General features: G+C 41.0%; 45 protein-coding genes, 1 tRNA gene and 4 pseudogenes (2 of these 50 only partly in view). 20 read left to right on the forward strand and 30 right to left on the reverse strand.

Features of this window, described 5'->3' with window-relative positions; genetic code table 11:
• Window positions 1-72 carry the 3' portion of a flagella synthesis protein FlgN gene (locus tag L0B17_RS14635; protein ID WP_235085795.1) on the forward strand. Its footprint begins 354 nt before the window's first position, so only the last 72 of its 426 coding nucleotides appear in the window; the start codon falls outside the window, past its left edge; its stop codon occupies window positions 70-72.
• 61 nt (window positions 73-133) lie between these two features.
• On the opposite strand, the gene L0B17_RS14640 is transcribed toward L0B17_RS14635, so the two are convergent.
• The 4 genes and pseudogenes from L0B17_RS14640 to L0B17_RS18320 all read right to left on the reverse strand — a co-directional run bounded on the left by L0B17_RS14640 (window position 134) and on the right by L0B17_RS18320 (window position 2,764).
• Window positions 134-694: a chalcone isomerase family protein gene (locus L0B17_RS14640; protein ID WP_235085796.1), complete on the reverse strand. Its 561-nt coding sequence runs from the start codon at window positions 692-694 to the stop codon at window positions 134-136.
• A gap of 67 nt (window positions 695-761) precedes the next feature.
• Complete coding sequence (locus L0B17_RS14645) at window positions 762-1,241, reverse strand: DUF2947 domain-containing protein (protein WP_235085798.1); 480 nt, start codon at window positions 1,239-1,241, stop codon at window positions 762-764.
• 123 nt (window positions 1,242-1,364) lie between these two features.
• Window positions 1,365-1,440: transfer RNA gene (locus L0B17_RS14650), tRNA-Arg, on the reverse strand.
• A 185-nt stretch (window positions 1,441-1,625) separates the two neighbouring features.
• Window positions 1,626-2,764: pseudogene (locus tag L0B17_RS18320) on the reverse strand (flagellar assembly protein FlgT).
• Window positions 2,765-3,098: 334 nt separating this feature from the next.
• On the opposite strand from L0B17_RS18320, the gene L0B17_RS14660 reads away from it, so the two are divergent.
• Window positions 3,099-3,809 carry a FlgO family outer membrane protein gene (locus L0B17_RS14660; protein ID WP_235085799.1) on the forward strand — a complete coding sequence of 237 codons (711 nt, stop codon included), beginning with the start codon at window positions 3,099-3,101 and terminating at the stop codon, window positions 3,807-3,809.
• Entirely contained in the window at window positions 3,806-4,258 is a 453-nt protein-coding gene (locus L0B17_RS14665) for an LPP20 family lipoprotein (protein ID WP_235085801.1), read from the forward strand. Before L0B17_RS14660 ends, L0B17_RS14665 begins: the two co-directional genes overlap by 4 nt.
• A gap of 103 nt (window positions 4,259-4,361) precedes the next feature.
• Here the strand turns inward: L0B17_RS14665 and L0B17_RS14670 are convergent, their stop codons facing one another.
• Window positions 4,362-5,339 carry a DUF6268 family outer membrane beta-barrel protein gene (locus tag L0B17_RS14670; RefSeq protein ID WP_235085803.1) on the reverse strand — a complete coding sequence of 326 codons (978 nt, stop codon included), beginning with the start codon at window positions 5,337-5,339 and terminating at the stop codon, window positions 4,362-4,364.
• A gap of 132 nt (window positions 5,340-5,471) precedes the next feature.
• Window positions 5,472-6,110: a TetR/AcrR family transcriptional regulator gene (locus tag L0B17_RS14675; RefSeq protein WP_235085804.1), complete on the reverse strand. Its 639-nt coding sequence runs from the start codon at window positions 6,108-6,110 to the stop codon at window positions 5,472-5,474.
• 189 nt (window positions 6,111-6,299) lie between these two features.
• Between L0B17_RS14675 and L0B17_RS14680 the strand changes: the two genes are divergently transcribed.
• Together L0B17_RS14680 and L0B17_RS14685 are read left to right on the forward strand one after the other, a co-directional pair.
• A complete protein-coding gene (locus L0B17_RS14680; RefSeq protein ID WP_235085806.1) occupies window positions 6,300-7,433 on the forward strand; it encodes an efflux RND transporter periplasmic adaptor subunit in 1,134 nt (377 codons plus the stop codon).
• A complete protein-coding gene (locus L0B17_RS14685; RefSeq protein ID WP_235085808.1) occupies window positions 7,430-10,495 on the forward strand; it encodes an efflux RND transporter permease subunit in 3,066 nt (1,021 codons plus the stop codon). Before L0B17_RS14680 ends, L0B17_RS14685 begins: the two co-directional genes overlap by 4 nt.
• A 174-nt stretch (window positions 10,496-10,669) precedes the next feature.
• On the opposite strand, the gene cydX is transcribed toward L0B17_RS14685, so the two are convergent.
• The 4 genes and pseudogenes from cydX to purL all read right to left on the reverse strand — a co-directional run bounded on the left by cydX (window position 10,670) and on the right by purL (window position 18,492).
• Complete coding sequence (gene cydX, locus L0B17_RS14690; RefSeq protein WP_235085810.1) at window positions 10,670-10,786, reverse strand: cytochrome bd-I oxidase subunit CydX; 117 nt, start codon at window positions 10,784-10,786, stop codon at window positions 10,670-10,672.
• A gap of 15 nt (window positions 10,787-10,801) precedes the next feature.
• Window positions 10,802-11,941 (reverse strand): cytochrome d ubiquinol oxidase subunit II, encoded by a 1,140-nt coding sequence (gene cydB, locus L0B17_RS14695; RefSeq protein ID WP_235085812.1) that lies wholly within the window; start codon window positions 11,939-11,941, stop codon window positions 10,802-10,804.
• A 15-nt stretch (window positions 11,942-11,956) separates the two neighbouring features.
• Window positions 11,957-13,513 carry a cytochrome ubiquinol oxidase subunit I gene (locus tag L0B17_RS14700; RefSeq protein WP_235085813.1) on the reverse strand — a complete coding sequence of 519 codons (1,557 nt, stop codon included), beginning with the start codon at window positions 13,511-13,513 and terminating at the stop codon, window positions 11,957-11,959.
• A 1,099-nt stretch (window positions 13,514-14,612) separates the two neighbouring features.
• Window positions 14,613-18,492: pseudogene (purL, locus tag L0B17_RS14705) on the reverse strand (phosphoribosylformylglycinamidine synthase).
• A gap of 425 nt (window positions 18,493-18,917) precedes the next feature.
• Here purL and mltF point away from each other — a divergent pair.
• Complete coding sequence (gene mltF, locus L0B17_RS14710) at window positions 18,918-20,363, forward strand: membrane-bound lytic murein transglycosylase MltF (RefSeq protein ID WP_235085815.1); 1,446 nt, start codon at window positions 18,918-18,920, stop codon at window positions 20,361-20,363.
• A gap of 387 nt (window positions 20,364-20,750) precedes the next feature.
• Here the strand turns inward: mltF and tadA are convergent, their stop codons facing one another.
• The 3 genes from tadA to guaB form a co-directional block, all read right to left on the reverse strand.
• A complete protein-coding gene (tadA, locus tag L0B17_RS14715) occupies window positions 20,751-21,245 on the reverse strand; it encodes a tRNA adenosine(34) deaminase TadA (RefSeq protein WP_443019957.1) in 495 nt (164 codons plus the stop codon).
• 151 nt (window positions 21,246-21,396) lie between these two features.
• The gene (guaA, locus tag L0B17_RS14720) at window positions 21,397-22,974 is read right to left on the reverse strand and encodes a glutamine-hydrolyzing GMP synthase (protein WP_235085817.1); all 1,578 of its coding nucleotides are present in this window, start codon (window positions 22,972-22,974) and stop codon (window positions 21,397-21,399) included.
• A gap of 111 nt (window positions 22,975-23,085) precedes the next feature.
• Window positions 23,086-24,558: an IMP dehydrogenase gene (guaB, locus tag L0B17_RS14725; RefSeq protein ID WP_235085818.1), complete on the reverse strand. Its 1,473-nt coding sequence runs from the start codon at window positions 24,556-24,558 to the stop codon at window positions 23,086-23,088.
• 118 nt (window positions 24,559-24,676) lie between these two features.
• On the opposite strand from guaB, the gene xseA reads away from it, so the two are divergent.
• Together xseA and L0B17_RS14735 are read left to right on the forward strand one after the other, a co-directional pair.
• A complete protein-coding gene (xseA, locus tag L0B17_RS14730) occupies window positions 24,677-26,002 on the forward strand; it encodes an exodeoxyribonuclease VII large subunit (protein WP_235085820.1) in 1,326 nt (441 codons plus the stop codon).
• A 95-nt stretch (window positions 26,003-26,097) separates the two neighbouring features.
• Entirely contained in the window at window positions 26,098-26,325 is a 228-nt protein-coding gene (locus tag L0B17_RS14735; protein ID WP_235085822.1) for a hypothetical protein, read from the forward strand.
• Between the two features lie 102 nt (window positions 26,326-26,427).
• Here L0B17_RS14735 and L0B17_RS14740 read toward each other — a convergent pair whose 3' ends face one another.
• Together L0B17_RS14740 and L0B17_RS14745 are read right to left on the reverse strand one after the other, a co-directional pair.
• Entirely contained in the window at window positions 26,428-27,105 is a 678-nt protein-coding gene (locus L0B17_RS14740) for an OmpA family protein (RefSeq protein WP_235085824.1), read from the reverse strand.
• A 130-nt stretch (window positions 27,106-27,235) separates the two neighbouring features.
• The gene (locus L0B17_RS14745; protein ID WP_235085825.1) at window positions 27,236-28,219 is read right to left on the reverse strand and encodes a choice-of-anchor H family protein; all 984 of its coding nucleotides are present in this window, start codon (window positions 28,217-28,219) and stop codon (window positions 27,236-27,238) included.
• 258 nt (window positions 28,220-28,477) lie between these two features.
• Here L0B17_RS14745 and L0B17_RS14750 point away from each other — a divergent pair, with 258 nt between their 5' ends.
• From L0B17_RS14750 to L0B17_RS14765, 4 genes are all read left to right on the forward strand, one after another.
• Window positions 28,478-28,819, forward strand: coding sequence for a PepSY domain-containing protein (locus tag L0B17_RS14750; protein ID WP_235085827.1), 342 nt, complete (start codon window positions 28,478-28,480; stop codon window positions 28,817-28,819).
• 2 nt (window positions 28,820-28,821) lie between these two features.
• Complete coding sequence (locus tag L0B17_RS14755) at window positions 28,822-29,499, forward strand: response regulator transcription factor (protein WP_235085829.1); 678 nt, start codon at window positions 28,822-28,824, stop codon at window positions 29,497-29,499.
• A 2-nt stretch (window positions 29,500-29,501) separates the two neighbouring features.
• Window positions 29,502-30,848 (forward strand): ATP-binding protein, encoded by a 1,347-nt coding sequence (locus L0B17_RS14760; protein WP_235085831.1) that lies wholly within the window; start codon window positions 29,502-29,504, stop codon window positions 30,846-30,848.
• A 74-nt stretch (window positions 30,849-30,922) separates the two neighbouring features.
• Complete coding sequence (locus L0B17_RS14765) at window positions 30,923-32,452, forward strand: DUF3300 domain-containing protein (RefSeq protein WP_235085832.1); 1,530 nt, start codon at window positions 30,923-30,925, stop codon at window positions 32,450-32,452.
• A 164-nt stretch (window positions 32,453-32,616) separates the two neighbouring features.
• Here the strand turns inward: L0B17_RS14765 and L0B17_RS14770 are convergent, their stop codons facing one another.
• The 9 genes and pseudogenes from L0B17_RS14770 to L0B17_RS14810 form a co-directional block, all read right to left on the reverse strand.
• Complete coding sequence (locus L0B17_RS14770; RefSeq protein WP_235085834.1) at window positions 32,617-32,820, reverse strand: DUF3565 domain-containing protein; 204 nt, start codon at window positions 32,818-32,820, stop codon at window positions 32,617-32,619.
• A 66-nt stretch (window positions 32,821-32,886) separates the two neighbouring features.
• The gene (gene der / locus L0B17_RS14775; protein ID WP_235085835.1) at window positions 32,887-34,350 is read right to left on the reverse strand and encodes a ribosome biogenesis GTPase Der; all 1,464 of its coding nucleotides are present in this window, start codon (window positions 34,348-34,350) and stop codon (window positions 32,887-32,889) included.
• 104 nt (window positions 34,351-34,454) lie between these two features.
• Window positions 34,455-35,687 (reverse strand): outer membrane protein assembly factor BamB, encoded by a 1,233-nt coding sequence (gene bamB / locus L0B17_RS14780; RefSeq protein ID WP_235085837.1) that lies wholly within the window; start codon window positions 35,685-35,687, stop codon window positions 34,455-34,457.
• An 11-nt stretch (window positions 35,688-35,698) separates the two neighbouring features.
• Window positions 35,699-36,319, reverse strand: coding sequence for a tetratricopeptide repeat protein (locus L0B17_RS14785; RefSeq protein ID WP_235085839.1), 621 nt, complete (start codon window positions 36,317-36,319; stop codon window positions 35,699-35,701).
• Window positions 36,320-36,334: 15 nt separating this feature from the next.
• On the reverse strand, window positions 36,335-37,609 hold the full coding sequence (hisS, locus tag L0B17_RS14790) for a histidine--tRNA ligase (RefSeq protein ID WP_235085841.1): 1,275 nt from the start codon (window positions 37,607-37,609) through the stop codon (window positions 36,335-36,337).
• Between the two features lie 108 nt (window positions 37,610-37,717).
• Window positions 37,718-38,833 carry a flavodoxin-dependent (E)-4-hydroxy-3-methylbut-2-enyl-diphosphate synthase gene (gene ispG, locus L0B17_RS14795; RefSeq protein ID WP_235085843.1) on the reverse strand — a complete coding sequence of 372 codons (1,116 nt, stop codon included), beginning with the start codon at window positions 38,831-38,833 and terminating at the stop codon, window positions 37,718-37,720.
• Window positions 38,834-38,959: 126 nt separating this feature from the next.
• Entirely contained in the window at window positions 38,960-40,027 is a 1,068-nt protein-coding gene (locus L0B17_RS14800; RefSeq protein ID WP_235085844.1) for a RodZ domain-containing protein, read from the reverse strand.
• Window positions 40,024-40,812 (reverse strand): type IV pilus biogenesis/stability protein PilW, encoded by a 789-nt coding sequence (gene pilW / locus L0B17_RS14805; RefSeq protein ID WP_235085846.1) that lies wholly within the window; start codon window positions 40,810-40,812, stop codon window positions 40,024-40,026. Before pilW ends, L0B17_RS14800 begins: the two co-directional genes overlap by 4 nt.
• Window positions 40,813-40,844: 32 nt before the next feature.
• Window positions 40,845-41,963, reverse strand: a pseudogene (locus L0B17_RS14810) (bifunctional tRNA (adenosine(37)-C2)-methyltransferase TrmG/ribosomal RNA large subunit methyltransferase RlmN).
• 153 nt (window positions 41,964-42,116) lie between these two features.
• Here L0B17_RS14810 and L0B17_RS14815 point away from each other — a divergent pair.
• From L0B17_RS14815 to L0B17_RS14830, 4 genes are all read left to right on the forward strand, one after another.
• Window positions 42,117-43,166: a CNNM domain-containing protein gene (locus L0B17_RS14815; RefSeq protein WP_235089852.1), complete on the forward strand. Its 1,050-nt coding sequence runs from the start codon at window positions 42,117-42,119 to the stop codon at window positions 43,164-43,166.
• A 189-nt stretch (window positions 43,167-43,355) separates the two neighbouring features.
• The gene (locus tag L0B17_RS14820) at window positions 43,356-45,089 is read left to right on the forward strand and encodes a bifunctional metallophosphatase/5'-nucleotidase (protein ID WP_235085848.1); all 1,734 of its coding nucleotides are present in this window, start codon (window positions 43,356-43,358) and stop codon (window positions 45,087-45,089) included.
• Between the two features lie 78 nt (window positions 45,090-45,167).
• On the forward strand, window positions 45,168-45,470 hold the full coding sequence (locus L0B17_RS14825) for an NrfJ (protein WP_235085849.1): 303 nt from the start codon (window positions 45,168-45,170) through the stop codon (window positions 45,468-45,470).
• 118 nt (window positions 45,471-45,588) lie between these two features.
• Complete coding sequence (locus L0B17_RS14830; protein WP_235085851.1) at window positions 45,589-46,074, forward strand: GNAT family N-acetyltransferase; 486 nt, start codon at window positions 45,589-45,591, stop codon at window positions 46,072-46,074.
• On the opposite strand, the pseudogene L0B17_RS14835 reads toward L0B17_RS14830, so the two are convergent.
• A pseudogene (locus tag L0B17_RS14835) lies at window positions 46,057-46,286 on the reverse strand (DUF3820 family protein). The gene L0B17_RS14830 and the pseudogene L0B17_RS14835 overlap by 18 nt on opposite strands.
• A 348-nt stretch (window positions 46,287-46,634) precedes the next feature.
• Here L0B17_RS14835 and L0B17_RS14840 point away from each other — a divergent pair.
• The 4 genes from L0B17_RS14840 to L0B17_RS14855 all read left to right on the forward strand — a co-directional run bounded on the left by L0B17_RS14840 (window position 46,635) and on the right by L0B17_RS14855 (window position 49,470).
• A complete protein-coding gene (locus L0B17_RS14840; protein WP_235085852.1) occupies window positions 46,635-47,381 on the forward strand; it encodes an AAA family ATPase in 747 nt (248 codons plus the stop codon).
• Between the two features lie 19 nt (window positions 47,382-47,400).
• Entirely contained in the window at window positions 47,401-47,766 is a 366-nt protein-coding gene (locus L0B17_RS14845) for a CopG family transcriptional regulator (RefSeq protein WP_235085854.1), read from the forward strand.
• A gap of 134 nt (window positions 47,767-47,900) precedes the next feature.
• A complete protein-coding gene (locus L0B17_RS14850) occupies window positions 47,901-48,725 on the forward strand; it encodes a zinc-dependent peptidase (protein WP_235085855.1) in 825 nt (274 codons plus the stop codon).
• Between the two features lie 112 nt (window positions 48,726-48,837).
• Window positions 48,838-49,470 (forward strand): nuclear transport factor 2 family protein, encoded by a 633-nt coding sequence (locus L0B17_RS14855; RefSeq protein WP_235085857.1) that lies wholly within the window; start codon window positions 48,838-48,840, stop codon window positions 49,468-49,470.
• A gap of 102 nt (window positions 49,471-49,572) precedes the next feature.
• On the opposite strand, the gene L0B17_RS14860 is transcribed toward L0B17_RS14855, so the two are convergent.
• The 5 genes from L0B17_RS14860 to L0B17_RS14880 all read right to left on the reverse strand — a co-directional run.
• Entirely contained in the window at window positions 49,573-51,033 is a 1,461-nt protein-coding gene (locus tag L0B17_RS14860; RefSeq protein WP_235085858.1) for an HDOD domain-containing protein, read from the reverse strand.
• A gap of 317 nt (window positions 51,034-51,350) precedes the next feature.
• Window positions 51,351-52,673, reverse strand: coding sequence for an isocitrate lyase (aceA, locus tag L0B17_RS14865; RefSeq protein WP_235085860.1), 1,323 nt, complete (start codon window positions 52,671-52,673; stop codon window positions 51,351-51,353).
• Window positions 52,674-52,760: 87 nt separating this feature from the next.
• Window positions 52,761-54,410 (reverse strand): malate synthase A, encoded by a 1,650-nt coding sequence (aceB, locus tag L0B17_RS14870; protein ID WP_235085862.1) that lies wholly within the window; start codon window positions 54,408-54,410, stop codon window positions 52,761-52,763.
• 1,442 nt (window positions 54,411-55,852) lie between these two features.
• Window positions 55,853-57,595: a tetratricopeptide repeat-containing diguanylate cyclase gene (locus L0B17_RS14875; RefSeq protein ID WP_235085864.1), complete on the reverse strand. Its 1,743-nt coding sequence runs from the start codon at window positions 57,593-57,595 to the stop codon at window positions 55,853-55,855.
• Between the two features lie 3 nt (window positions 57,596-57,598).
• Window positions 57,599-57,671 carry the 3' portion of a hypothetical protein gene (locus tag L0B17_RS14880; protein WP_235085865.1) on the reverse strand. 140 nt of this gene lie beyond the right edge of the window, so 73 of the gene's 213 nt are visible here — the last part of the coding sequence; its start codon lies off the right edge, out of view; its stop codon occupies window positions 57,599-57,601.

A 57,671-nucleotide genomic window follows, 5' to 3' on the forward strand; every position in this document is an offset into this window, starting at 1 on the left:
TCCAGTTTGACCTATAATGATAAAGGTAAAACGTCGACTATTTCGACCTTAGGAAATGATTTTAAAGCATAGATTATAAAGTAGGTTTGACGAGCATAACGGTGCTGAGCAGCACCGCTTAATATGCTTTTTTTCACTGACCTAACATATCTTGTTTTAAACTTTTTTGAGCTGGCTTATCCCCTAACCAGATTTTAATAAGCGCTTGACGAAATAACTCACCAGGTATCTCACCTTGTGGCTGATCATTTTTGAAACTTGCCACCCCTTTGCCCCTTGTTAATACAAAAGTAAATTGGTCACCATCCATAATTTCATCATTAAATAATGCCATAAACTGGTCTATTTCTGCTTGTAAGTACACACTATCACCATCAGTAACCTCATCAAAACCGTCTTTAATGGCATCGGCCATTTTATCTGATGTGATCATCCCTGAAGTTATATCTAAACGGATAACCGCAACGGGCTGTTCAAGCACCTTTTCCAGCTCAGATTGAATGGACACAAGGTATAAACTGCCAATATACAAATCCATAAAAAACTTACTGCGAATCCCTACACCATTAAGTACAAGAGATTGTTGATTAACGACAATGGAACCAGGCACGTTTATACCAGATACCATTTTAGCGTGCAGGATTGGACTAGCGAACAAAGCAATGATTAGAACTAAGCAAGGTAATAATTTCATATTAAACATTCTTATCTACTGAAAACTTGAACGTGGCTAAACACACGTTAGCCAAGATAACGGAAAATTAGCCGCGAGTTCCTAATTTATATTGCCCATTTTGCTCAAACATAATCGCTTGTTTCTGTTGAGGAGAAACTAATAAAGGACCATCATCAAAAAATAGAAAACATTTCCAATTACGTACAAACACATCCCAGCGAGTTTCGATAACTTGATACTTTTCATAACAAAAATACACTGTTGTATCATCACTCCATTGAATGTGATCAATAATAGCTTCAGGTAAGGTATTATCACCCGCATCCCAAGCAGCTTGCCAATGCTCAGTCGCGCTCCATGCATCTTGTTTTGCCGGCCAATCACCTTTAGTAAATTGTTCTGTTCGGCTGCTTTTATTGCTTATCCACTTGTTCCACACTTCCATTGCACTTTTATCTGACAAAGGCTTAATCATCGCTTTATCATCATCTGACACAGGCAAATCTTTATGGTTAAAAATCCATTTACGTTTATAAAGTTCAAACGGAATATATGAGTGCGACAAACAACGACTCCTAGTAATTAAAAATAAAGAGCCATTATAGCTTTAAAATGGTAGGAACTGCGATAGAGCGCTACAGGAAAAAATTTCAAAAGCGGATTTATAACTAAAGATAAAATAGAAATATGGTCTCCCCACAGGGACTCGAACCCCGATCGACCGCTTAGGAGGCGGCTGCTCTATCCTGTTGAGCTATAGGAAGACGATAATGATTATACTGGTTTTCAGCGTGATGAAAAGAGCTTAAACGCGATTAAAATCGTTTAGATTTAATTGCTTAATAATTAAACTCATTTCATATGCATAAACCGTTACTTACCTTTTGTTTGATTTGAACACCGAAACACTCAAATATCTAAATATCTAAATATCTAAATACCCAAGCTGTTACAATTTGATGGCTATATCGTGAACCTGAATGTTATCGGCGGCATCAATGTTTTCAATCATCGCGGTAGCTGTGCCTTCGCTGACTTGATCGATGACAATTTCAGTGCGGTTGTTCGTCACCACAGCACGCATGATATTGAGACGGTCGGGGATATTTTTTTGTAACACCAATTGAAATTTATCACCCAATTTAACACCATTTTTGCGGCCTAAATTGATAATCACTCTATCCCCTTGCCTAGCAATAATTTGCCCCAATAACGGACGACACTTGAGTGCATTATCAAGTGACATAACACTTAATTGTAGCTGGTTACTGATTGCTTGCCCATAAGATGAAGACCAGAAACGCTGACTGTTTGGCATTACGGTTTCTTGACGTTCAAACTCCCAGGGGCTGTGGTGGAAAATGTTTGTGACCACACCTCTTCACCACTGATGCCATGATATAGGGTTAGTTCATAACTAAATTGACGTAAGGGTATTTCATCAACAAAGCCCATAAAACTGCTGGTGTAGGGTTCTGTCGACATATCAATAATGTCAGATTTCAATATATATTGGCTATCGGTAATTTCACCAAGCCAACTGGGTATACTATAACCTTTAAAATTAACCAGCTCATTGGCGGTATCTAAGCGTTCATCTGCATGTACTTTGGCAAAACTTGCGCTTGATTGTTGATTAATAGCCTTACCAAATTGGAGCGTAAAAGCTTTATTAAACCCTGATAAATGACCATTGCTTAGCTGTGTTCTATCCGCTATATCAGCCTGGGGTAACATAATAGCCGCCTTTAATGACTGGGCCTGGCATTGCTCTGTTTCGCTTTCTTCATCAATATTAAGCGACAAAATAACCGTTATAATATTATTGCTAACTAGCTCGCTCAGCAATTCAATATTATTGGCTGCGCCCATTCGTTGCATTGAAAAAGTATCTAGTGTCAGTGCACCTTGAGTAATTTGTTGCTGACTGGAAAAGTTAACACCGCCCCTTAAGCTGGCGTAGTTTAGTGCTTGGTTAATCGCATCTTCGCGCGCTTTATCTAGATTACCATTGACAATTTTGGCAGTACCTGTGACTTCAATTTGCTCAGCAATTGAATAAGGACTTAATAACACAGGCAATAGCATCAACGCCCGACACCATTTAGGCCACGAGTATTGTGTAAACTTGTTATTTAATGCATATACCATATTTCACCCTGCGTCAGATATCTGTCAGTTGTACCACTAAACAGTAGATTACATCGCGGATACAGCGTTGTAATCCGTTACTAACAAGTTATAAGCAAAAACTGTGCCTAATATTTTTTAGACTACGGCGAGCTTAAATAGTCTACGATTTATTGATTCTCCTTTGGAAAACAAACAGCCCTTTATAAAGGTAAAGAATATTTAAGCGATGCCGATATAACAATATCAACTGAATAATATTGTTTTTTAGACAGACGCGAAGGACACAATCATGCAGCACAAGCTTTCTATTCTCGCTCTGATGCTAGTTACTATGGGGCTTGCTGGGTGCAGCAATACTCTAAACCCTGCAGCAAATTTGGACTATACACAAAATGGTCAACTTGTTGGCTATCAAGACGCGGATGACGTGCACCAGGAAAAACTGGTTTATGATATTAATGCCTCGGGCTTAGCACCCAAGGGACAAATTAATATTTGGGCTGAAAAATTAGTCAATGAGTTAGTATTACAAAATGATGCCCTGCGCCCTGATCAGCCCTTGTTAATTGTTACGCCCGTAATGAGCAGTGATTTTAATCAAACTAATGAATTAGCACTGCAGTTACAGCAGAGTTTACTGAGCGCATTTCACGCCCATGAATTCAATTTAGTTGATCTTAATGTGTCGACCTCACTGCGTGCAACAGAAAAGGGCGAGTTGATATTAAGCCGCAACTGGGAACAACTTCCCACTGACATGCCTGTGTCCCATGTATTAGTGTCAACATTAAATCTCACTAATGAAGGGGTGAATTTTAATGGTCGGGTGGTGGATATAACCAATAATCGTGTGGTGTCTGCGGTGCAATCTTTTGTAGCTGGCAAAAGTTTATCTGGCTATGTTTTGCCCGCCAATAAAGTGCAAACTCGTGATGGGTTAATTTATCGAACAGAGAATGTTAAAGACAGTCGTTATACTGTGATAGGAGACAAGCAATGAGAAATCTAATACTCGTAACAGTGCTAAGTTTTTTAATGCTAGGTTGTACAAGCAATGATAAATATGTGCAATGGGAAACCGAGGCTCCAAAGCATTTCCCTAAAATTTCTGCTATTGGCTATGCGCCACTGGCTACCCAACCGAGTAATGTTGAATCGCATAAAGTGTTGATGGCCATGCAAGCATCAAAAGTGGCGGCGTATCGTGAATTAGCAGAACAAGTATATGGGCAGAAGATTGACGCTGTCAGCAATGTTAGTGAGTGGCTACTCACTAACGATAGTGTTAAATCATCTGTTAGTGGCATTATTCGTGGTGCAAAAGTGGTTAAAACCTACCCTTCTGGCGATTTTTATGTCACTGAGCTTGAATTAGATTTTGAACAAGTGTGGCACTTATACGAACAACAAAACCGCGCTAAACGTATAAAAGAAGTTACCTACTTTTAATACCAGTTCCATTAATTATCACCAATACGGCGCAAAATATTGCGCCGTATTGGTGTGTCGAGCAGCGATATTTATAATGGCGACTCGATAATTAGCTAACAGTTTAAAATTTGACTTTAAACGATAACCCCGCTGCGACTTGGTTACTGATATCTTCTGTTGTTTTTGGCTCACTTAATTCCATTTCACCGCCAAAATAGTAACCGGTATACGCATTCAAGCTGACACTTTGGCTAATTTTCCATCCTGCGCGTAAAAAACCAACCCACTCTTCAATTTCAATGGTGGTATCATCATTTTCAATTAAAAAACGTTCGGTTCGACGAGAGCTTCCCACGCCGAAGTTCCAATCTTTTGAAAACTGATAAGTTAACTCTAAACCCGCTGGACCACTGAATCCAGCTTGAAACGGGTTAGAAAGTACCCACTTATCGTTAATCTGCCAACGTACAGCAAGATACGGAACCGTTCGCACTTCAGAAATATCATTAAGATAAGCCACCCCAAGCCCTAACATATTACCTGATTTAAAACGGTACATACCTGATGCAATTACCCCATAGCTTTGGGCGTTTGACGATGATGCGGTATTTGCGTAGGCATATTTCATTTGGGGGGCAAGCATGAACATCCATTGATTATCTGGGCGATAAATCAAAGATAAGCCCGCACTGTATTGATTAATAGAAGACCAAGGTACAGCATTCGTTCTTAAGGGAGTTTGTTGGTTAATACGCCAACCATAGTCAAGATTATCATAGCCAATGTTAGCGCCAATCATCCATTGCTTATTAAGCGGCATCGAGGCGGATAGCTTAGCGGTCCAAACATCACGCTTTAATTCATTATCATTTTCGCCCACAGTGGCAGCTTGCGAGCTGGTACGGGCGATATTGAGCTCAAAAGGCGCACGTTCTGGCGTTGATGTAGATGCTATTGCACTCATACTTGTAGAGCTTAACCCTGCCACCAACCCAGTCACCAATAAAGGTAACATGTTCATTTGGGATAAATAACTTTGGCTAGATTGATATGGCTTAACTTGATTTAGCGGTGAGTTAATATGACGTGCTGTAGTCATTCTAAAGCATCCTCTGTAGGGTAACAGCTGTCTCAGGACAGTGTGGTCTTAAATTTAGTACGTATTATGCTACAAAATGGTTCAATAACATCATACTTTCCCCGTCATAACATGACTTATAAGCTCTAACGGTTATAGCTTGTGCGCTTTTAAAAACATCACCGCGGTTTCAGTTAAATACGCTTGTCTTTTCAGTAATAGATCCGTTGTTGGTAAACCTAACTCTAAACGCATTCTCAGCTCACCAAACAACATTAAACTTAATCGCACCGCACTGTCATGAGGGTTATCAAAATAATACTTGCCATGCTGATTAACCTTTTTGAGATAACCACTGACTAAATTTAAAATATGCTTCGGACCAGCATCATAAAAAAGGGCTGATACTTCTGGATGGGTGTCAACTTGTGCTACACAAGTAGTGAAAACGGTTATCGCTTCTTCTGATACTATTATGGCGCCAAAATGTTGAGCGAATGAGGTTAATACAGATTCAGGGTTGGTAGCATCCACTAGCAAATTTTCTGTCAGCTGGTGCACTACACACTTAGATTCTATTGAGGCAACAAAAAGATCATCCTTAGAGCCAAAATGAGCATAAACAGTCTGCTTTGATACACCCGCATGTTTAGCCACCTCGTCCATGCTCGTATTAGGGAAGCCCTGATGACAAAATAGATCAATGGCGGATTGCAAAATTTGCGCTCGCTTCTGCTCACTTTTAGATAAGGTCACTTGATTATTTTGGGTCAATGTTTGTTCTTCTGTCATCTTTTCCCCGTAAGTTGTCACATCAGCCAAACAGATAACACTATTTAATCACGAAATGGACTGGACAGTCTAGTTCCTTAAAACTAGACTAGGCAGTCTAGTTAACATTAAAGTTACATAGTTAACCTAAACAGACTATTTGGTTAATTAACGTGTAATACACGCTCGATCCCATTGGAGAATACAATCATGGAACATAAATCGACCCGCTCAGTGCATCGATATATGGTAGGCCTATTAAGCATATTGCTCGTTAGCAGTTGTGGCTCAGAGATTAAGCAGCATTCAGAATCTGTTAGTTATCAAACGGTAGCGACCTCAAATATCATGGCATCCTCGTCTTATTCACATAAACAAACCTACACTGGTATCATCCGTTCTGCTAATACAACAGGTATTGGTTTTGAGCTTGCGGGGAAACTGAATGGCATAAATGTCGATAGTGGTGATAGCGTAATTAAAGGGCAAACACTTGCCACACTAGATACCAATTTACTTCAGGCTGAAAAACAACAACTTGAAGCGAGTCTTCAACAAACAAAAGCTGACCTAGATCTTGCCCAAAGCACCCTAAAACGCACCTTGGCATTAAAAGATAAAAATTACGTCTCCGAACAACAATTAGATGAGACTAAGCAGCAAGTGACGGGGTTACAAGCCAACACTCAAAGATTAAACGCCAGCTTATACGCCACCAACCTTAAAATTGAAAAATCGACTTTAATCGCCCCTTTTAACGGCAAAATCAGTAAAAGACATCACAATATGGGTGAAGTGATTGGTTTAGGCAGTCCAGTGTTTACTTTAATCGGCAATGATCAACAACAAGCCTATATCGGCGTGCCTATTACTGTGGCACAAGGACTAACTCATCAACAGCAAGTTCTTATCCGTGTCGGTGACCAAAGCCTCAATGGCAGCATTGCCGGGATCAGTGCTGAAGTTGATAGTATTACGCGTACAGTGCAGTTGCGGATAAGTTTACCCAATGATGCCACTGTACTGAATGGTGAAATTGCTTACCTTGAATACAATCAAAACATCCAAATGGCTGGCTATTGGGTGCCTATTTCGGCATTAACAGATGGTGTGAGAGGATTGTGGAATATATTTGTGTTAAGTAAACAAGCCGATGCTAGCGGTGGTGGTAATCACTATGCTATTGAACGCCGTGATGTTGAAATTATTTACACTAATAAAGACCAAGCTTATATCCAAGGTGCAATTAGCGCTGATGACACCATCATTGCCAAAGGATTACATAAATTAGTCGTAGGCCAAGTTGTTACGCCGGTGAAAACCGTGATGGCGGAAGCACTATGATTAAAGCATTTTTAGAAAATGGTCGCCTTACCAGTCTATTTATCGCACTGCTACTTGTTGCAGGTCTTGGCGCGATTTCAAGTTTACCCCGCACTGAAGATCCCCATATAACCAATCGCTTTGCATCGGTTATAACCCACTACCCTGGCGCGTCAGCCGAACGCGTAGAAGCGCTGGTTACCGAAGAGTTAGAAACTCAACTGCGCCGATTAGAAGAGTTAAAGCTAGTTCAGTCTACTTCTCGCCCTGGCATTTCAGTTATCCAACTCGAACTAAAAGACACCATCACAGACACTGATCCTGTATGGTCAAGGGCCCGAGATCTCGTTGCTGATACCAAACGTAACTTACCCGCACAAGCACAAAACAGCACTTTAGATGATCAATTTGGTTATGCTAGCACGGCTATTTTAGGGGTGGTGTGGGCTGACGATACACCAGTAAGAAGTGATATTTTAAACCGCTATGCCAAAGAGTTAGAAAGCCGAATTAGATTATTATCTGGTACAGACTTTGCCAGACTGTATGGCGCGCCAGAAGAAGAGATATTAGTTGAGTTAGACGGCAATAAAATTAGCCAACTTAAATTAACGCCAGGCACTATTGCCCAAATTCTGACCAATGCAGACAGTAAAATTTCCGCAGGTGAAATCAATAACGATCAATTTCGTGCCCTAGTCGAAGTGTCTGGTGAACTCGACTCGCAAAGCCGTATTCGCCAAGTGCCGTTAAAGGTTGACTATGATGGTCAAATCATTCGCTTAGGCGATGTTGCAAAAATTAGCCGACAATCTAAAACCCCTGCAAGCAGTATTGCCCTGATTGATAGCCAGCAAGGTGTATTGATTGGCGCGACCATGCTCAATAGTCATCGAGTAGATGTGTGGCAACAACATGTGGCTGACACCATTGAGACTTTTTCACAGAATTTACCGGCAAATATAAAAGTACAATGGCTATTTGATCAACAAGGTTACACCAGCGTCCGATTAGGCGATTTAGTGATTAATTTACTGCAAGGCTTTGTGATTATTGTCGCGGTACTGATGTTAACCTTGGGTCTACGCAACGCATTAATTGTCGCGTTATCTTTACCATTAACCGCACTATTTACCTTAGCCTGTATGAAATACACCGGCTTGCCGATCCACCAAATGTCGGTGACGGGATTAGTCGTTGCACTGGGAATAATGGTCGATAACGCCATTGTCATTGTTGATGCGATAGCACAAAGACGCCAACAAGGGATGAGCAAACTAGAAGCCGTATCGAAAACTCTGCATCATTTATGGCTGCCTTTAGCGGGATCGACCATCACCACCATGCTTGCCTTTGCGCCAATTATGCTAATGCCTGGTGCCGCGGGTGAGTTTGTTGGCGGTATTGCTATTTCAGTAATGTTCGCGCTTTTAGGTTCCTATATTATTTCCCATACGCTTATTGCCGGCCTTGCAGGCCGCTTTAGTCGCAGCGAGCCCGCTACCGCATGGTATCAACAAGGAATGGCATTTCCACGTTTGGGCAATGCCTTTAAAGCCAGTTTGGAATTTGCACTAAAACGACCGCTGTTAACCGCATTAGTGGTGGGTATTTTACCGGTCAGTGGTTTTATGGCGGTTGGACAAATGACCGAGCAGTTTTTCCCGCCATCTGACAGAGATATGTTTCAAATTGAAGTCCATCTTGCCCCACAAGTGAGTATTGAAAACACCCGCCAGCAAGTAAGTTTTATTGATAAAAAACTCCAACAGATAACTGACATTACTGAAGTCACTTGGGTTGTGGGTGGCAATACCCCCTCTTTTTACTACAACCTCACTCAGCGTCAACAAGGGGCGACAAACTACGCTCAGGCAATGGTTAAAGCAGCAAACTTTGAAACGGCTAATCAATTGATACCACGATTACAAAACGAGCTAGACATTGCATTTCCACAGGCACAAATTTTAGTGCGCAAGCTAGAACAAGGCCCACCGTTTAATGCGCCGGTAGAGTTATTAGTTTTTGGACCTAACCTAGACACGCTAAAAGAAATTGGCGATCAAGTGCGCGCGCTACTTATTGCAACACCGGATGTTATTCATACCCGTGGCACCCTATCACCTGGCGCGCCAAAATTGTGGCTACAGGTCAATGAAGACGCCAGCTTGATGAGTGGCCTAAGCTTGACCGACATTGCCAATCAAGTGCAAATGGCCACAACCGGAATGATTGGCGGCAGTATTTTAGAACAAACAGAGTCTTTACCAATTAGAGTCAGACTTGGCGATAACAGCCGCGAGCAAGCAAGCCGCTTAGCCGAACTTAACCTGGTGTCCCCTACAGGTACAGGCATTCCATTGTCGGCACTATCTTATAATGAAATAAGTGTCAGTCGCGGTGCGATACCCCGTCGAAATGGTGAACGGGTCAATACCATTGAAGCTTATATTACCAGTGGCGTACTACCCGCTCAGGTGCTAAATGATGTCAAACAAAAGCTAGCCGATATTAATTTACCCTCGGGCTATCGAATTGAAGTTGGCGGCGAAAGTGCTAAACGAAATGAAGCGGTAGGTAATTTGCTGTCAAACGTGGTTGTGGTGGTCACCTTACTGCTCACCACTGTGGTACTGTCGTTTAACTCATTCAGGCTAACCGGTATTATTTTATTAAGCGCCATCCAATCAGCCGGACTGGGTTTATTAGTGGTGTTTGTGTTTGGTTACCCATTTGGTTTTACGGTTATTATTGGTTTACTAGGTTTAATGGGATTAGCCATTAATGCCGCTATTGTTATTCTGGCTGAACTTGAGGACTTACCCGAAGCTAGGCAAGGGAATATGACCTTAATCGTCAATACCGTCAGCAGCTGTGGTCGCCATATTGGGTCGACAACCATTACCACTATCGGCGGTTTTTTACCGTTAATCATTGCGGGCGGCGGTTTTTGGCCTCCCTTTGCAATTGCGATAGCGGGCGGAACCTTGCTAACCACTATGCTGTCTTTGGTTTGGGTGCCAGTGATGTATCGACTATTGATGAAGCCGAAAGGCTCACCACTGCAATCAATAGCGATATAAGCATCATAAAGGACATAGGATTCATACCACTAAATTTGTTTTATAACAGTGGCATGGGCACATGCCACTGTTATTTTTTTAGTTAATTCTGCAGCTCTATTTAAAATAGTCGACCATTAACCATAAAAAAACCCGCTATATTTAGCGGGTTTTTAACTTAATCACTATCAGCCGTTAGCTTTCGCCATTCTCTTTACGGTCCATATTTTCAGTGTTTTCAAGCCAAAGTGCATTAATAATGCCAAAAGAACAAGCCAGTAACACCCCTAGAATCCACGCAAAATACCACATAGATGATTGCTCCTATTAATAAAGTGATGACTTATTGTCTTCAATAAAGTTGCGATTTAAGCGGCCATACATCTTGTAATAAGTCCAAATGGTATAGCTTAATACCGTAGGTATAAAGATTATCGCTGCAAAGGTCATTACTTTTAAGGTCATTTGACTGGCGGTTGCATCCCACATGGTTAAGCTCACATTAGGCTCTAAAGATGATGGCATAACAAATGGGAACATAGCGGCACCACAGGTTAAAATTACACCCGCTATTGCCAATGCACTAAAAAAGAACGCAAATCCGCTGCGGTTAAATCGGCTAGCAAAAATAGCGAATATAGGCATTAATAAACCTAACGCAGGGAATAACATGGTCACCGGATACTTGTCATAATTGACCAGCCAGGCGCCCGCTTCAACTGCAACTGTTTTAGTGGTTGGATTTGAAGGTCCCGCCAAATCAAGTGTTGAAGTAATCACGTAACCATCAATACCATTGGCTAACCACACACCAGCAGCAGCAAATAGCACCACTAACAAACTGCCAAAAATTTGGGTCATGTTAGCTGCACGAACACGTAACTCACCTTCGGTTTTCATTTGCAGCCAGGCTGAACCATGCATCATGATCATGCTAACGCACACAAGACCTGTGAGTAATCCAAATGGATTTAATAACCCAAAAAATCCACCATGGTATTTAGCCCGTAAAAACTCATCAAAGTTAAACGGTACACCCTGAAGTAAATTACCAAAGGCGACACCAATGATCAGTGGAGGCACGAAACCGCCAATAAACAATGCCCAATCCCATGACTTACGCCATTTTGGATCTTCTATTTTTGAACGATAATCAAACCCAACTGGACGCAAGAACAAGGCAAACAATACCAACATCATCGCGACATAAAAACCTGAAAATGATACCGCATAAACCATTGGCCAGGCTGCAAACAAGGCGCCACCGGCAGTAATTAACCACACCTGATTTCCGTCCCAATGGGGCGCGATGGTGTTGATCATAATACGGCGCTCGGTGTCATCTTTACCAATAATGGGTAATAAGGCACCGACCCCCATATCAAACCCGTCTGTTACGGCAAAGCCAATAAACAGCACACCAATTAATGCCCACCAGATAAATCTTAATACTTCATAATCAAACATAATTAGCTCCTTTGATTAGGCATCTTGGTTTTCAAAATGATAACGACCTGTCTTCATACTACTTGGTCCAAGACGGGCATACTTAAACATTAAGAACATTTCTATTACCAATAGAATTGCATAGAAAATGGTAATTGAAATAATACTGAACCATAGATCGGAGACCGTTAAACTAGACGCCGACATATAGGTAGGTAGCACCTCAGAAATGGTCCAAGGTTGACGACCATACTCAGCCACAAACCAACCACATTCAATGGCAATCCAAGGCAATGGCAAACCATACAACGCAGCTTTAAGTACCCATTTTTTCTCTGCTATTTGATGACGCGTACTTTGCCAGAATGCCGCAGCAAAGATAAACAGCATTAACATGCCCGACCCCACCATCAAACGGAACGACCAAAATATCGGTGCTACGTTAGGAATAGAGTCTTTGGCCGCGGCTTTAATTTGCTCTTCTGTTGCATCAACTATGTTGTCGGTGTAACGCTTTAACAACAGGCCATAGCCTAAGTCATGTTTGGTCGCCTCAAAATTATCACGTAACGCTTGACTGTCATCACCGGCACGTAATTGAGTAAGAAAGGAGTAGGCAATCATACCGTTACGAATACGCACTTCATGCTCATCGATTAGATCAATAATCCCCGTCACTTGCTCATCTAAAGAGCGTGTGGCAATAATCCCCATCGCGAAGGGAATTTTAATTGCGTAATCAGTTTCCATTGTTTCTTGATTAGGGAGGCCTACAACAGTAAATGCTGCAGGAGCAGGTTCAGTGTGCCATTCAGCTTCAATTGCCGCTAACTTTACACGTTGTACTTCACCGACTTTATAACCGGATTCATCACCTAACACGATAACCGATAAAATAGATGCCATACCAAAGCTTGCTGCAATTGCAAATGAGCGACGCGCAAAAGGTAAATCTCGCCCCTTAAGGATATAATAAGAACTTATGGCTAATACAAACATAGCACCAGCAACATAACCCGATGCCACGGTATGAACAAACTTTACTTGAGCGACAGGATTAAAAACCACTTCTGCAAAGCTGGTCATTTCCATGCGCATAGTTTCGTAGTTAAACACTGACCCTACAGGGTTTTGCATCCAACCATTGGCGACTAAAATCCATAACGCAGACATGTTAGAACCAAGCGCGACTAACCAGGTTACCGCTAAATGTTGACGTTTACTGAACCTGTCCCATCCAAAAAAGAACATACCCACTAGAGTTGATTCTAGGAAGAATGCCATTAAGCCTTCAATCGCTAGTGGCGCACCAAAAATATCACCAACATAGTGGGAGAAATAGGACCAGTTAGTACCAAACTGAAACTCCATTGCTAAACCGGTGGTAACACCTAAAGCAAAGTTAATTCCGAACAATTTACCCCAAAATTTAGTCATGTCTTTATATATCTGCTTATCGGTCATCACATAAAGTGATTCCATAATTGCCAGAATAAAAGCCAAACCTAAGGTGAGTGGAACAAATAGAAAGTGATACATGACCGTCAGCGCAAATTGCAAACGCGATAGATCAACAACTTCTTCAATAATCATTGGCGACTCCTTATTTCAGTACAACCAAATACTACACAGCAACGCACAGTTACCATAATGATGTTATACCTGAAAACTGTCATATTGAAGCAATGAACAACTCACCAATGTATGGAAAATGATAAATTAATCTGTTTGCCTGCGTTTTCAAGTCCAATTCTAAACGGTATACATATTAAGGTATAATTAATCAAAAGGTCATACTTTTTCATCAAAAATGTGATAATCATTAGATTTTTCAAACGGATAGTATTTTTGCAATAAAAATCATCTATTTAGAAACAAAGTAACTTTTATCACCTTTCAATTTAAATCTCAGAAGGCTCACAATTTAAGCATAAAAAATCGTCTTCTTGACGATAACACCCATCCCCTACCTTTAGATATTGACAAAAACTTGCTAATTGCTAGGAAACAGAAAAACGATCTAAGCTCACAAACAATAAAACCTGCAACTTTAGGCATATTGTTAACAAAAAGTATAAAATAACCAGATTAAATAAAAATGGATTAATTATTTAAAAATAAACAAAACACCATTGAACGCACAACAACCTTAAAATCAACAAGATAGAAAGATAAAAACCAAAATCAAAATAAAACCAACACAATCAGACATTAATTAAACTAATGACAAAAATCATTTTTACTAGTTTGAGTCTACACTTGAATCTCAGTATCATATGTATATTAAGAAAACGAGCAGCATACATGCCAGGGAGTCGTTATCTTAAACCCAAGGTGTTTTTATCGTTCAATTACTGAACTTATTGATTAAAGAGATGTTGCTATGACTAAATTATTTGAAAACGTTGTCAACTTATACAAACGTGCTTTTGTTGAGATGTACAACGCAAAAGAAATGAAATAACCCGTTTCATCCTATTTGATGTTTTGTTAACGCAAAATAGCCAATCATCGTCTTTTTTAACAATACGATGATTGAGACAAAAAAGCCCATTCATCACTGAATGGGCTTTTTTACGCCTACAGTTCTATCACTGGACGTATGGAAATTTTCTAGCGAAAAAATAAAAAAGGCGACTATAAATAGTCACCTTTTTATTGCTTCAATGTACCGCACTAAGCTAAAGATTCACTAACCAATCTTAACCCTTGCATTACGGAACATACGCATCCATGGGCTATCTTCGCCCCACTCTTCTGGGTGCCAAGAGTTAGCTACAGTTCTAAATACACGCTCAGGATGTGGCATCATAATCGTCACGCGGCCATCAGTAGTACATACACCTGTTAACCCATTTGGTGAACCATTTGGGTTTAATGGATATTGGCTAGCAACTTGACCATGACCATCCACATAACGCAGTGCAATCGTGCCTGACGCTTCAGCTTTTGCTAACGCCTGTGCATTGGCAAACTCCGCTAAACCTTCACCGTGTGACACAGCAATAGGCATACGCGAACCGACCATGCCTTCAAAAAAGACCGAAGGTGTTTGCTGCACTTCAACCAAACTGAAACGCGCTTCAAAACGCTCTGAGCGGTTACGGACAAAGTGTGGCCAATGCTCGCTACCTGGAATAATCTCTTTCAGGTTAGATAACATCTGACAACCATTACACACGCCTAAGGCAATGCTAGCGTCGCGCTCAAAAAATCGGCTAAATTCATCACGGGCACGGCTGTTGAATAAAATGGATTTAGCCCAACCTTCACCAGCACCTAATACATCACCGTAAGAAAAACCACCACAAGCCACTAGCCCTTGGAATTCTTCTAAGCTAATACGTCCTGACAAAATGTCTGACATGTGCACGTCGCGGCTTTCAAAGCCTGCACGGTCAAATGCGGCAGCCATTTCAATGTGAGAGTTAACACCTTGCTCACGTAAAATAGCCATCTTAGGCGCTAAACCTTTTAAGATGTAAGGCGCAGCAACGTCAAGGCTTGGATCAAAAGCTAACTTAACGGTTAAGCCGGTGCGTCAGCTTGTTGCTTAAGGGCAAACTCTTCTTTAGCACACTCAGGGTTGTCACGTAACGCTTGAATACGATAAGTGGTTTCAGACCATAAGGTACGTAAAGCGGTGCGAGTATCGGCAAAAATAACGCGCTGACCGTCAGTGATGTTAATCATATCAGCAGTTTGTAGACCACCAATATGATGACAAGTTACCCCTTTAGCTTCAAACTGAGCCGCTATGCTTGTAGCATCAGCTTGACTCACTTGAATAACAGCACCTAATTCTTCGTTAAATAAACGCTCTAAATCAGTACCGTTTAACGTGGCAAGATCGATGTTTAAGCCGCTGTTACCGGCAAATGCCATTTCCACTAATGTGGTGAATAAACCACCGTCACTGCGATCGTGATAAGCAATAACAGCCTTATCAGCCACTAATTTTTGCATCACTTCAAAGAAGCCTGCTAGGTTAGCGGTTTTATCTAATGTTGGCGCAATATCACCTAATTCACTGTAAACCTGCGCTAAACAAGAACCCCCTAAACGGTTTTGACCATTGCTTAAGTCGAGCATCAATAAAGCGGTATCGCCTTTATCAGTGCGAAGTTCTGGTGTAACTGTGTTACGAATGTCTTGTACTACACCAAATGCGGTGATGACTAACGACATAGGTGAAGTCACGGTTTTTTGCACGCCGTTATCTTCCCAAGCCGTCTTCATCGACATTGAGTCTTTACCTACCGGAATGGTAATTCCAAGCTCTGGACATAAGTCTTCACCAATCGCTTTAACCGCTTGATATAAACCGGCGTCTTCACCAGGGTGACCCGCTGGCGACATCCAGTTAGCTGACAACTTAATGCGCTTAAACGAGCCAATATCAGTACCAGCTATGTTCATGATTGATTCAGCCACCGCCATACGGGCAGAAGCATCAAAATCCAGTAAGGCTAACGGAGTACGCTCGCCCATCGACATTGCTTCACCGCAGTAGCTGTCATAGCTTGATGCCGTTACCGCGCAATCAGCTACAGGTACCTGCCAAGGGCCAACCATTTGGTCACGATTAACTAAACCCGTTACTGAACGGTCGCCAATAGTGATTAGGAAGCTTTTATCTGCAACCGTTGGTAGGGTTAAAATACGCTTAACCGCTTCTTTTACGTCAATTTTAGCTTGATCTAACGCAGGAGAAATGGCTTTAGCAGACACCACATCACGGCTCATTTTAGGCGCTTTGCCTAATAATACTTCAAGCGGTAAATCAATAGGTTTGTTATTAAAGTGACTGTCAGCAAGGGTTAAATGCATTTCTGCAGTGGCTTCACCCACTACAGCAAACGGTGCGCGCTCACGGGCACAAATATCTGCAAATTGCTGTAGATTTTCAGGCGCAACTGAAAGCACATAACGCTCTTGTGACTCGTTACACCAAATTTCAAGCGGGCTCATACCTGGCTCATCTGATGGTACGTTGCGTAAATTAAATATCCCGCCGCGATCTGCATCATTGACTAATTCAGGGAAGGCATTTGATAACCCACCTGCGCCCACATCGTGAATAAATTGAATTGGGTTTGCATCACCTAACTGCCAACAACGGTCAATTACTTCCTGACAGCGACGTTCCATTTCTGGGTTTTCACGCTGTACTGAAGCAAAATCTAAATCTTCACTTGATTGACCAGATGCCATAGAAGACGCTGCACCACCACCAAGACCGATGTTCATTGCGGGGCCGCCTAATACAATTAGCTTAGCGCCAACGGTAATTTCGCCTTTTTGCACATGTTCATCACGAATATTACCTAAACCACCGGCAATCATGATTGGCTTATGATAACCACGCACTTCGACACCATTATGGCTAGACACTTGCTGCTCGTAAGTACGGAAATAACCGGTAATAGCAGGGCGTCCAAACTCGTTGTTAAATGCTGCGCCGCCCAGTGGGCCTTCTAGCATAATTTCAAGTGGCGTCACAATACGGTCAGGTTTGCCGTAATTATCTTCCCATGGGTGAACAAAACCGGAATTTTTAAGTTAGAAACAGTAAAGCCGGTTAACCCCGCTTTAGGTTTCGATCCTCGGCCAGTAGCGCCTTCATCACGAATTTCACCACCAGAACCAGTAGCGGCACCAGGATATGGGCTAATTGCGGTTGGATGATTGTGGGTTTCCACTTTCATCAATATATGCATAGGTTCGGTGTGATAGTTATAAACACCATCAGGATCTGGGAAGAAACGACCGGCTACAGGCCTGGTCATTACCGCTGCATTGTCTTTATAAGCTGACAGCACAAAATCTGGCGTCACTTCAAAGGTATTCTTAATCATTTTGAACAATGATTTTGGCTGAACTTCACCGTCAATAGTCCAATCGGCATTAAAGATTTTATGGCGGCAATGTTCAGAGTTTGCTTGAGCGAACATCATTAGCTCGATGTCATTCGGATTACGCTTCAAACGCACAAAATTTTCAACTAGGTAGTCAATTTCATCTTCAGCAAGCGCCAAACCTAATTTAACGTTAGCCACTTCTAATGCACGGCGACCTTCAGCAAGAATGTTTACACTTTTAAATTTAGCCGGTTCAGTGCGGGTGAATAACACCTCAGCAGCAGCAAAATCATTAAGTACAACTTCCATCATGCGGTCATGTAATAAGCTAACTAACTGGGCATATTGCTCAGTCGTTAATGCTTGAGACTCAACATAGTAGGCGATACCACGCTCTAAACGCTTTACCTTATTTAAGCCACAGTTACGGGCAATGTCAGTTGCTTTAGAAGACCAAGGCGAAATAGTGCCAGGACGAGGCGCGATAAAAATTAACTGTCCTTGTGGGGCGTGGGACTCAATGGCAGGGCCATAGGTAAGAATTCGTTCAAGCTGAACACGCTCGTTATCATCTAATTGTTCAGTCAAATCGGCTAAATGGGTATATTCAGCGTAGATATTGGTCACAGAAAGCGCCGCGTTTTCGCAGGCCTCGATGAGTTTTTGAACTCTAAATGCAGAAAGTGCTGGGGCTCCGCGAATGATTTCCATCACGTCTATTCACCTTTGATAATATATGTGGGCTAGAATTGGCGCTATTATAGGGAATTGCACGGTACAAATCACCTACCATGCGGTTTGAAAACAGTGTTTCCTAATAGACAAAATATCCAGACAATAAAGCAAAGATAAACCCAAAAAGTCAATCTAGTATCTATACTAAACGGTATAGATAATTAACCTAGTTAAGCACCTTAGTCGTAACATAGGCACAACATTGACAAAGCATTTTCATCATTTAACGCCGCAAAACTGCTGCTATTTTAACCAACGCTATGCGTTTTTAATAACTCCTGCTAAAGTAGGCGGCATAAAAAACCCAACAGCTTAACGATTAACTCTTTCAGTCTAAGCTTACAACAGCCATTTATTTCGATTCCCAGCAACCTTTTTTATTAAATAATCTATTGAAAAACATGACAAAAAAACTATTCGTCATTTTGTTTGTTATTTTTATATCGGCCTGTCAACAAGCCGATAAACAACAAGCAGAAGACATTATATCTCCAGTCTCAAAGCGCACTGAACTTCGTGTCGGAACGCTTTATGGACCACAAATTTATCTTAACTCGGAAGAGTTGGGAGAGTCAGGTTTTGACTTTGAAATGGCAAACAAGTTTGCCGACTATCTCGGTCTGCCATTACAAATGGTGCCATTCACTGACCGTAAACAATTATTTAGCGCGCTCAAGCAAGGTAAAATTGACATTATCGCTGCGGGTATAGCCAAAACGCCTAATCGTATAAAACAATTTAAACTTGGCCCAACCATGTACAAGGTCAATCAAGTACTGGTGTATAAAGAAGGTACCCCAGAGCCTAAAGATATTGCCAACCTAGCGGGTGAAATTACTGTTGTGTCTAATTCATCGTCTATTCACACGTTAACGCAACTGCAAAAAAACCATCCTGATTTGATGTGGAATCAAGTCAACGATAAAGACTATGAAGATTTATTTGCCTTAGTCGCCAATGGTGACATTAACTACACTATTGCCGATTCAAACAGCTTATTAATCAATCAACGTTTTTTACCCGAATTACGTGCAGGTATCATTTTAGAAGAGAAACTTGAGGTCGTGTGGTTGTTACCACCCGATGAGAACGATCGCTTAATGAGTAAATTGTTAGCTTTTTGGCATAACGAAAAACGCGCTGGCACCTTAGAGCATTTAAACGAAAAGTATTTTGGTCACGTTAAACGGTTTGATTATGTCGACACTCGCGCCTTTATCCGTGCTATCGATAATATACTCCCTGAATACCGCAGCATGTTTGAACAATATTCTGGCGAACTTGATTGGCGTAAGTTAGCCGCCACCAGCTATCAAGAATCCCATTGGAATCCTTCGGCTCGTTCACCCACAGGTGTTAGGGGCATGATGATGTTAACGCTGCCTACAGCGGCTTACGTGGGAGTTGATAATCGCCTTGATCCAGAGCAAAGTATACGCGGAGGGGCATTTTATTTAAAAGATATGCTAGACCGATTACCCGACTCTATCCCTGAAAGCCAAAGAGTTTGGTTTGCCCTTGCCTCATACAATATTGGTTTGGGCCATGTAGAAGATGCACGTCGGCTCACGGAGTCAATGGGAATGGATCCTAACGCTTGGCGAGATGTCAAAAAAGTATTACCTTTATTACAGCAATCTAAATACTATAAACAAACGCGCTATGGTTATGCCCGTGGAAGTGAAGCGGTACATTACGTTGATAGTATTCGTCGTTATTATGACACGCTCGTCTGGATAGACGATCAAACTAAGCAAATAGACATTATCGACTCAGCACCAACAACTGAAGCGATTGCCGACAATATAGAACCAATAGCAGACTCAATAGCAGCCCCCAAAGGCTAGGACTTTTGATGTTATATCCGCCTAAAATATATATGGAGTTATGATGAAAAGACCACTAACAAGTAATTTTATGTCGCGCAGACGTGTGATGCTGAAACTTCAAAAAAGACGCATCAAGAATAGGCAGCATTCTTTTTTCTCTTTTCAAAACCCAGATGCTTAAGCATCCATTTTATTCTTTATCGCAGTAAAGTTACGCATAAATGATTACCATAGCATCAATCCATAACTTGGTTAGTTAATGCTTGGCGAGCTAATTCCGAGACAAACTAACTTATAATAAATCAATAACTTAAACAACCATTATAACCGGTAGTTTATTGAGTCAAATACCGCTAAAAAATAAACAGACTTACCAACAAATAACGTTGAATCACCATGGTAAACCTAACCGTTTTTAGCATGTGCTGAACTAACGGCTAATTTACCGAGTTGTTTTAGTGCTTTTTTCTCTGCTCGGCGACGAGAGAAAAAAGCGCTTAGCTGTTGACCACATTCTGCAGCAAGTAAGCCCGATGTCACCTCCAGTTGGTGATTAAATGCCGTATGCTGTAGTAAATTCATCACGCTACCCGCAGCACCCGTTTTTAAATCATCTGCACCGTAAACCACCCGCTTAATACGGCTGTGCACTATTGCACCTGCACACATAGTGCAAGGCTCTAAGGTGACATATAAGGTGGTATCCAACATGCGATAATTAGCCAACATTTGACCCGCTTGGCGAATACATTCCATTTCGGCGTGTGCGGTAGGATCATGATTTAAAATACTTAAATTAAAGCCACTGGCGATCATCACATCATTTTTGACCAATACAGCCCCAACAGGCACCTCGCCTTTCAACTCTGCGAGTTCAGCAAGTTGTATGGCAACACGCATCCACTTAATGTCGATAGCTGCTTGGGTGTCTTTTTCTGGGGTGTTTATCACTTTATTAACCTAGGCAATGATTGTACGGCGCTATTCTAGCAAATAAAAAAGACGCCGAAGCGTCTTTTTATTAATAAACAGGCGGCTTAATGCTATCGCATTATTCCCATTCAATCGTTGCAGGTGGTTTACCTGATATATCGTAAACCACACGTGAAATTCCATCAATTTCGTTGATAATGCGGTTCGATACACGACCTAAGAATTCATAAGGTAAGTGTGCCCAATGCGCTGTCATAAAATCGATAGTTTCTACCGCGCGCAGTGATACAACCCAATCATATTTACGGCCATCACCCATCACGCCAACAGAGCGTACAGGTAAAAACACCGTAAATGCCTGGCTAACTTTATTGTATAAATCGGCTTTGTGTAATTCTTCAATAAAGATAGCGTCAGCACGGCGCAGTAAATCACAATATTCTTTCTTCACTTCACCGAGTACACGCACCCCAAGACCTGGCCCTGGAAATGGATGACGGTAAAGCATATTATATGGTAAGCCTAACTCAAGCCCTATTTTACGCACTTCATCTTTAAATAATTCACGTAATGGCTCAACTAAACCCATCTTCATGTCGGCAGGTAACCCACCCACATTGTGATGCGACTTAATCACATGGGCTTTACCTGTGGCGCTACCTGCTGATTCAATCACATCAGGATAGATAGTACCTTGGGCTAACCACTTTGCATTGGCGCATTTTTTCGATTCTTCATCAAAAATTTCAACAAACACACGGCCAATAATTTTACGTTTAGCTTCAGGTTCAGCTTCTGATGCTAGCGCATCGAGGAAACGATTTTCAGCATCAACATGAACAATTTTGAGTCCAAAGTGATCGCCAAACATTTCTAATACTTGCTCAGCTTCATTTAAACGCAATAGGCCGTTATCAACAAACACACAGGTTAACTTGTCACCGATAGCACGATGCAGCAGCATGGCCACAACCGATGAATCTACCCCACCAGATAAACCAAGAATAACTTCATCATCACCGATTTGTTTCTTTAAACGCTCAATGGCATCTTCAATAATAGATGACGGTTTCCAGTTAGCAGGACAACCACAAATTTCAAGGGCGAAATGCTCAAGCATACGTTGACCTTGACGAGTGTGGGTCACTTCTGGGTGAAATTGTACGCCGTAGAATTTTTTGTCTTCGTTGGCCATTGCCGCAAAAGGACAGGTATCAGTTTTAGCAACTGCAACAAAACCTTCAGGAATGGCAGACACTTTATCGCCGTGGCTCATCCACACATCTAGTAGTGGTTTGCCTTCTGCGCTAATCGCATCTTCAATGCTTTTAAATAATGCCGAGGTAGTTTGTAACTCTATTTGAGCATAGCCAAACTCCCCCTCACCCACACCTTGAATTACTTTACCGCCAAGTTGCTCAGACATGGTTTGCATGCCGTAACAAATACCTAATACAGGTACGCCTGCATTGAACACATATTCTGGTGCGCGAGGTGAATTTGCAGCTGTGACACTTTCTGGACCACCGGCTAAAATAATACCATTTGGGGCAAAACCGCGAATTTGCTCTTCGCTCACATCCCAGGCCCATAACTCACAATAAACGCCAATTTCACGAATACGGCGGGCGATAAGTTGAGTGTACTGAGAACCAAAATCAAGGATCAGTATTTTATGCTCATGGATATTACTCATGGAGTACCTTCAAATATTGATTAATGCATAACCTAAACACAGTGTTTAAGCCATTTGAAATAGCGTCAAATAGAGCGACTTATGTCACTCTATTCATTGAAAACTAATCGATTAAGAACCTGAACGGTAGTTCGGCGCTTCTTTAGTGATAGTCACATCATGCACATGTGATTCACCCATACCAGCTGAAGTCACTTTTACAAACTGTGCTTTTTCATTTAAGTCTTTAATCGTCGCACAACCTGTTAGCCCCATACATGAACGTAAGCCACCCATATGTTGATGGATAATTTCTTTTAGCTTACCTTTGTAAGGCACTCGACCTTCAACACCTTCAGGAACTAGCTTGTCCGCAGCGTTGTCACTTTGGAAATAACGATCTGATGAGCCCTGAGTTTGACCCATTGCGCCAAGTGACCCCATACCACGGTATGATTTATAAGCACGACCTTGATAGAGCTCAGTTTCGCCCGGTGCTTCTTCAGTACCGGCAAACATAGAACCGGCCATGATACATGATGCGCCAGCGGCTAATGCTTTCGCTAAGTCACCAGAAAAACGAATACCACCATCGGCAATAACTGGAATACCCAATGCAAGCACGGCCTCTGCAGCATCAGATACGGCTGTAATTTGTGGTACGCCTACGCCTGTAACAATACGCGTAGTGCAAATTGAACCAGGGCCGATACCCACTTTGACTGCGTTGACGCCGGCTTCAACTAACGCTAACGCGCCAGAAGCGGTTGCCACGTTGCCGCCAACAATTTGTAACTCAGGGTATTTAGCGCGGGTGTCACGAATGCGCTGTAATACGCCTTCAGAATGACCATGTGATGAGTCAATCAATAACACGTCAACACCGGCTTTAACCAAAGCATCAACACGTTCTTCATTACCAGGACCAGCTCCAACAGCTGCGCCCACACGTAAACGACCTAATTCGTCTTTACATGCATTTGGCTTACGTTCGGCTTTTTCAAAGTCTTTAACTGTGATTAACCCTTTAAGTTTAAAGTTACCGTCAACCACAAGAATTTTTTCAATACGATGAGCATGCATTAACTTTTGCACTTCATCTAACTTAGTGCCTTCAGCGACAGTGACCAAACGATCTTTAGGCGTCATCATGTCGGCAACGGTTTTGCTCCAATCAGTCACAAAACGTACGTCACGGCCCGTAATAATACCCACAAGTTCATGTGCATCATTGACAACAGGATAACCCGCAAAACCATTGCGTTCAGTTAACTCACGTAGATTAGTCAAGGTTGTTGCAGGTGTTACGGTAACCGGGTCTTGCACGATACCGGCTTCATAGCTTTTAACTTTACGAACTTCTTCGGCTTGTTGCTCAATACTCATATTTTTATGAATAAAACCTAAGCCACCTTCTTGCGCCATCGCGATAGCAAGACGAGACTCTGTCACAGTGTCCATAGCAGCTGACACAAGTGGAATATTTAGTTCGATTTTATTGGTTAAACGAGTTTTAAGCACTGCGGTGTTAGGGAGTACGGTCGAGTGGGCAGGAACCAACAACACATCATCAAAGGTTAGTGCATCTTTCAGTAAACGTAGCATGGCAACATCTCCCTAGTAAGTAGGATTTGAGGTGAAATATTGCGGCGAGATTATACCTTGCATATTGCAGTTGGTAAATGGAAAATAGCTTTTTATTACCCTTATAATAAGAACAGTCATGAGTGCCACAAAAAACAATGTTTATACCGTCTCCAAATTAAACGGCGAAGTGAGGCTAATTCTTGAGGGTCAATTGGGTAAAATTTGGCTTAATGGCGAGATTTCAAACTTCTCATCGCCCTCCTCTGGTCATTGGTATTTGACCCTTAAAGATAATTTCTCTCAAATTCGTTGTGCTATGTTTAAAGGCCGTAACCAAGCAGTGCGTTTTCGTCCAGTTAACGGCCAGCAAGTGTTAGTTAAAGGCGCGATCAGCGTGTATGAGCCTCGTGGTGATTATCAATTATTAATTGAATCTATGTTGCCAGCCGGTGATGGTTTATTAGCCCAAGAATATGAAGCCCTTAAAATGAAGTTGGCAGCAGAAGGGTTATTTGCCGCAGAAACTAAACGCCCTTTACCTGATAATATCCAACGTATTGGGGTGATAACCTCAGCCACTGGTGCTGCGCTGCGTGATGTATTGCATGTGCTTGCAAGGCGTGATCCCTCTATTGAAGTTATTGTTTACCCTACACAAGTACAAGGTGGTCCAGCAAGTCAGTTAATTTGTAATGCGATTCAAATAGCTAATCGGCGCCTTGAAGTGGATGTATTACTATTAACCCGAGGTGGTGGCTCATTAGAAGACCTGTGGTGCTTTAATAGTGAATTACTCGCCCATGCTATTTATAACAGCTCAATTCCCGTTGTCAGTGCTGTAGGGCATGAAATAGACACCACTATCAGCGACTATGTTGCTGACGTGCGCGCACCAACACCTTCCGCTGGCGCGGAACTCTTATCAAAAGACAAAGGCAATAAGACTGAAAAACTGGCTTTAATGCTGTCGCGTTTGCATCAAAGTATTCGCCATTACCAATTGCATCAATCAAGCCGTTTAAGTCAATTGCAACATCAATTACAACGTCATGATCCCGCTAGACGCTTACAACAATTTGAGCAACGTTTTGATGAAATGCAAATGCGGTTACAAAATGCCTTACAACATCGTTTAAACCGTTTAGCGATGCAACAACAGCAATTACATAGCCGACTACAGCAATGTTCACCTGTGAATAGTTTAAAAGTCGAGGCGAATCGTCTGCAATTTTTAGAAACGCGCTTTAATGATGCAGCTAAACAGTATTTTAACCATGCGGAGTTACGCCTCAAACACGCGGTGCACCACTTAGAGACCGTGAGTCCGTTATCAACCTTAACCAGGGGATACTCGATAACCAAACACAATGATAACGTGTTAACTGATGCCACTAAGGTGAATACAGGCGATCTACTTACAACCCAGTTGAAAAAGGGCGAAGTTATATCAAAAGTGATTTAAATATATAAACGACTTATGGAATGTATCATTTAGGTTGCTCAAAAATAACAAAAAAGTTAAATTAAGCCTAGTTTTATAGATAAGGACTTCTAACGATGAATATTAATGTAACTGTACTTGGTCAACTTTTGATTGTCTGGATCCCCATCTCGACTATCATTATTGCTTTACTTGCAAGACGTAAAACGGAAACGCCTGTATTGATGACAGTCATTGGCTTTATTACCAGCTTCATTCCATTAATAAGTATTATAATAATGATAGTATTAATACTTAAAAAAGATATTGTTGTAACTGATAATAAAACAATATCAACAACATAACTATATTCTCACACTAATAGTTTGTGTAACAAAAAACCACCGCAAGGTGGTTTTTTTGTTAGTAAATACATAAAGCTTGGCTAACGATAAGCTAAGGCTCTATTACTTACCCATAGGCGTAAGCACAATTTCAACACGACGATTTTGCGCACGACCTTGTTCAGAGTCGTTGCTTGCGATTGGGCTTGATTCACCCATACCGGTAGAAGATACACGTGAGCCACTGACTTTTTGGCTAGTAATATACTGAGCAACTTCACTGGCTCGTACTTGCGATAAACGTAAGTTGTATGAGTCAGAACCTGAACTGTCGGTATAGCCAATCACATTTAAGCGGGTGTCATCATATTCTTTGGCAACTAATACCACACTGTTTAATACTGACTTAGCACGTTGGCTTAATACGGTTTGATCAACCGCAAAGGTGACATCATTTGGCATATTAAGCACAATACTATCCCCATTACGGGTAACACTTACGCCAGTAGATTTTAACTGTTTGCGCAATTCCGCTTCTTGCACATCCATATAATAACCAATACCGCCACCTAATGCGGCGCCCGATGCCGCTCCAATAGCCGCACCCTTAGCGCGATCTTTTTTACTTGATGATGCCACGCCAATGACTGCGCCACCTAATGCGCCAATAATGGCACCGTTAGTTGCTTTGCTGTTTTCAGCTTCACCTGTGTAGGGATTAGGTAGTTGACAACCCGATAATAAAAGCGCCCCTGATGCGAATATCACTTTAACAGCATTGTTGATTACTTTATGACTCATTATTTGCTCTCTTTGTTTTACATTTAGCAGCGATTAACACCACTTTTTTAACATCACCTATAAGCTCGCTATTTGGCAATATTTGATATAAGGGATATTGTATCGATTACTCAATTCTTTACTATATTTATTACTGATCATTTTTTAGAGATATTGTTTTTCTGCTGAATAAGCCAGCAAACAGTAGTAATAGCACAGTCCATGACAGACTTCCGCCCTCCACGATGACCACTTCCTCAACGATGACATCTTGGTAAATAATATCACGATCGCTGCTTTCTAAAGGCAACGCATATAAACCATCTGATTCATCGGCACTTAAGGTTGCAACAACATCGTTATAACCGTATTCATATAAATCAATTAGCACATCGTAATAATCAGTTTTATATCCTTGGCGAAGCGTAGTTAACACTTCAAAATCATCATCATCTGATTCACCATAAATGGTGAAAACATCGGTGGTATAATAATGTTCCCACGGTCCACCATTGCGGCTTAAATACATTTCTGCATACACATTTGCCGGTTCGTTGACGGTATAACCATATACATCAGCATCAAAGGTTACGCTAAATGTTTGGTAGAACCCGTCTTGGTCAATATCATCAAACAAACGACTATGTGCTTGATAAACAGTAAAATCGCGATAACCTAGATAGGTTTTCTGTACTTGTTGCACCTGCGTTTGAGTCATCTGACTTTGCTTAATGCTATTTCGACTTGCCGCTGTTTGTGGTGCAAATTCTTGTTGTGCAGGCTTTGGCTGCGTTAGTTTTTGCGGTGTCAATTCAGACAGCTTTAACTCAGGTAGTGCTATGGTTCCTTGTTGATATGCTGCAATACGCGCATCACGATCAATGAGTAATATTTTATCCGCACTTTGGTTTTTATTGAGTGGCTTGACGCCTTGCTTCAGCTTTTCAATTTGATTTTTTCTATCTTCATTTGCAATGCTCGGGTCTTGATTGTTAATCACTCGCCCTTCACTCACGGCTGCGGGAGTGAGTACATAGTTTTCGGCGATAGCCGATGTACATACACTGCCCATAATCATGCTGCTCATAAAAATATTCTTTGCTTGCGTCGCTAATCTTAGGTAATTCGATTTCATAATAATTCCTTAATAACTTCCCGCTTGAGTGCATTAAAGACTATTCAAAATGAATCGAAGCTGAACGAATAGAAAAAGTTTACATTCAGTCTGCATTCATTTTCATTATTGGATAATCAATCTTATCACTGGTTAACTGTTTCTAAACTGAAGCGGATCTTTTACACTGATGATTGATTTTGCAGAAAATGACTCACCATGATTGTAATGACGGTAAACAATTAAACCGCCTATTAATTTGGCTAAATGGAATAACACATGAATCTGGCTCCCTTAAAAAGCGTAATGATATTGGTCTCCCTGTGGTGTAGCTTGCTATGCTTTAGTTGGCCAAGTTACGCTCAAATATCGCCGATTGTGCTTAACCTTGTCATGTTGCAACAACCTGGACCGCAAAATAATAAACAACAAAACTTAGTAATAAGAAGCCCTCAACAGGCCTCAAGTCGTGCCCAAAGCCAGTTTGGTGGCAAAGTATTGCGGGTACAGCCAAGCCAAGTGAATGGCCACCCAGGCTATAGCGTTAAATTACTCAGCAATGATGGCGTGGTATTTTATGCCAGCGTAAATGCCGTTACCGGTGCCGTGTCGAGGAATTAACCATGCGCATATTATTAGTTGAAGATGACTTAAGCTTACAAGCTAATTTAGTCCAGCACTTACAACAGGCTAATTACAGTGTTGATGTTGCATCTGATGGCGAAGACGGCTTATTTCAAGCGCAAGAGACTCTATTTGACGCAGCTATTATCGATGTCGGTTTACCTAAAATTGACGGCATTAGTTTAATTGAACAATTACGTCAGCAAGGGATTAGCTACCCTATTTTAATTTTAACCGCTCGAGACGGTTGGCAAGACAAGGTAAAAGGCTTAGATGCTGGTGCTGATGACTATTTAACTAAGCCTTTTCAAGTAGAAGAGTTATCAGCTCGGTTAAATGCACTTATTCGCCGTTCAGCCGGGCAAGCCAGCCCGGTAATTAATAATGGTCCCTTGCAATTAAATACCCGAACCTTAGCCTTAAGCTTGCAACAGCAACCAATCACCCTAAGCAGTTCTGAATTTAAACTGTTTGAGTATTTAATGCTGCATCAAGGTGAAGTCATTTCAAAATCAACCTTAATTGAACATATTTACGATCAAGACTTTGATTTAGATTCTAATGTTATTGAAGTGTTTATTCGCAGACTTCGAAAAAAACTTGATCCTGATAACCAATATCAATTAATTGAAACCTTACGTGGTCAAGGTTATCGCTTGCGCTCCTTTGAGGAGTAACTATGACAGCAACTCGGCATTGGCGATATTCACTCAAAGCCCGCTTTGTATTCAGCGGCTTATTACTGATTGTAGTCTTACTACCTGCGATTGGCTTTACGGTCAATAAAGCCTTCGAAAGACAAATTGCCCTAGCAATAGAAAACCAACTTAATGCTTATATGTACAGTGTATTAGCAGTAACAGAAGTCGATGAGGGGGACATCAACATGCCTCCCCATTTAGTTGAAAACCAATTCAATGTTATTGGTTCAGGTTTATACGCCTTAGTGAGTGACCAACAACACAGAATAGTATGGTCTTCAGGATCTTTTTTCGGCATAAAAACACCAATATTACAACAACCTACTGTAGGCCAAAGCCAGTTTTATCGAATTAAAATAGATAAAACTAAACATGTGGTGTTTAGCTTTACCGTTAGCTTTGCCCATAATAAGCAACTCATTCCAATGACAATCCACATCATTAAAGACGAATCAGATTATCAACTACAAGCCGATGAATTTAACCGTACGCTTTGGAGTTGGATTGGGGTATTAATGCTCGTTTTAGTGGCGATTCAAACCGTTTGGTTGGCATGGACACTAAAACCTTTACGCCTGTTTAGCGATGAGATCACTCAAGTCGAACAAGGTAAACTGACTGAGCTTAATCAGCAATATCCCAATGAATTAAACATCCTAGCCAAACAGCTCAACGCCTTACTGCATACTGAACAGCAACAACGTAACCGCTACCGTAATGCTTTATCAGATTTAGCCCACAGCTTAAAAACCCCATTAGCTGTGATTAAATCTCAACCCGAGCTCAATCAAGATAGCCATGAGCAGCTTGACCATATCAACCATATTATTGGTTACCAACTGAAAAAAGCGCAAAGCGTGGCCGCAAATGCTTGGCACTTAGGGGTCAATGTAGATGACATTGCAACAAAGTTAGTCCGTACCTTAAGTAAAATTTATTATGACAGCCATAAAGATATTGATTACCAACTGATACAACATAATAACCAAGCCGCTATTTTTAAAGGTGACAGCACTGACTTAAGTGAAATGATCGGCAACTTGCTTGATAACGCCTGTAAAGCGGCAAAATATCAAGTATTACTGCATATTGAAACAACCTTAGATGCGCTACATATCATTGTTGAAGATGATGGCCCAGGGCTGACTGAAATACAGCAGACCTCAATATTTGAACGCGGAGCGCGTGCTGACACTTATCAGCAAGGTCATGGCATTGGGCTGGCTATTGTGAGCGACTTGGTCAATAGCTACCAAGGTAAGCTTAATGTCAGTAAATCACACCATTTAGGCGGCGCAAAATTTAGTCTTACATTTACCCTATAACTTTTTGCTTTCAGCTTATGTTCATTTTCAGTTTTGTATTATCAACCTAACTTAGCCAGAGTGTTGGAGATGATATGAAACAGATCAACTTAATCGCGCCATTATTAAAACGCATATTTATAATGATGTCCGTGGTCATTATGACTATGCCATTATTAAGTGTCCATGCGGCTCAACCCACATCAGGGCAACGACAACTAGCCATGGCTGAAGAAACTATTTCAGAAGCTGAACTAGCACAAATTCTTGCCCCTATTGCCTTATATCCCGATAGCCTGCTCACTCACATTCTGATTGCTACCACCTATCCATTAGAACTAGTACAGGCCAATCGCTGGGTCAAAAAGCAGAAAAACATTGATGTAAGTACCAGAATGCAGCTGGCAGAAAATCAACCCTGGGACCCTAGTGTCATTGCCTTAACCGCTTTCCCTAGCGTATTAGAAAAGCTGAATGACGATCTTGATTGGTCTCAAAACCTAGGTGACGCTTTTTTGCATGATGAAGAAGCGGTACTGGCCATGATACAAACTTTGCGCCGCCAAGCGGATGACGCGAATAGCTTTGATGACATGGACAATATGCGAGTGACCAAAGTTAAAAAACAGATCATTATTGAGCCTGCGCAGCCTGAGGTCATTTATGTGCCTTACTACGACACTAGAGTGGTTTATGGTAATTGGTATTGGCACGCTTATCCGCCAGTATACTGGTATACCCGCCCAGTTTATGCTTATCACAGACCCATTTATTGGGGGCCAAGTGTCTATGTTAATTTCAACTACTTCTTTGGCTCAGTGCATTGGTCTCAACGTCGAGTAGTGGTGATTAACCATCAGCATAGCCATTACTATAAACCATCCCATAAAATTGCCTACAGTAATGGGGCAAAGCGTTGGAAGCACCAACCGACTCACCGCCATGGTGTAGCTTATCGCAGTAGTTCGGTGAGTAAGCGTTATGATTCACCTCAGCGTTATCAACAACATCAACAAGCAAGAAGCGTGCGTAATGACACGCACATAGTCCCAAGTAGAAAACTAGATGCTGCACCACGTATACATAACAGCCAAGGGACTTATAAAATAGATAACTCACCACAACATAGAGTGAGCCAATCATTACAGCTAGCGGCTAAAGATCGCCAACATGATCGGGTTAGTCGAGAATTACACAACCAAAAACAACCTGCCGAATATAAAAGTAATGATAGAAAGACAATTAATTCGGCACAGGTTCAACGCACGCAAGCTCATACGGTGAACCAACAACCAGCTAAAGCGGCGAGAGACTTGAATATGGCTAAAGAGCCATCGCGTCAAAGCGCCCGCGACATTAGCTCAAGAGAGCTTGGCTCGAGTAGTACTCGTTCAAGCAATATCGGCTTAAATAACCAAAGTGCTGGCAACGGCAGCTTAAATAAACCTAGCTATCAGGTAAAACAGCCAGCGCCAAGACAAGATAGCAATAGGCAAACCGGCAATACTAGACAGGCTGATACTAGAGCCACTAATACAAGCAGACAGTCATCGCCAAGAGCTGCCCCAACGAGACAAGCTAACCATAATTCAAACGGAACAAAATCGCGTGTAATAGAGCGCTAATAAAATATTGCCTACAACGCATAAATGTAAGTCCCAAACTCGATTTGGGGCTTACATTTTTTTAATCGCCTAAATGATTTATCGGCTTTGCTATTGATAAACGATAGGGGTTGTAGGCTTTGCGGTTTTGTTCGGTGCGAGTATTTTTACGATAGATAAAAGTGTTACCTATCTTTTTCTTCACCACGAATGCATTTCTGACAGATCAGTGTAAATCCTAGTTTTTGTTGCCGTCCTTGCACAGTCATAACCCAAGGCCTTTGTTGCCAAGGGGGGTCATGACGTACATGCTGAAAATGACCACAAGTTAACCTTGCTACCCAATGTTGTTCTTCGTCCTGATGAAACCCGACAATAGCTTTATCCATACAAGCACCTCAGAATTCATATACAAAAAAGCCTGAACAACTCAGGCTTCTTATTAAATCATAATCTTATTTGCGATCACGAATATGGCTAGTCGCACGTTTACGGCGACGCTCTTGGCTTAAGGTGAGCTTCTCGCCTCGACCTTCAAACGGGTTTGCACCTTCATGGAAACGTAATTGAATTGGTGTACCAACCACTTTCAATGAACGGCGGAAATAATTCATCATATAACGTTTATAAGAATCAGGTAACTTAGACACCTGATTACCGTGTATGACTACGATTGGCGGATTGTAACCACCAGCATGAGCATACTTAAGCTTAACGCGGCGACCATTGACCAATGGTGGCTGATGATCATCTTGAGACATTTGCATAACACGAGTTAGCATCGAAGTGCTCACACGACGTGTTGCACTGTCGTAAGCTTCTTCAATTGACTCATATAAATGGCCAACGCCAGTACCATGAAGTGCTGAAATAAAGTGAATACGAGCAAAATCGATAAAACCTAAACGGCGGTCTAATTCACTTTTTACGCGGTCTTTAATGTTTTGATCAATGCCATCCCACTTATTAACTGCGATCACTAATGCGCGGCCAGCATTCAATGTAAACCCTAATAAACCTAAGTCTTGCTCGGCAATACCTTCATGGGCATCAATGACTAACAATACAACGTTACAATCTTCAACCGCTTTAAGGGTCTTAATAACTGAGAATTTCTCAATGACCTCATGCACTTTACTACGACGACGAACACCTGCAGTATCGATAAGCACATACTCACGACCTTCACGTTCCATCGGAATATAGATACTGTCACGGGTGGTGCCAGGCTCATCATAAACAACAACTCTTTCTTCACCTAAAATACGGTTAATTAGGGTCGATTTACCGACATTGGGTTTACCAATAATCGCTAATTTTATCGGTAAGCTTTGTAAACGGGCTTGTTCAGCTTCGGCTTCTTCTTCGGTATATTCGCGCTCAACGACATCGCCTGTATCTTCTTCAATACGAACAATGCCCATCGCTTCAGCATAAGGCGTTAAGGCATAATCAATCATGTTGGTTACACCACGGCCTTGAGCAGCCGCCATTTGATATACTTGACCTAAGCCAAGCGACCAAAACTCAGCACACTCAGAGTCACCGTCGATACCATCGACTTTATTAGCCACAACAAAAGTGACTTTATCGCGGCTACGTAGATGTTGAGCAATGGCTAAATCCGCAGCCGTTAAGCCAGCTCGAGCATCAGTCATAAACAATACAACATCAGCTTCTTCAATAGCAGCTAATGACTGCTCTGCCATTTTAGTTTCGATCCCCTCTTCTGAGCCATCGATACCGCCGGTATCAACCACAATGAATTCATAGCCAGCTAAAAATGCTCGGCCGTATTTACGGTCACGAGTTAAGCCAGGAAAGTCGGCGACTAATGCATCACGGGTACGTGTTAGACGATTAAATAACGTCGATTTTCCGACATTGGGTCGCCCAACAAGGGCCACTACAGGGATCATGATTTTGCCTCTAAAATACTTCTCAATAAAAAGCCCCTGGAAAGCTTCCAGGGGCTCTAATAGAATATATTATACTCTATTGTCTAGAAATTGCTGCTGCGAAATTATTCGCCAGCGGCAACCTCTTCGTTTGTTGCGACACTGCCGTCACCATTTAAGGTCACGATAGCGAGTGTACCATTGCGAGTTTGCAGATAAATTTTATCATCTACAACCAAAGGTTGACCATATAAGCCACCACTATCGACTTCAACTCGACCAACAACAGTACCGTCTTCACGGCTTAATATATGAAGATAACCTTCAAAATCGCCTACAATTAAGTACTGACCAATAACCGCTGGCGAAGTAAGCTCACGGTTTTTAAGGGTCGAATTACTCCACAGTTCTAGGCCATTACGACGATCAACTGAGTAAATTCGGCTACGGTCATCCACTAAGTACAAACTTAAGCCAGCTTCAGCAAGCTCATTGAAACTTGAATACTTACGTGACCAAACTACTCGACCTGTGCGTAACTCCATTGACACTAAGTTACCGTTATAGCTAATGGCGAATAGATTATCACCCAAAATTAATGGCGTCATATCTACATCAGCCATACGGGTAAACTCATTACCGCCAGTTGGCGTAAAAGTCGCTTGCTCCCAAGCAATTTGACCGCTGTTTTTTACAACAACGGCTATTTTACCGTCGGCAGTACCAACAAAAAAACCACCCGCTTCATATGCTGCTGAACCCGTGCCACGCAAGGTTAGGTTCGGAAGCTGCATGTCATGGCTCCAGATTTTTTCGCCATTATCAACATTAAATGCTTCAAATGCACCTTTACTGCTATTGACTGTCACAATATCTTCAGCAACTGTTGGGGCAGACAATAATTCACCGTTAGCTTGCGCAGACCAAACAACATCACCCGTTGCTTCATCTAGTGCCACTAACATACCAGTCTCACCACCCACAAAAACTTTGTTACGTGCTGCAGTAATACCTGCAGCTAAGCGAATGCCTTTGGTTTTAATGCTAAGTTTTTCTTCAAACTCGTTAGAAAAATCTTTTTTCCACACTCGCTCTAACGTTTTTTGATCATAAGCACTAACATCGCCGTCGCGATCAGCAACAAAAATTTTGCCATAGCGTACAGCAGGGCGCAATTGTGAATAATAGTCTCCTATGCCATCACCAATACTGGTACTCCAACTCACTTCAGGGAATACACTTGCTTGAATTTCGACTAGCTCACTGACGGGTTCTTCTTCAACATCACTTGAAGAACACCCAGTAATAAGGGCCATACCTAACCCAGCGGCAAGGAAATTTTTACACCATAACTTCATTGGGTAAATCCTTATACTTTGTTTAGGTTATCTAACTTCATTGTCAATGTTGGATTAGTTAATGCACCGCCATTATCAATCGCTGTTTGGTAGGCTTGTTTTGCACTGTCTAAATCACCTTGGCGAACCAAAAAGTCACCTTTTAATTCTTCACGTTGTGACTTAAAGGCATCATCTGTGACTGCGTCCAATGTTTTTAAGGCCGTACCAACATTGTCTTGCTCCGCTTGCAAGCGTGCTAAACGAATAGTGGCCACCATATCAATACCTGATCCTGGCTGAGCAATAATAATGCGTTTATATGCTTCTTCTGCTTTAACAAAATCACCTGACTCAACGGCCACTTTTGCTGTCATTAACTCCAGCAAAGCTTGATAACCTTTTTGATCATGAGCTTTAACGAAGTTTTCTGCACCTTCTAGAAATGATGTTGGGTTAGTCGCATTAACAACTAATTTATCGAAAGATTCTGATGCATCTTCTGATGCAGCCAGTTTCATTTCAGAATAAGTGTTCCAGCCATATAAGCCGCCCAAACCAACTACAGCGCCGACTATAATAGATAAACCATAATCTTTACCGAACTGCTTGATAGCATCTACTTGTTGTTCTTCTGTGCTATAAATTTCCACGCGCACTTCCCCTTTCTAAATCAGTTCTGCAATTTTAGCGACCAGCTCACTGCGGGTAACTAATTGTTGTTCGTTATTGTTTCTTAATGGCTTGATAGCCACTTGATTATTAGTAATTTCATTTTCACCAATAATTAAAGCAAACTGTGCACCGCTTTTATCAGCACGTTTCATCTGCTTTTTAAAGTTACCACCGCCACAATGACTCATGACTTTAAGGCTTGGTAACCCTTGACGCAACTCTTGCGCGACTTTAATCGCTTCAACTAGGCACTTATCACCCATTGCCGTGACATAAATATCAACTTCAGCAGCAATATCGTCATTCAGCTCTAAGGTTTCAAGCAGCAATACAATGCGCTCTAATCCCATCGCAAAACCTACTGCAGGAGTGTCTTTGCCGCCTAACTGGCCAACTAAACCGTCGTATCTGCCCCCCGCTAATACCGTACCCTGTGAACCTAAACTGCTGGTAACCCATTCAAATACGGTGCGGTTGTAATAGTCTAACCCACGTACTAAACGCGGATTAATGGTGTATTGGATACCCACAGCGTCTAAGAGTTCACATAATGTTGAAAAATGTGTTTTTGAGTCTTCACCTAAGTAATCCATCAAGTCTGGCGCATCAGATAATAACGCCTGCACTTGCTGGTCTTTAGAATCAAGCACTCGTAGCGGATTAGTGTACATACGACGCTTGCTGTCTTCATCAAGCACATCTTTATGTTGCTCTAAAAACGCAATTAATGCATCACGATATGCGGCGCGTTCGGCAGGATCACCTAAGGTATTTAATTCTAACGAGACGTGATCTTCAATACCCAGTTGCTGCCATAAGCGTGCAGAAAGCATCAATACTTCAGCATCAATGTCGGCACTGCCAATACCGTAAATTTCAACACCAAACTGGTGAAATTGACGATAACGTCCTTTTTGTGGACGCTCATGACGGAACATAGGCCCCATATACCATAAACGTTGTTCTTGGTTGTAGAGTAAACCGTGTTCATTACCGGCACGGACTGTTGATGCAGTTCCTTCTGGTCGTAATGTTAAACTGTCTCCATTACGGTCTTCAAAGGTGTACATTTCTTTTTCAACAATATCAGTTACTTCACCGATTGAGCGTTTGAAAAGATCGGTACTTTCTACAATGGGAGTACGAATTTCGCTATAACCAAAAGCACTGACTGAAGAGCGAATAATCGACTCTACTTTTTGCCAAACTGGACTTTGGGTGGGTAGAAGATCATTCATACCACGAATTGCTTGGATTTGTTTTGCCACAGATAACTCGTCCATTCTGTTGCTAAGCCAACTGTATCTCAGTTAGCTGATAAAAAATCACCCATACTGGTAACCTTAAGCTAGCCTAAGGTTGAGTACAGGCACAAATTATTCGGTTTTATCGCTAATAGCAATTCGGTTAGCCATTAAACGGGCTTTGGCCCGAATTTTAGCTTCTAAGCCGTCAACAATATTGTTATTGTCAAAACGCTCTTTTTGGCGTTCGCCATCATCATAGTAACCACTTTTATTACTGCCGCCTGTTAAGCCAATATGAGAAACCAGCGCTTCACCAGGTCCATTAACGACACAGCCAATAATGGATACGTCCATTGCAGTGGTAACATCTTCTAGGCGGCGCTCTAATTCATTTACCGTTGCTATCACATCAAACTCTTGACGAGAACAAGATGGGCAGGCAATAAAATTAATACCACGACTACGAATACGCAGCGATTTTAAAATATCAAAGCCAACTTTAATTTCTTCAATAGGATCTGCGGCCAATGAAATACGTATCGTATCGCCAATACCCTCGGCGAGTAACATACCTAAACCTACGGCAGATTTAACCGAACCAGAGCGCAAACCGCCCGCCTCGGTAATACCTAAGTGCAATGGTTGTCTAATTTGCTTCGCCAGTAAACGGTATGACTCTACCGCTAGAAATACATCAGAGGCTTTTACACTGACTTTAAATTGATCAAAATTAAGACGGTCTAAAATATCCACATGACGCATAGCTGATTCAACTAACGCTTCAGGTGTAGGCTCACGGTACTTATCCATTAAATCTTTTTCTAATGAACCACCGTTAACACCTATACGGATCGGAATATTTCTATCGCGCGCGCATTCTACCACACTGCGAATACGGGCTTCATTACCAATATTCCCTGGGTTTATACGTAAACAATCTGCGCCGTATTCAGCCACTTTTAATGCTATTCGATAATCAAAATGAATATCGGCAACTAGGGGCACATTGACTTGCTGTTTAATGAGTTTAAATGCTTCAGCTGAATCCATCGTCGGTACGGAAACGCGTACAATGTCTGCACCCACTTTTTCAAGTGCAAGAATTTGCGCAACAGTCGCGGCGACATCATCGGTTTTAGTATTGGTCATCGACTGCACCGCTATAGGTGCGCCGTCACCAATCGGAACATTTCCAACATAAATGCGTGTTGAAGGTCTGCGGATAATTGGAGATTCGTTATACATGCAATATTGCTCTACTAATTTTTTATCAATTTGGTTTTATCAACTCGGCTATTCAATCTGCGTAAAATTGATTCATCAGAATGTATTAATAAATTGATTTAGCATAATACGGGCACCCAAAAATAACTAAGGCTTAGTTAACGTTAATCGCGCCACGCGACCGTTAGCATACTCAGATAAATCAATATTGCTGCCATCAACGGCTAAAGTCACCGACTGCGGCGCGCCTAAAATCAACTTGAAAGGTGCTTTACCACTAACTTTAACACTATGACCGGCCTTTTTAACGCCATCAACTAACACTTTACCTGTGACATCAACAAGGTTTACCCAGCAATCGGCATTGACATCCATAGTGACAACTGAAGCACTGCTATCAGATACTGTATTATTGTCTACTGTTGTTGATGCTGTTGTTAATGTTGTAGTAGAAGCAACAGGCGTAGAGGCCACTACATCAGTTTGTTGAACTGCACTTAGGTTATCGCGATGAGGTGAACTATTGCTATTAGAAAGGTTGCTATTACTAACAGAGTTATTCACTGGGTTTGCCACATCGACAGCTTGATTATTATCAGTCGCATTTTGAATGAACTCGGTTCCTGCAGAGCCTATTTGTTCAAATTGTTCATTAGCAGGGCTCATTACCTCTACAGTTCCGGTACTGGTATCTCTTTGAGTCGGTACTAATACGCCAGAGTGTGTATTGGCACTTTCAGCTTGCATCTCTTCAACTGTAGGCAAAGCAAAATTTGACTCAGTTAATACATCAGATTTTTGCACCCACCATAAAACTAGCATCGCCAGTAAAATAATCACAATAGCATAGGTGACGAAATTTACTCGGTTATCTCTAGCCTGGCGTGTTGTTTTACGCGAAAAGCTTTGCATAGTTGGCGGGACATATTCCGGTATTTGCTGATCAAGACATTGCTTTATTGCAACAATATCGGCGTCAACAAAACGCGCGTAGTTCTTGATATAACCACGGGCGTAGGTATTAGATGAAATATTAGCAAAATTATCAGCTTCAATATCATTAAGAATTCTAGGACGTAAATGCAGTTGCAATGCGACCGCCTCAACTGTAATCCCTTTTTTCTCACGCGCTGCTTTAAGTATTGCCCCGACGGTGGCAATGTCATTTAATACTGCTGCTACTTCAGTAGTTTCGTCTAATTGTTCTTTTATCATTTAAGCAAGTTTGCTCTATATTCTTTTGCTTGAGAAGATGTTGGAAATTTGGCGATCAAGGTAATACCAAATTTTTTCATGGCGTCAATGTCGCCAATTTCCTGTTCTATTTTTATCCCTAACGCTAAACTTTCTGCAGTTTCATTCGCAACTTGATGATATCTAGATAAAATATTGCGAGCGTCAGCATAGTCGGCATCATCCATGGCCAACTCTGTCAATCCTATTAATGTGTTGCCTCGACGCGGATCATATTTTAACGCCATCTTAAAATACTGTCGCGCTTTTTCTGGGTCGCCATTATTACGGCTACACACACCTAAATTTTCGTAACTTGATGCGACTCGCGTATATTTAGGTGTTTCTATTGCTTCTAACAACATTTTTTCGGCGCGGGCATATTTCTTCTGCTGACATAAGAACACCCCAAAATTATTTTTAGCATCACCGGATGCATCTGTGGCTCTAATTGCATCACCATAGGCGGCTTCAGTGCGCACCAAATCTCCTACAGTTTGATAATAATAAGCCATAGCAACATGAACTTCACTTATCTGTGGCGCATATTCTATCGCTTTATCTAAATTATATTTAGCTTGCTCACTATTGCCACGGCGTAAGTAAGTGAGCCCTAACTGCATACGCTCACGTGCGGCTGAAACTTTATCAATATCTCGCTCTGCAACAGGTATATCTGTTCCAGTATAGGTTCGTTCAGTGACACAGCCACTTAAAGATGCACCTAACAAACCCACTATTGCAATGTACTGTATTCCTTGTTTCATTTTATGGCCTATTTATTGTGCAAAACAAAGAGTTAATCCATTGTGACTGAAATCTGGTTTTGTTGCATTTGTTTTTTTGCTAAACGCTTGGTGCGATCACGGATATCACCGGCAAGTTGACCACATGCAGCATCAATATCATCACCTCGGGTTTTACGTACAATCACGGTCAAACCGTATTCCACAAGGACTTTAGAGAAACGATCAATACGTGAATTAGAAGAACGGCCATAAGGTGACCGGGTAAGGATTAAATGGAATTAAATTTATCTTACAAGGGGTATCTTTCATTAATTTGGCTAATTCGTGCGCTTGATCGGTACTGTCGTTAATATGATCGAGCATGACATATTCAACAGTGACTCGCCCACGGTTAGCATTAGACTTAGCTAAATAACGACGAATGCCGGCTAAGAACTCTTGTAATGGATATTTTTTATTCACTGGAACAAGAACATCCCGTAGCTCATCATTTGGAGCATGAATACTGACCGCTAACGCTACGTCGATTAAGTCACCGAGTTTATCAAGTGCAGGCACAACACCCGATGTTGATAAAGTCACTCGGCGTTTAGACAGGCTAAAACCAAAGTCATCTAACATAATGTCCATTGCAGGAATAACATTAGCCAAGTTCAGTAACGGCTCACCCATGCCCATCATCACTACATTTGAAATAGGACGATCACCGGTATCTTTATGAAAACCTAAAAATTGCGAAACTCGCCACACTTGGCCAACAATTTCAGACACAGTTAAGTTACGGTTAAAGCCTTGCTGCCGGTAGAGCAGAAAGTACATTCAAGCGCACAACCTACTTGAGAGGACACACACAAAGTCGCGCGCCCTTCTTCAGGGATATACACAGTTTCAACTTCTTGCCCCTGACCTACGTCAATAGCAAACTTAATTGTACCATCACTGGATTTTTGAAAACTGGCAATTTCAGGTGCTACAATTTCACATCTAGCAGCAAGCTTAGCTCGCAATGCTTTGTTTATATTGTTCATTTCTTCGAAGTCACTAACACCAAAGTGATAAATCCACTTCATTAATTGATCGGCACGGAACGGTTTTTCACCCATTTCGCTGAACAATGCTCGCAGTCCTTTACGATCAAGATTTAATAAATTGATTTTCTTTTCACTCATTAGCCTAACCTCAAACACCTAAAACCTGTAACAGGGCGGCGAATTATACAGGCCGCGTCACGTTTTAGCCAGTATATCTGGATTTAACAATATGAATATATGATAATAGCCCTTGGCAATATTGCCTGCTATTGGGAAGTTTTCACCACACCTATGTTAACTCTGTTTTTTATTGTATTTATCGCTATTGCGATTTCGTTTTTTTGTAGTGTTTTTGAAGCGGTTCTTTTATCTGTAACCCCGAGTTACATTGCCAACTTAAAAGAATCTAACCCCAAAATTGCCGCTTTGCTTGCTAAGCAAAAAAACAACGTGGAATCTCCTCTCGTGTCAATTTTAACCTTAAATACCATCGCACATACTGCCGGCGCAGCCGCTGCAGGTGCTCAAGCCTCTGTGGTTTTTGGCAGTGAAATGCTTGGGCTATTCTCTGCGGTATTAACATTTTTAATTTTATTTTTATCAGAAATTATTCCTAAAACGTTAGGGGCTAATCATTGGCGTAAACTTGCCCCTACTGTGTCTGTCTGTTTATTTTGGATGGAAAAATTAACCCTTCCCCTGATTTGGATGTCACAGAAAGTAACCAGTCTTTTAGGTAAAGGTGATCAAGGCCAATACATTCGTCAAGAACTCAGTGCTATGACAAAAATGGGTAAAGACAGCGGTGAATTAGGTGAACAAGAATCACAAATTTTAATGCAAATGTTATCCGTAAAAGACATGAGCGTAGCCAACATAATGACACCTAGAACAGTCATTTTTAAACTGCCAACTCACATTAGCCACTCAACATTTATTGACATGCACCTAACCAGTCCTTTCACCCGCATTCCTTTATATGAAGGGGATCGTGATAACGTCATTGGTTATGTTAATCGTAATGATATTTTGCTCTCTGCACGCCAAACACCTGATACGCCAATAGGTGATCTGCTAAAAAGCTTATTAGTTATTCCAGCATCAGTAAAAGTGCTGCCATTGTTTCAAATGATGATAAAACGTAATGCCAAAATGGCATTAGTGGTTGATGAGTATGGTTCAAGTGAAGGCATTGTCACTATTGAAGATATTATCGAAACGTTAATTGGTTTAGAAATTGTCGACTCCAAAGATTTAGCGCCAGACATGCAAGCATTAGCCAGAAAGCTATGGTTACGTCGGATAGAGAGTAAAGGCATAGTGCTGTCAAACGATGCTTAAGCCCATAAATTCATCATCCAAAAACAGGCAAGTAACCTAGAAACCGAACAGAATCACAAAACTAAGCTTACCCTCGCTGAACTTTTCATAGTAGTTATTATATTACTGAGAACACTAACGTTGAGCGAGGTAAATTAGTACCTGCTGATCTAAAAATGCTAGCATGTTGGCAATCAGCTGAGGAAAAAAATGCCAAACTCTTATCGCTTATCTATTGCTCATATTAATGATACCCACTCTAATTTTGAGCCAAGTCAGGTCAAGTTTAATCTGCAACATCAACAACAAGCTTATAGCTTAAAAGTCGATACTGGTGGTTATGCTCGTCTGGGATATCACATTGCACAAGCTCGCAAGCAGGCAAAAGCCAAACAACAGCCTTTCTTATTTCTTCACGGTGGCGACAGCTTTCAAGGCACACTGTATTTTCGTGAGTTTCAAGGCTCAGCCAATGCCCACTTACTCAATTTACTAAAACCCGACGCTATGGTACTTGGTAACCATGAAATTGATGCGGGTAACAGTCCAGTAAAAGCTTTTTTAAATCGCATCGAATTCCCGTTAATGGCGGGTAATATGGACTTAAGCCAAGAAGAAACCCAAAAAGAAGGCGTATTGCGTGGTCATCCACAGTTATTAGATTACGACATAGAGCAAGGCATTGCTAAAACCTTAATTAAGCCTTTCTATGATATGCAGATAGCTATTATCGGGATTACGTTAGATCAAATGCCATTGATTGCACGACCTGATCCTGACACCTTGTTTGTTAACGCCATTGACACCACTAAACGTACCGTTGATGCATTACATCAACAAGGCATAAAACATATCCTAGTATTAAGTCACTTAGGGTTAGATCAAGACCGCGAGCTTGCCAGTAAAGTTGATGGCATTAGTTTAATTATTGGCGGTCATTCACATACCTTACAAGGTGACTTTAGCGCGGTTGGCCTATCTAACCTGCCCTATGGCGAAACCGTTAATAATACCCCAATCTTTCACGCCGGAAAGTATGCCGAAACCATAGGCCTGCTTGAGCTATCTTTGGATAGAGATGGCCGAGTATGTCAATTTAGCGGTGATAACTATTTTATGCTCGGTAACACAGTGGAAGTGAGTCAAGCATCTGATGAAGTGGTACCTGAGGCATTACAACACGTACTAATCAATTCTCTGCGCCAACACCCTAATATGCTTGATGCAACGCAAGATGATGCCATTGATGAGGTTATTCAGTCACAGTATCGTCCAGCTTTAGTGGCATTAGAAAGTCAAATATTGGCACATATTCCCAAAGACTTTATTCATACTCGCCTGCCCAGTAAACATTTCCCTCACGGTAGCGAAATTGCCCCTTGGGTCAGTAGAAGCATGTTTAAAGCCACCCAATTAGTTGAGCCAAAATTAGATTTCGCACTGCATAATGCCGGTGGTGTAAGGCAATCGCTCAGTAAAGGTCAGCTTTCGGTTGCCGATGTATTTGGCCGTATATTGCCATTTGAACTGCCCTTAGTGACTTATCAAATTAAAGGTGAATATATTATTGAGGTATTGGAATCTACCATTAACGCGGCAACAAATAACGGTGTAATGGGCACAGGCGCAGGCAGCTTTCCGTACCCATATGGGATCCGCTATAGCTATGATGGTAAGCAACCTCTAGGTGCCAGAATTACCCTGATTGAAGTGTACCGAAACGAACAATGGCAACTTTTACAGCCGAACGAGCTTTATATCGGGGTATCTAGCTCATATACCGCAACAGGACGTGAAGGCTATGACGCAATCTTAAAAGCTTTGTGGCAACAACCGGTCGAAAGTAAAAATCTACCTGAAGCATTTATTGACTTTGTTTGTCAGTATGGTTACAAAATAGGTCAACAACAAATTGTCAATATTAATTACATTAGCCATAGATAATTTTTGGCTTTGATCACAGACGGCAATTGACTCGCGTGTTTTAATGACGCCAATACTAAAAACAATTAAGGAACATTAATGAAAACAAAATTGATTAAGGCACTTGCCGCTACAATGCTGGTATTAGGTGTGTCATCTGCCTGGGCTCAAGGTGTTATTCATCAGGGTGAAGTTATTGACACTATGAATGGTGGTGGCTATACCTATGTTCAAGTTAAAGAAGCCGACAAAACTTATTGGGCAGCGGGTCCACAAGTTGTAATAGTTAAAGGCGATAATGTTGAAATGTCTGAACAAATGTGGATGAGCGACTTCAAAAGCGCTAGCTTAGACCGCACCTTCGATGAAATTATGTTTGTCGGTCATATTACTAAAAAGTAACCATCAGTTTATGTCTGGTTAATGACATAAATAGCGCTACTTTAATAGTCGGTTAATCTTGACTAAGTTAACTTTAGCTGAGTTAGCCGATGTTTTATAACCCTTTCGAAAAAATACCATGACCCAACTTCAAGTCGTTAGTTTTCTGCCTCGCCATGCAGCTGACATTAGTCATATTTATCATCAGTCAGTGCAAGCCATTAGCCACCCAAGATATAATCAAGCCAAAAAAGATGCTTGGTCGACTGCGCCTCGTTCAGCCAAATATTGGCTGCAGCAATATAAACACAGCAAAGCTTGGGTAATTGAAGGTGCATTAAAAAACGTACTAGGATTTATTGGCCTAGAAACAGCATTCCCAAGCAAAGGGTATATCGATTGTCTTTATGTGCATCCAAGCTGCCAACACCAAGGTTTAGCCTCCCAGTTAATTCAACATGTTCAGCAATGGGCAGCAGCGCAACACTATGCTCAACTCCGCGTTGATGCATCGTATTTATCTAAACCCCTATTTGAGAAAAATGGCTTTGTGTTAATTGAATCAAATTTACGAGTAAAGAAAGGACAAACTTTAGCGACGTTTACCTTAATCAAAGCGTTGTGAGTTTTTATTTAACAGGGGTTGCAGCATACTTTCAAGTCCATTCAATTTCACTTCATACATTAACGCTAACTGTTGACCTAACTTGCCTTCAGGAAACCCTTTAGCGTGAAACCAGACTAAATAAGGCTCAGGTAACTCTAATAACTTTCGCCGGCATACTTACCAAAAGGCATAGTTTGGTTGATCGCTTCCAGTAACTGCTGTTCATTCATAAATCTGCTTTTTACCTCAGTAATTAGACAATCAATTATATTATTTTGACATAAAAAAATAAAAAAATAGCTACATTTGATTATATTAAAACAATAATTCTACTCAAGCACCTTAGTTAAATAAAATCGTTCTTTATAACATATTCTTCAAGCGACTCATTCTATTAACCTTTTAGCAACATTGACGCTAATGACTTAGTAGAGTCATTTTTTTGTTGAACAACAGGATAGCGTCAACAAAACAACATCTAGACAGTTTAGAAAAAGTGTCAAAAATCAGCTAATTGACGCCCCATACCACACAAGACTAAAGTAAAGCCATATCACTCAATTATGAGGGGCAGGTAAATGATTATTCTAATTGGTGGAGAAAAAGGCGGCAGTGGTAAAAGCTGTCTAGCGCAAAATATTGCAGTATTTCTTACTAAAGAAACCAAAGCCAGTGTCATTATGGTCGATTGTGACCCACAGCGAACAACATCAGATTGGATCCAAGCACGTAATAATAATCCGCAACTACCGGCGATTAACTGTGTACAACTTTACGGAAAAATACGTAACGACTTATTAAGTTTAGAGCAACATTATGACTATGTTTTAGTTGATTGCGGCGGCCAAGATAACCTTGCCCTTAGAGCGACAATGTCAGTGGCATCACATGTACTAATGCCACTTAGACCAAAACGACGTGATCTTAAAACCGTCAGCCACATGGATGATATTGTATCAACATGTATGATGATAAACCCTAAAATGCGCGCCGCATTTGTGATCACTCAATGCCCTAATTTACCTAATCAAGCTGGGCGAATTTTAGAAGCTAAAGATGTCTGTCGCACCTATGACATTGACGTGTTAGAGGCCATCAATTACTGCCGGAACATTTATGATGACAGCGAAGAGTCGGGCTTATCGGTCATTGAAATAGAACCAAATGGTAAAGCTGCTGAAGAAATGCGCGCAATAGCATGTGAATTACTGCAAGCAGAAAATGCTGCACAAATAATGGAACAGCGCTTATCGCCTAACAATGTCACTTCACTGAGGGGGAATTATGGCACTGGCCGATCTCAAGAAAAACGCCTCGTCATGTAAATCGAGTTTTAACAGGCAAATGTCGATTGAAGAATTTATCGACACCGCCAACCTATATGCATTAGGGCAAACACATGAGTTTACTCAATCTAATAATGTGGTCGACTTTCTGCAGTGCCGTGATAACAAACGCGCTATTACCGCGCTTAGCATCCCCACTGAGCCAGTCAATTTAGCCAGTAAGCAGCCTTTTAGGCGAGCCACATTCACCTTAAGTGAACAGGCGATTAGCCAATTGGCGCAGTGTAGTCAGGCGAGTCAGATAGCCAAATCAAAATTAATCCGGCACTTAATTGCCGAACACAATTTATTATCCGATGAAGATAAGCAACATATTTATCAAAAACTTGCATTAGAAACTCAGCTTAACTCTATTCCTACATAGACATTACAACGGTATTTATTTATCCCCTCCCTTTTTACTGGCAACATTAATTGTTTGCCAGTTTTTTTTTATCTGCTTGAAAATTGACTCACTTTACCCCATCTCTTAATTATCATCTAAATTAGAGCCTGATCATGATTGCCATTATAATTGTCTCCATTATTGCTATTACAGCAATAGGTTGGATAACCAGTGCCTCATTTAGACGAGAGCGTCATCGCCAACAAGTTTGTCAGCAAGCCTTCCCTAAACCTTGGCGGATTATATTGCGGCATCGATTTCCGTATTTTAAAAGTATGCCAACTGATTTACAGTTACAGCTTAAAAAACATATTCAAATTTTTATAGATGAAAAACAATTTATTGGCTGTGACGGACTGGTCATTACCGATGAGATAAAAGTCACCGTTGCTGCACAAGCTTGTTTACTATTACTGAATCGTAAAACGGACTACTACCCTAACCTCAAACAGATTTTAATTTACCCACACGCTTTTATCGTAGAACAGCAAAAAGTCGATTTTGCCGGTGTAACCTCACAACACAGAAGTGTGCTACTAGGTGAGTCATGGGGAAACGGCAAAGTCATTCTGTCATGGCAAAACACCCTCAATGGCGCAGCTGACCCATATGATGGTGAAAATGTGGTGATTCATGAATTTGCTCATCAACTCGATCAAGAAAATGGTCCAGCTAATGGCGCCCCTGCATTACGACAAATTAACGATTATGCTCATTGGTCATCCACGCTAGGTAAAGAATTTAATCAGTTACAGTATTGCGCGTCACAGAAAATACCGTCATTATTCAATTACTATGGTGCGACCAATCCCGCAGAGTTTTTTGCGGTAATAAGCGAAACCTTTTTTGAAAAACCAAAACAGTTCTTTCAACAGCATCCTAAATTGTATAATGAGTTAAGTCAGTTTTATCAATTAGACCCAATACATTGGCACTAAAAATATAATGTACTCACAACTCACTCTTTTTAGCCAAAATACTGAAAATCTTTTTATAGAAAATAACAATAACAATAACAACACAATATTCGTTTAATCAGCAGGGATAACCATGCAATCAATTATTCATAAACTGGGCTTTATCGCAGTATTACTCACCACAGTGAGTGCATTTGATATTAACGCTAATTCGTTACAACAACTCGACAGTGAAACCACTGCTGAACAAGCAAATAAAGCGGTAATAAAGAAAGATAACCAACACACTCTCGCAAGTCAGCTAAGCAGTGATGAAACACAAGCTGTTATCACTAACCTAAACCAAGTTGACCAAACATTAGATAGCCAAGGGTTAACAGAAGAAGACAGCCATAAGGTTAATGCCTTACTCAACCAGTTAAATGAAAGTGCAATGTCGGCTGACTGGGAAAACTATTTTAGCTTATATCATCCAGATGCTATTTTTATTGGCACTGATGCCAATGAGCGTTGGAATATGGTGCAATTTAAGCAATATGCTACGCCCTCTAAAGGCTGGCGTTATGATCTGCAAGCTCGTCATTTACTTCAAATTGGCGATGTTATTGTATTTGATGAGCAGCTTTATAGCTCTTCATACGGCATTAGCCGTGGCACTGGTGCGCTAATTAATACTGAACAAGGTTGGAAGATAGCGCAATATCATTTAAGTTTTCCAATTCCAAATGATAAAGCCAAACGTATTACATCGTTAATTAAACAATAATACGACGAGTATTGTTCTTTACATACCACAAAGCGAGTTAATTTAAAGCCCTTAATGAGTTATCACTAAGGGCTTTTTTAAACTAGATGGATAGCGGAAAGCTTATTTCATTGCCACACCAAAACACACATTAGCGAGTTGTGAAAAATGGGTGAAAGTATCAAAATCAATGGCCTCAAACCGTCTAAATGAAGCATGCCTATCAGCATAAAAAACACCTAATACCTTAGTGCCTACCATTAATGGCGCGATCAGAAAACCTTCACGAGATAAGTTCTCAGTCATATCTGCGGTCACGCTTTGTGGTTCAGTTCCAGTTACCTGCGGTATCCAGTAAGGTTTTTTCTGTTCAATACACTGAGCAAAAATAGATTGTTGATCGGTTAACTCAATCACAAAATTGGTTTTCATCGTTTGAGCATCATCACCCATAGAGACTCTAGGCAACAACGTTTTTCTATTGGGTGACAATAGCAATGCACCGCAACGATCAACACCAACCCCGGTGAATATTCCTTCAAGCGCGGTTTGCATTATCTGATTAAAGTCCGTTTTGTTTATAGCAAAACCAGTTAACTCACGTAATTTAGCTAATTGAATCATTAAATTAGCTTCCCGAACGATATTAATAGGTTGAGGAGCGTCGAGTGACTCAAACACGTTTGCCGTATTAGGAATAAACTCAACTAACACCTTAGCACCATAATCTACAGCCAGTTTATGGGTAACTTGATTACAGCGAATTAATCGTAAATTAAGTTCTTCTAAACTAACATCAAGCATATCAGCGGCTTGTTGTAAGCGTTTTTGAAAACCTTGCGGATCTAACTGAGGTTGTGCAATTGACTCAGCTAATTTATCGGCTATAAAAATACAGCGAATTTCAGGCATACGCTCATCCGGATTATTCAGTGCTTTAAGTAGCAAATCACCTAACCCCCAGTTTCTGGCAATACCTTGAGTCAATTGATTGAATGATGTACCAAGCTCTGCACGAATAATATTGAGCTGTTCGACACCATCTTGTGTTGAGAGTAATTTGGCATCTAACTCATCTAGTAATTCTCCACCAGTACTCCAAAAAGCACTCTCACCTATGCGATAAAGCAAAGTGGCAATAAACACCTCTTCCCTTAATGCCTCATCTCTATCACTCACCATCATTCGGGCAATCATTGCCGCGTGAAATGATTGCGCCATCAGCTTTAATAAGCGCTTGAATACACTATCGGAAAGATTGTGGCTTTCTAGTAAACTGGATAATAATCTGGCGGTTAGACAGATATTTCGAATAGTATCAAATCCTAATACCACTGCAGCTCGGCTAACAGTAGAAACTTGATTAATACCTTTATTATAAGTTGCACTATTAGCAACCCGTAAAATGCGTGAGGTCAGCGCATTGTCGTGCATCACACTGCGACCCAGTAACGATAAAGAGGAGACGTCATCCTTGGCAAGCTGCTCTAAATCTCTAACGGTTGAACATAGGGCTGGCATTTCTTGATCACTAATGCGCTTGGTCCAATATTCAACACCTTTGTGAGATTGATTGGCTGTCATAGTTGTCTTTTTTATTAAATAATTGTGGATATATTGTGACAAGTATACTCAAGATAGCTCTATGATGGAGATCTTATTAATACTCAAGTTGATAAAATAGGACGCGATATAAAAAAGCGGCCCATTAAGGGCCGTAACACAAGCGAGTTGGTTAAAAACTTACGGGTAGGAAGTAAACCAACAATAAGAATCAACAACAAAGCTTGCAAGCTTATGATCCAAAAGGTTGGATAAAAGTCCCGTGCGGCCTGTAGGAGAACCGCACGGGGTTACAACAGTCGCAAAGCGACTAAACTGTAAAACGGTACATTTAAATCTTAAAACTGTTCTTCTTCAGTAGAACCGGTTAATGCAGTTACTGAAGACTTGCCACCTTGAATACAGGTGGTCACTTGGTCAAAGTAACCCGTACCCACCTCTTGTTGATGAGAAACAAACGTATAACCTTTTTCTGCTGCAGCAAACTCAACTTCTTGCACTTTTTCAACATAGTGCTTCATACCTTCGCCACGTGCATAGTCATAGGCTAAATCGAACATGTTGTACCACATGTTATGAATGCCCGCTAATGTGATGAACTGATACTTATAGCCCATATTTGATAGCTCTTGCTGGAATTTAGCAATGGTTGCATCATCCAAATTCTTCTTCCAGTTAAACGAAGGAGAACAGTTATAAGCAAGCAGTTGATCTGGATACTTAGCATGAATTGCATCAGCAAATCTCTTTGCTTCTTCAAGACAAGGCTTAGCCGTTTCACACCAAAGTAAATCTGAGTAAGGCGCATAAGCAAGACCACGAGAAATCGCTTGGTCTAAACCCGCTCTAACACGATAGAAACCTTCAGAGGTACGCTCGCCAGTCACAAACTCACTATCATAAGCATCACAATCTGATGTCATTAAATCTGCAGCGTTTGCATCAGTACGTGCAATAACTAATGTATCTACGCCACTGACATCCGCCGCAAGACGTGCTGCAACCAGTTTTTGAATCGCTTCTTGGGTAGGCACTAAAACCTTACCGCCCATGTGACCGCACTTTTTAACTGACGCTAATTGGTCTTCAAAGTGAACACCTGCAGCACCGGCATCAATCATTGACTTCATCAGTTCAAATGCATTCAATACACCACCGAAACCCGCTTCAGCATCAGCAACAATAGGTAAGAAATAATCGGTATAATTCTTATCACCTGGATTGATTTCTTTGCCCCACTGAATTTGGTCAGCACGACGGAATGAGTTATTGATACGGCTCACTACCGCGGGTACCGAGTTAGCTGGATATAAAGATTGGTCTGGGTACATGGTGCCAGCTAAGTTAGCATCAGCAGCAACCTGCCAGCCTGAAAGATAAATAGCTTCAATACCCGCTTTAGCTTGCTGAACAGCTTGGCCGCCCGTTAATGCACCTAAAGAGTTAACATAACCTTTTTTAGCGCCACCATTGACTAATTCCCATAGTCTTGCCGCACCAAGCTTGGCAATAGTGTTTTCAGGCACGACTGAACCACGTAAGGCGACCACTTCTTCTGCAGTAAATGGACGTTTAACCCCTTTCCAACGTGGATTTTCAGCCCAATCTTTTTTGATTGCATCGACTTGTTGTTGACGAGTTAGTTGTGTTGCCTTAGTCATAATGTGACTCCTTGCTGTGTGATTGCTAGTTTGTTATCACGACTGCACAATGCAGTGCGTGAGATTCTATAATTCAGTAATTTAATATTAAGCGGTTAAAAGCTCATATCCGGGTAGAGTTAAAAAATCTACCAATTCATCCGATGTGGTAATTTGTTCAAGTAGCTCAGCGGCTTTAGCAAACTGCCCCGCTTGATAGCGCTCATCACCCACTTCTTGTTGAACCTTGACTAGTTCTTCTGCCAACATGCTTCTAAACAAGTCTTTGGTCACTAATTGACCGTTAGATAATGTCTTGCCGTGTTGGATCCATTGCCAAATTGAGGTGCGTGAAATTTCAGCAGTCGCAGCGTCTTCCATCAAACCGTAAATTGGTACGCAGCCATTACCTTGGATCCAGGCTTCTATGTATTGCACCGCGATACGAATATTAAGCCGCATACCGGATTCTGTGCGTTCCCCTTCACATGGCTGAAGTAACTCAGCCGCCAAAATCGGTGCATCAACATCGCGGGTAATATGCAGTTGGTTGGTTTTATCTCCGCCAATATAGTCATTGAATATTTTCATTGCGGTGTCAGCTAAACCTGGATGTGCTACCCATGTACCATCATGGCCATTACGGGCTTCTAGCTCTTTGTCGCCACGAACCTTGTTCAATACCAACTCGTTAGTGGCTTCATCTTTTGCCGGAATAAATGCCGCCATTCCGCCCATGGCTAATGCACCACGCTTATGACAGGTTTTAATCAATAGACGTGAATATGCACTTAAAAATTTGGTGTCCATGGTCACCGCCTGGCGATCGGGTAACACTCGGTCAGCATGACGCTTTAAGGTCTTGATATAGCTAAAAATGTAATCCCATCGACCACAATTTAACGCAACAATATTTGAGCGAAGCTCATACAAAATTTCGTCCATTTCAAATACAGCGGGTAAGGTTTCAATTAAACAGGTGCATTTAATCGTCCCAGGTTTTAAGCAAAAACGCTCTTCAACAAAGGCAAACACTTTTGCCCACCAACGTGCTTCAACATGGCTTTCAAGTTTAGGAAGATAAAAGTAAGGGCCTGAATTACTTGCCAATAACTGGTGATAGTTATGGTAGAAATATAAGGCAAAATCCATCAAGCCACCGGGTATAGCCTGGCCTTTATATTCAACATGCTTTTCTTTTAAATGCAGACCACGAACACGGGCAACTAACACCGCAGGGTCAGGATTTAACGTGTATTGCTTACCTGTACCAGGGGCTGTAAATTCAATATCGCCGCGAACCGCATCACGTAAATTAATTTGACCTTCAACCACTTTCTGCCAACTTGGAGCTAATGAGTCTTCAAAATCAGCCATAAACACTTTAACGTTGGCGTTTAATGCATTAATAATCATTTTACGGTCTACAGGACCGGTGATTTCAACCCGACGATCTGTTAAGTCGTGCGGAATACCACGAATAGACCAATTACCATCACGTATTGCACGGGTTTCAGGTAAAAAATCCGGTAATTCTCCATTATCAATACGCGCTTGTTTTTGTTTACGCTTTTCAAGTAATTGTGGAACTTCAGCGGCAAACCGGCTACATAAGCTGTCAAGTAATGCTAATGCACCATCATTAAACACGTCATCTTGCCCTGCTATTGCGGGACCAGTAATGACTAAATCTGGCGTACTGTTGGACTGCTCAGATGTTGCTTTACTGTACTGTGCGACTAATTGATCTGCCGTCATAACCTGGCTCCCTTGGTGCGACTGTCATTGTTTTACAAACGGGTTGAACATTTCTATTTGGATTACTGCTTTAAATAAAAAGTGACTAATAAACTCAATAATTCAGAGTAACTAAAGTTGCTTGCTTAACATGCTGCAAATTAATCTGAGTGACTTACGTTTATCTGTAAAACCTTTTATTCAAATAAAATCACCAAATGTTCGTTTCGCAATAAAAACTACGCAATAACTGTTGTGTTTGCAACAGTCATCACTTTACCAATTCAGTATAAAACCATCATAAAACAGCATTTAAAATTGGTCATACCAAACCCAAAAGCAACAATTAAAGCACTGATAAACAACAATAATAAAAAATTACACACTGTGAAATTCACCCTGTAAAATTAAATGGTATTACCTATTAACCAATAAAAACACAAAGTAATAACTTCCGTAATTAAAAAACATAAAGTAAACTTAAATTTACACAAAAGCAGTCAAAACAATAATTTAAACAACCATCAACTTGTTTTGCCTTCCCCTTAAGTACCCCCTACTTTAAATAACAGAATCAGTCAGTTAACCAAACTCAAACAAAACCCACTTTTAAACAACCGTTTTAATTTGACGTTAACGTAAAATGGAACAATAAAAGGTATTTAACGGCAAAAATACAGATAAACGTTATCCGATCATCAAGGTCATCCTCAGTGGTTTTATCAAAAAATAAGTTAATTTATTTTAAATTTTTTTGATTTTTTAGTCGTTTAACTTAATATTTCGCTTTTAAATGAGACTTAACACGATTTCAGCCATCTTGCTTATTAACCGCGACTTGGGTTAATGGATCGGCTCAATAAGCTCAATCCAATAGATTTAGCTTATTTTGTCGCAAACTTGTCATTTATTTTGTAAACAAGGCGCATTAACACGTCATAAAAAATAGCTAATAGCGCTAATAATCTAAAAATACCCCTCTGCTTCTCGCGAGATCATCAAACTGATTTCGCCTCACCCTGCAAAGTACACGTTAATCATCACAAATTTTGTATTGTTGATAATTCAACAGAACAAGGGGAGCAGATAACGCTCTGAAAGCATTGACAGAGACAGCCAATAACGCCAAAACGCATATGAATAGCATTGAATAACTGAATGGGTAGGGAAATAAACTGGTAGAAAGGTAGGTGATTAAACTAATCAGCCTATGAACATTATTGACGTAAATACTGCCTATGGTGTTTACAAGCATTGAGAGACTAGCAATATGAAAGGAAGTTGATAAAAGGGAGTTGATAAAAGGGAGTTGATAAAAATCAGTTTTATGATGCGCTTCCTAGGTAAAACACAAAAACCTTCGCTATTGTAACTGTGACAGTGTCGTAACGCTTAGCATAGTTGCGGCATACCGCTATATCCACAATGCTAATCAAGTACAGTGGTGGCTATCGAAAGATCCGTTAGACGAAGTTTGGATGGTATACCAGCGCCTTGTTGCGCCCTTGATGCTTACATTCATACAAAGCTATATCAGCGCGACTTAATAATGGATCAATACTTAAATCATCACTACTTAACGAGCTTATACCAACACTCAAGGTAATTGAAAAATTATGACCTGAATATTTGGTATCAATACTTTCAACTTCTTTACGTATGGTTTCTGCTAATTTAAAGGCTGTTTTTTCATCTGTCCTAGGTAAGTAAAGTACAAACTCCTCGCCCCCAAGGCGACAGAAAATGTCTGCTGGACGAATTATATCTTCAATAACTTGAGTAACTTTTTTTAATGTCCAATCACCAGTAGCATGACCAAAGCGATCATTAATTGATTTAAACAAGTCTAAGTCTAATATCAATACAGAAAAATGACTATGGTTAGATAAAGCTTGCACCAATTCATTTTCAGCTAAATCTTGTCCTGTCTGGCGATTAAAAATCCCGGTCAATCCATCTCGCTGAGCTTGACGCATAAATTGATTACGTTGAAGCCATGCCGTTAGCAATAAAAGCAATAAACCAATACACACACCAAACAACAAGGTCGAAAACATAATTGATGAACTTTTTTCTTTCAAAAATAAATCTTTTTGTTGCACCATCAACTCATGTTCTTGCTGCAAACTTTTATTTTCACGACTTTTTTCAGCGCTATCAAAACGAGCCATTTGATAAGCATTTTGTTTATGGTTACTCTCATCTAAATCTTGTAAATCTAACGCATGGGCAACGACTTGATATTGGTATGCTTTAGCGTAATGCCCATCTCGACTGGCTAACATAGCCAATACTTCATTAGCTTGTTTTTTTACATGGTTATTAGATTTATCTGCATTCAAAGCGTTAAGTTCATCCGCATAAAGCGCCGCTTTTTGATAATCACCCTGAAAGAAATAAATTTTGCTTAAAAAAGCTTTAACACTATATATTTCTTGATGAAATTGAAATGATTGATACCCTTCTAGCGCTGTTTCAAACAGCGGTTTAGCCAAATCTAACTGATCAAGCTCAAAATAACTCTCGGCTTGCCCTTTTATAGACATAATTTTAATTAATGGCTGTTCATTATCAGCGCAATAGATTTCAGATTGTTTGAATAAATCATTCGCCTCGGTATAACGCCCTAACCTTAGGGTGGCTACCGCTAAATAGACTTTGGTATAACATTCATTTTTAGTGTCTTTACCTTGGTTGATATTCAGCACTAATTGCGCAGTATTAAGCATTTCTTCATAAGCATTTAAATCAAGCAAGATATTTAACAAACGAACATAAGAAGCCACTTTTAGGCTCGTATCTTGAACCCCTTCAATACGCGCTAAATTCACCTCCAACATGGAGAACGCTGCTTCATAGTTTTTAAGCATTAAAAATACTGTGGTTTTATAAAGATAAATTCGGGTCAGTGACGCTTCCGATGGGGTGAAAGTTAACGCTAAGTCCAGTGTTTGATTGGCCTGTTCTAATTCAGATAAATATATGTGCTTCGCACTCAGCAGAGTATAAAACTCAGCCAACTGAGGCCGAGATAGCTTATCAAGCGCCCCCTCTATAGCTTTGATTGCAACATCAGCTTGGGTAAAATCGGTTTGCAGTAACTTTTCAACTCGACTTAAAGACTCATCATAATTTTCAGACGCAAAAGCACAATGGCTAAAAACCAATTGTGCTAATAAACAGAAAACTAAGCCTATATATTTCATTTGTTATTCAGTCGGGGTAGTAACCATAATGTAAGCTTGCATTAAACTATCACCCAATTGTGCTTTAAGGGCATTT

This window comes from Shewanella sp. OMA3-2, from assembly GCF_021513195.1.
Lineage (GTDB): Bacteria > Pseudomonadota > Gammaproteobacteria > Enterobacterales > Shewanellaceae > Shewanella.

Coding starts and splice junctions, on each gene's coding strand:
- L0B17_RS14675 (WP_235085804.1), bottom strand. CDS start 6,110: ATGACAGAAGAACAAACATTGACCCAAAATAATCAAGTGACCTTATCT.
- L0B17_RS14840 (WP_235085852.1), top strand. CDS start 46,635: ATGATTATTCTAATTGGTGGAGAAAAAGGCGGCAGTGGTAAAAGCTGT.
- der (WP_235085835.1), bottom strand. CDS start 34,350: ATGATCCCTGTAGTGGCCCTTGTTGGGCGACCCAATGTCGGAAAATCG.
- guaB (WP_235085818.1), bottom strand. CDS start 24,558: ATGCTACGTTTACTGAAAGATGCACTAACCTTTGATGATGTGTTGTTG.
- aceB (WP_235085862.1), bottom strand. CDS start 54,410: ATGACGGCAGATCAATTAGTCGCACAGTACAGTAAAGCAACATCTGAG.
- L0B17_RS14685 (WP_235085808.1), top strand. CDS start 7,430: ATGATTAAAGCATTTTTAGAAAATGGTCGCCTTACCAGTCTATTTATC.
- L0B17_RS14750 (WP_235085827.1), top strand. CDS start 28,478: ATGAATCTGGCTCCCTTAAAAAGCGTAATGATATTGGTCTCCCTGTGG.
- L0B17_RS14765 (WP_235085832.1), top strand. CDS start 30,923: ATGAAACAGATCAACTTAATCGCGCCATTATTAAAACGCATATTTATA.
- L0B17_RS14665 (WP_235085801.1), top strand. CDS start 3,806: ATGAGAAATCTAATACTCGTAACAGTGCTAAGTTTTTTAATGCTAGGT.
- L0B17_RS14660 (WP_235085799.1), top strand. CDS start 3,099: ATGCAGCACAAGCTTTCTATTCTCGCTCTGATGCTAGTTACTATGGGG.
- L0B17_RS14860 (WP_235085858.1), bottom strand. CDS start 51,033: ATGACAGCCAATCAATCTCACAAAGGTGTTGAATATTGGACCAAGCGC.
- guaA (WP_235085817.1), bottom strand. CDS start 22,974: ATGAGTAATATCCATGAGCATAAAATACTGATCCTTGATTTTGGTTCT.
- L0B17_RS14770 (WP_235085834.1), bottom strand. CDS start 32,820: ATGGATAAAGCTATTGTCGGGTTTCATCAGGACGAAGAACAACATTGG.
- L0B17_RS14700 (WP_235085813.1), bottom strand. CDS start 13,513: ATGATTATTGAAGAAGTTGTTGATCTATCGCGTTTGCAATTTGCGCTG.
- cydB (WP_235085812.1), bottom strand. CDS start 11,941: ATGTTTGATTATGAAGTATTAAGATTTATCTGGTGGGCATTAATTGGT.
- aceA (WP_235085860.1), bottom strand. CDS start 52,673: ATGACTAAGGCAACACAACTAACTCGTCAACAACAAGTCGATGCAATC.
- pilW (WP_235085846.1), bottom strand. CDS start 40,812: ATGAAACAAGGAATACAGTACATTGCAATAGTGGGTTTGTTAGGTGCA.
- bamB (WP_235085837.1), bottom strand. CDS start 35,687: ATGAAGTTATGGTGTAAAAATTTCCTTGCCGCTGGGTTAGGTATGGCC.
- xseA (WP_235085820.1), top strand. CDS start 24,677: ATGAGTGCCACAAAAAACAATGTTTATACCGTCTCCAAATTAAACGGC.
- L0B17_RS14735 (WP_235085822.1), top strand. CDS start 26,098: ATGAATATTAATGTAACTGTACTTGGTCAACTTTTGATTGTCTGGATC.
- L0B17_RS14845 (WP_235085854.1), top strand. CDS start 47,401: ATGTCGATTGAAGAATTTATCGACACCGCCAACCTATATGCATTAGGG.
- L0B17_RS14670 (WP_235085803.1), bottom strand. CDS start 5,339: ATGACTACAGCACGTCATATTAACTCACCGCTAAATCAAGTTAAGCCA.
- L0B17_RS14820 (WP_235085848.1), top strand. CDS start 43,356: ATGCCAAACTCTTATCGCTTATCTATTGCTCATATTAATGATACCCAC.
- ispG (WP_235085843.1), bottom strand. CDS start 38,833: ATGTATAACGAATCTCCAATTATCCGCAGACCTTCAACACGCATTTAT.
- tadA (WP_443019957.1), bottom strand. CDS start 21,245: ATGCGTGTTGCCATACAACTTGCTGAACTCGCAGAGTTGAAAGGCGAG.
- L0B17_RS14825 (WP_235085849.1), top strand. CDS start 45,168: ATGAAAACAAAATTGATTAAGGCACTTGCCGCTACAATGCTGGTATTA.
- L0B17_RS14875 (WP_235085864.1), bottom strand. CDS start 57,595: ATGAAATATATAGGCTTAGTTTTCTGTTTATTAGCACAATTGGTTTTT.
- L0B17_RS14830 (WP_235085851.1), top strand. CDS start 45,589: ATGACCCAACTTCAAGTCGTTAGTTTTCTGCCTCGCCATGCAGCTGAC.
- cydX (WP_235085810.1), bottom strand. CDS start 10,786: ATGTGGTATTTTGCGTGGATTCTAGGGGTGTTACTGGCTTGTTCTTTT.
- L0B17_RS14800 (WP_235085844.1), bottom strand. CDS start 40,027: ATGATAAAAGAACAATTAGACGAAACTACTGAAGTAGCAGCAGTATTA.
- L0B17_RS14760 (WP_235085831.1), top strand. CDS start 29,502: ATGACAGCAACTCGGCATTGGCGATATTCACTCAAAGCCCGCTTTGTA.
- mltF (WP_235085815.1), top strand. CDS start 18,918: ATGACAAAAAAACTATTCGTCATTTTGTTTGTTATTTTTATATCGGCC.
- L0B17_RS14680 (WP_235085806.1), top strand. CDS start 6,300: ATGGAACATAAATCGACCCGCTCAGTGCATCGATATATGGTAGGCCTA.
- L0B17_RS14755 (WP_235085829.1), top strand. CDS start 28,822: ATGCGCATATTATTAGTTGAAGATGACTTAAGCTTACAAGCTAATTTA.
- L0B17_RS14815 (WP_235089852.1), top strand. CDS start 42,117: ATGTTAACTCTGTTTTTTATTGTATTTATCGCTATTGCGATTTCGTTT.
- L0B17_RS14745 (WP_235085825.1), bottom strand. CDS start 28,219: ATGAAATCGAATTACCTAAGATTAGCGACGCAAGCAAAGAATATTTTT.
- L0B17_RS14740 (WP_235085824.1), bottom strand. CDS start 27,105: ATGAGTCATAAAGTAATCAACAATGCTGTTAAAGTGATATTCGCATCA.
- L0B17_RS14640 (WP_235085796.1), bottom strand. CDS start 694: ATGAAATTATTACCTTGCTTAGTTCTAATCATTGCTTTGTTCGCTAGT.
- L0B17_RS14850 (WP_235085855.1), top strand. CDS start 47,901: ATGATTGCCATTATAATTGTCTCCATTATTGCTATTACAGCAATAGGT.
- L0B17_RS14855 (WP_235085857.1), top strand. CDS start 48,838: ATGCAATCAATTATTCATAAACTGGGCTTTATCGCAGTATTACTCACC.